The sequence below is a fragment of the Mammaliicoccus sp. H-M34 genome (assembly GCF_022386495.1).
In the GTDB taxonomy this organism is placed as follows: Bacteria; Bacillota; Bacilli; order Staphylococcales; family Staphylococcaceae; genus Mammaliicoccus; species Mammaliicoccus fleurettii.
The window spans coordinates 1-57671 of the sequence record NZ_JAJNIK010000001.1 but is presented as its reverse complement, the minus strand read 5'-3'; the positions used below and the strand labels follow the sequence as shown (position 1 = coordinate 57671).

At 31.4% G+C, this 57671-nt stretch carries 52 protein-coding genes, 1 other RNA gene and 1 riboswitch (1 of these 54 running past the window's edge); of the genes, 46 read left to right on the top strand and 7 right to left on the bottom strand.

Annotation, left to right across the window (positions count from 1 at the left end; genetic code table 11):
* The 3 genes from LQ608_RS00265 to LQ608_RS00255 form a co-directional block, all read left to right on the top strand.
* Nucleotides 1-632, top strand: the 3' portion of a protein-coding gene (locus LQ608_RS00265) for a response regulator transcription factor (RefSeq protein ID WP_107509695.1). The gene continues 76 nt to the left of window position 1, outside the view; only the last 632 of its 708 coding nucleotides appear in the window; its start codon lies off the left edge, out of view; the stop codon is at nucleotides 630-632.
* Nucleotides 632-2371: an ATP-binding protein gene (locus LQ608_RS00260; RefSeq protein WP_078356612.1), complete on the top strand. Its 1740-nt coding sequence runs from the start codon at nucleotides 632-634 to the stop codon at nucleotides 2369-2371. The genes LQ608_RS00265 and LQ608_RS00260 overlap by 1 nt, the downstream gene beginning before the upstream one ends.
* Nucleotides 2372-2448: 77 nt before the next feature.
* A riboswitch (FMN riboswitch) is annotated at nucleotides 2449-2582 on the top strand.
* A 77-nt stretch (nucleotides 2583-2659) separates the two neighbouring features.
* Nucleotides 2660-3208, top strand: a complete 549-nt coding sequence (locus tag LQ608_RS00255) for an ECF transporter S component (RefSeq protein ID WP_119634241.1) — start codon at nucleotides 2660-2662, stop codon at nucleotides 3206-3208.
* 163 nt (nucleotides 3209-3371) lie between these two features.
* Here LQ608_RS00255 and LQ608_RS00250 read toward each other — a convergent pair whose 3' ends face one another.
* On the bottom strand, nucleotides 3372-3620 hold the full coding sequence (locus tag LQ608_RS00250) for a ferredoxin (protein ID WP_016913182.1): 249 nt from the start codon (nucleotides 3618-3620) through the stop codon (nucleotides 3372-3374).
* Nucleotides 3621-3724: 104 nt separating this feature from the next.
* On the opposite strand from LQ608_RS00250, the gene LQ608_RS00245 reads away from it, so the two are divergent.
* The 5 genes from LQ608_RS00245 to LQ608_RS00225 all read left to right on the top strand — a co-directional run bounded on the left by LQ608_RS00245 (nucleotide 3725) and on the right by LQ608_RS00225 (nucleotide 9416).
* Nucleotides 3725-4681, top strand: coding sequence for a helix-turn-helix domain-containing protein (locus LQ608_RS00245; protein ID WP_239749147.1), 957 nt, complete (start codon nucleotides 3725-3727; stop codon nucleotides 4679-4681).
* Entirely contained in the window at nucleotides 4662-6035 is a 1374-nt protein-coding gene (locus LQ608_RS00240; RefSeq protein WP_239749146.1) for a RecQ family ATP-dependent DNA helicase, read from the top strand. Before LQ608_RS00245 ends, LQ608_RS00240 begins: the two co-directional genes overlap by 20 nt.
* 92 nt (nucleotides 6036-6127) lie before the next feature.
* The gene (locus LQ608_RS00235; protein ID WP_239749145.1) at nucleotides 6128-7600 is read left to right on the top strand and encodes a LysM peptidoglycan-binding domain-containing protein; all 1473 of its coding nucleotides are present in this window, start codon (nucleotides 6128-6130) and stop codon (nucleotides 7598-7600) included.
* Between the two features lie 24 nt (nucleotides 7601-7624).
* Nucleotides 7625-8266, top strand: a complete 642-nt coding sequence (locus LQ608_RS00230; RefSeq protein ID WP_239749144.1) for a CBS domain-containing protein — start codon at nucleotides 7625-7627, stop codon at nucleotides 8264-8266.
* 163 nt (nucleotides 8267-8429) lie between these two features.
* A complete protein-coding gene (locus tag LQ608_RS00225) occupies nucleotides 8430-9416 on the top strand; it encodes a YpdA family putative bacillithiol disulfide reductase (RefSeq protein ID WP_078356618.1) in 987 nt (328 codons plus the stop codon).
* A gap of 45 nt (nucleotides 9417-9461) precedes the next feature.
* On the opposite strand, the gene LQ608_RS00220 is transcribed toward LQ608_RS00225, so the two are convergent.
* Nucleotides 9462-10430, bottom strand: coding sequence for an asparaginase (locus LQ608_RS00220; RefSeq protein ID WP_239749143.1), 969 nt, complete (start codon nucleotides 10428-10430; stop codon nucleotides 9462-9464).
* Between the two features lie 75 nt (nucleotides 10431-10505).
* On the opposite strand from LQ608_RS00220, the gene cmk reads away from it, so the two are divergent.
* From cmk to LQ608_RS00070, 30 genes are all read left to right on the top strand, one after another.
* The gene (gene cmk, locus LQ608_RS00215; protein WP_078356620.1) at nucleotides 10506-11159 is read left to right on the top strand and encodes a (d)CMP kinase; all 654 of its coding nucleotides are present in this window, start codon (nucleotides 10506-10508) and stop codon (nucleotides 11157-11159) included.
* 78 nt (nucleotides 11160-11237) lie between these two features.
* Complete coding sequence (rpsA, locus tag LQ608_RS00210; RefSeq protein ID WP_078356621.1) at nucleotides 11238-12395, top strand: 30S ribosomal protein S1; 1158 nt, start codon at nucleotides 11238-11240, stop codon at nucleotides 12393-12395.
* Nucleotides 12396-12504: 109 nt separating this feature from the next.
* The gene (gene der, locus LQ608_RS00205) at nucleotides 12505-13815 is read left to right on the top strand and encodes a ribosome biogenesis GTPase Der (RefSeq protein ID WP_078356622.1); all 1311 of its coding nucleotides are present in this window, start codon (nucleotides 12505-12507) and stop codon (nucleotides 13813-13815) included.
* Between the two features lie 18 nt (nucleotides 13816-13833).
* Nucleotides 13834-14838 (top strand): NAD(P)H-dependent glycerol-3-phosphate dehydrogenase, encoded by a 1005-nt coding sequence (locus LQ608_RS00200; RefSeq protein WP_078356623.1) that lies wholly within the window; start codon nucleotides 13834-13836, stop codon nucleotides 14836-14838.
* Nucleotides 14839-14855: 17 nt separating this feature from the next.
* Nucleotides 14856-15062 (top strand): DUF2768 domain-containing protein, encoded by a 207-nt coding sequence (locus LQ608_RS00195; protein ID WP_078356624.1) that lies wholly within the window; start codon nucleotides 14856-14858, stop codon nucleotides 15060-15062.
* Nucleotides 15055-15780 carry a hypothetical protein gene (locus tag LQ608_RS00190; RefSeq protein WP_239749142.1) on the top strand — a complete coding sequence of 242 codons (726 nt, stop codon included), beginning with the start codon at nucleotides 15055-15057 and terminating at the stop codon, nucleotides 15778-15780. Before LQ608_RS00195 ends, LQ608_RS00190 begins: the two co-directional genes overlap by 8 nt.
* Before the next feature lie 127 nt (nucleotides 15781-15907).
* Nucleotides 15908-16180 (top strand): HU family DNA-binding protein, encoded by a 273-nt coding sequence (locus LQ608_RS00185; protein ID WP_016912122.1) that lies wholly within the window; start codon nucleotides 15908-15910, stop codon nucleotides 16178-16180.
* A 131-nt stretch (nucleotides 16181-16311) separates the two neighbouring features.
* A complete protein-coding gene (locus tag LQ608_RS00180; protein WP_239749141.1) occupies nucleotides 16312-16782 on the top strand; it encodes a hypothetical protein in 471 nt (156 codons plus the stop codon).
* Nucleotides 16783-16825: 43 nt separating this feature from the next.
* Entirely contained in the window at nucleotides 16826-17530 is a 705-nt protein-coding gene (locus LQ608_RS00175; protein ID WP_078356627.1) for a demethylmenaquinone methyltransferase, read from the top strand.
* 12 nt (nucleotides 17531-17542) lie between these two features.
* The gene (locus LQ608_RS00170) at nucleotides 17543-18505 is read left to right on the top strand and encodes a polyprenyl synthetase family protein (protein WP_239749140.1); all 963 of its coding nucleotides are present in this window, start codon (nucleotides 17543-17545) and stop codon (nucleotides 18503-18505) included.
* A gap of 75 nt (nucleotides 18506-18580) precedes the next feature.
* The gene (gene ndk / locus LQ608_RS00165) at nucleotides 18581-19033 is read left to right on the top strand and encodes a nucleoside-diphosphate kinase (RefSeq protein ID WP_239749139.1); all 453 of its coding nucleotides are present in this window, start codon (nucleotides 18581-18583) and stop codon (nucleotides 19031-19033) included.
* Nucleotides 19034-19153: 120 nt separating this feature from the next.
* Complete coding sequence (aroC, locus tag LQ608_RS00160; protein WP_203153297.1) at nucleotides 19154-20320, top strand: chorismate synthase; 1167 nt, start codon at nucleotides 19154-19156, stop codon at nucleotides 20318-20320.
* Nucleotides 20321-20328: 8 nt separating this feature from the next.
* On the top strand, nucleotides 20329-21402 hold the full coding sequence (aroB, locus tag LQ608_RS00155) for a 3-dehydroquinate synthase (protein WP_239719542.1): 1074 nt from the start codon (nucleotides 20329-20331) through the stop codon (nucleotides 21400-21402).
* A 16-nt stretch (nucleotides 21403-21418) separates the two neighbouring features.
* Nucleotides 21419-22657, top strand: coding sequence for a tetratricopeptide repeat protein (locus LQ608_RS00150; protein ID WP_078356632.1), 1239 nt, complete (start codon nucleotides 21419-21421; stop codon nucleotides 22655-22657).
* 12 nt (nucleotides 22658-22669) lie between these two features.
* Nucleotides 22670-23203 carry a YpiB family protein gene (locus LQ608_RS00145; protein WP_239749138.1) on the top strand — a complete coding sequence of 178 codons (534 nt, stop codon included), beginning with the start codon at nucleotides 22670-22672 and terminating at the stop codon, nucleotides 23201-23203.
* Nucleotides 23203-23643, top strand: coding sequence for a DUF2487 family protein (locus LQ608_RS00140; protein WP_239740840.1), 441 nt, complete (start codon nucleotides 23203-23205; stop codon nucleotides 23641-23643). Before LQ608_RS00145 ends, LQ608_RS00140 begins: the two co-directional genes overlap by 1 nt.
* A 293-nt stretch (nucleotides 23644-23936) precedes the next feature.
* Nucleotides 23937-24440: a Rieske (2Fe-2S) protein gene (locus LQ608_RS00135; RefSeq protein WP_078356635.1), complete on the top strand. Its 504-nt coding sequence runs from the start codon at nucleotides 23937-23939 to the stop codon at nucleotides 24438-24440.
* A 13-nt stretch (nucleotides 24441-24453) separates the two neighbouring features.
* Entirely contained in the window at nucleotides 24454-25128 is a 675-nt protein-coding gene (gene qcrB, locus LQ608_RS00130; protein ID WP_016912349.1) for a menaquinol-cytochrome c reductase cytochrome b subunit, read from the top strand.
* 37 nt (nucleotides 25129-25165) lie between these two features.
* Nucleotides 25166-25954, top strand: a complete 789-nt coding sequence (locus tag LQ608_RS00125) for a menaquinol-cytochrome c reductase cytochrome b/c subunit (RefSeq protein WP_239749137.1) — start codon at nucleotides 25166-25168, stop codon at nucleotides 25952-25954.
* A gap of 48 nt (nucleotides 25955-26002) precedes the next feature.
* Nucleotides 26003-26596, top strand: a complete 594-nt coding sequence (locus LQ608_RS00120; RefSeq protein WP_239749136.1) for a DUF1405 domain-containing protein — start codon at nucleotides 26003-26005, stop codon at nucleotides 26594-26596.
* A gap of 53 nt (nucleotides 26597-26649) precedes the next feature.
* The gene (locus tag LQ608_RS00115) at nucleotides 26650-27336 is read left to right on the top strand and encodes a zinc metallopeptidase (protein ID WP_078356638.1); all 687 of its coding nucleotides are present in this window, start codon (nucleotides 26650-26652) and stop codon (nucleotides 27334-27336) included.
* Nucleotides 27337-27544: 208 nt separating this feature from the next.
* Complete coding sequence (locus tag LQ608_RS00110) at nucleotides 27545-27859, top strand: nucleotide pyrophosphohydrolase (RefSeq protein ID WP_078356639.1); 315 nt, start codon at nucleotides 27545-27547, stop codon at nucleotides 27857-27859.
* A gap of 19 nt (nucleotides 27860-27878) precedes the next feature.
* Complete coding sequence (bshA, locus tag LQ608_RS00105) at nucleotides 27879-29000, top strand: N-acetyl-alpha-D-glucosaminyl L-malate synthase BshA (RefSeq protein ID WP_078356640.1); 1122 nt, start codon at nucleotides 27879-27881, stop codon at nucleotides 28998-29000.
* 1 nt (nucleotide 29001) lies between these two features.
* Complete coding sequence (locus LQ608_RS00100) at nucleotides 29002-30213, top strand: CCA tRNA nucleotidyltransferase (RefSeq protein WP_239749135.1); 1212 nt, start codon at nucleotides 29002-29004, stop codon at nucleotides 30211-30213.
* Nucleotides 30200-31168, top strand: coding sequence for a biotin--[acetyl-CoA-carboxylase] ligase (locus LQ608_RS00095; RefSeq protein ID WP_239749134.1), 969 nt, complete (start codon nucleotides 30200-30202; stop codon nucleotides 31166-31168). The genes LQ608_RS00100 and LQ608_RS00095 overlap by 14 nt, the downstream gene beginning before the upstream one ends.
* Nucleotides 31169-31178: 10 nt before the next feature.
* Nucleotides 31179-33872: a helicase C-terminal domain-containing protein gene (locus LQ608_RS00090; RefSeq protein WP_239749133.1), complete on the top strand. Its 2694-nt coding sequence runs from the start codon at nucleotides 31179-31181 to the stop codon at nucleotides 33870-33872.
* 62 nt (nucleotides 33873-33934) lie between these two features.
* Nucleotides 33935-35227 carry an asparagine--tRNA ligase gene (asnS, locus tag LQ608_RS00085; RefSeq protein ID WP_239749131.1) on the top strand — a complete coding sequence of 431 codons (1293 nt, stop codon included), beginning with the start codon at nucleotides 33935-33937 and terminating at the stop codon, nucleotides 35225-35227.
* A 76-nt stretch (nucleotides 35228-35303) separates the two neighbouring features.
* Nucleotides 35304-35996 (top strand): DnaD domain-containing protein, encoded by a 693-nt coding sequence (locus LQ608_RS00080; RefSeq protein ID WP_115337439.1) that lies wholly within the window; start codon nucleotides 35304-35306, stop codon nucleotides 35994-35996.
* Nucleotides 35986-36654 (top strand): endonuclease III, encoded by a 669-nt coding sequence (gene nth, locus LQ608_RS00075; protein ID WP_078356646.1) that lies wholly within the window; start codon nucleotides 35986-35988, stop codon nucleotides 36652-36654. Before LQ608_RS00080 ends, nth begins: the two co-directional genes overlap by 11 nt.
* Nucleotides 36651-36998 carry a YpoC family protein gene (locus LQ608_RS00070; RefSeq protein ID WP_239749130.1) on the top strand — a complete coding sequence of 116 codons (348 nt, stop codon included), beginning with the start codon at nucleotides 36651-36653 and terminating at the stop codon, nucleotides 36996-36998. Before nth ends, LQ608_RS00070 begins: the two co-directional genes overlap by 4 nt.
* Nucleotides 36999-37791: 793 nt before the next feature.
* Here the strand turns inward: LQ608_RS00070 and LQ608_RS00065 are convergent.
* Complete coding sequence (locus LQ608_RS00065) at nucleotides 37792-40137, bottom strand: transglycosylase domain-containing protein (protein ID WP_239749129.1); 2346 nt, start codon at nucleotides 40135-40137, stop codon at nucleotides 37792-37794.
* Nucleotides 40134-40760 (bottom strand): Holliday junction resolvase RecU, encoded by a 627-nt coding sequence (recU, locus tag LQ608_RS00060; RefSeq protein WP_239749367.1) that lies wholly within the window; start codon nucleotides 40758-40760, stop codon nucleotides 40134-40136. Before recU ends, LQ608_RS00065 begins: the two co-directional genes overlap by 4 nt.
* A gap of 168 nt (nucleotides 40761-40928) precedes the next feature.
* Between recU and LQ608_RS00055 the strand changes: the two genes are divergently transcribed.
* From LQ608_RS00055 to LQ608_RS00035, 5 genes are all read left to right on the top strand, one after another.
* Nucleotides 40929-41258 carry a DUF1798 family protein gene (locus LQ608_RS00055; protein ID WP_239749128.1) on the top strand — a complete coding sequence of 110 codons (330 nt, stop codon included), beginning with the start codon at nucleotides 40929-40931 and terminating at the stop codon, nucleotides 41256-41258.
* Nucleotides 41255-41815 carry an SLOG family protein gene (locus LQ608_RS00050; protein ID WP_239749127.1) on the top strand — a complete coding sequence of 187 codons (561 nt, stop codon included), beginning with the start codon at nucleotides 41255-41257 and terminating at the stop codon, nucleotides 41813-41815. Before LQ608_RS00055 ends, LQ608_RS00050 begins: the two co-directional genes overlap by 4 nt.
* 13 nt (nucleotides 41816-41828) lie before the next feature.
* Nucleotides 41829-42143: a cell division regulator GpsB gene (gene gpsB / locus LQ608_RS00045; RefSeq protein ID WP_078356652.1), complete on the top strand. Its 315-nt coding sequence runs from the start codon at nucleotides 41829-41831 to the stop codon at nucleotides 42141-42143.
* A gap of 47 nt (nucleotides 42144-42190) precedes the next feature.
* Nucleotides 42191-42560, top strand: an RNA gene (gene rnpB / locus LQ608_RS00040) — RNase P RNA component class B.
* Between the two features lie 81 nt (nucleotides 42561-42641).
* Entirely contained in the window at nucleotides 42642-43766 is a 1125-nt protein-coding gene (locus tag LQ608_RS00035) for a THUMP domain-containing class I SAM-dependent RNA methyltransferase (RefSeq protein WP_078356653.1), read from the top strand.
* A gap of 82 nt (nucleotides 43767-43848) precedes the next feature.
* Here LQ608_RS00035 and LQ608_RS00030 read toward each other — a convergent pair whose 3' ends face one another.
* Together LQ608_RS00030 and LQ608_RS00025 are read right to left on the bottom strand one after the other, a co-directional pair.
* Nucleotides 43849-45501 (bottom strand): b(o/a)3-type cytochrome-c oxidase subunit 1, encoded by a 1653-nt coding sequence (locus LQ608_RS00030; RefSeq protein ID WP_239749125.1) that lies wholly within the window; start codon nucleotides 45499-45501, stop codon nucleotides 43849-43851.
* Complete coding sequence (locus LQ608_RS00025; protein ID WP_078356655.1) at nucleotides 45498-45977, bottom strand: cytochrome c oxidase subunit II; 480 nt, start codon at nucleotides 45975-45977, stop codon at nucleotides 45498-45500. Before LQ608_RS00025 ends, LQ608_RS00030 begins: the two co-directional genes overlap by 4 nt.
* A gap of 285 nt (nucleotides 45978-46262) precedes the next feature.
* Between LQ608_RS00025 and LQ608_RS00020 the strand changes: the two genes are divergently transcribed.
* Together LQ608_RS00020 and LQ608_RS00015 are read left to right on the top strand one after the other, a co-directional pair.
* Nucleotides 46263-49691 (top strand): dynamin family protein, encoded by a 3429-nt coding sequence (locus tag LQ608_RS00020; RefSeq protein ID WP_239749124.1) that lies wholly within the window; start codon nucleotides 46263-46265, stop codon nucleotides 49689-49691.
* An 11-nt stretch (nucleotides 49692-49702) separates the two neighbouring features.
* Nucleotides 49703-50587 (top strand): 5'-3' exonuclease, encoded by an 885-nt coding sequence (locus tag LQ608_RS00015; protein WP_239749123.1) that lies wholly within the window; start codon nucleotides 49703-49705, stop codon nucleotides 50585-50587.
* 31 nt (nucleotides 50588-50618) lie between these two features.
* Here the strand turns inward: LQ608_RS00015 and LQ608_RS00010 are convergent, their stop codons facing one another.
* On the bottom strand, nucleotides 50619-51026 hold the full coding sequence (locus LQ608_RS00010; protein ID WP_239749366.1) for a ribonuclease HI family protein: 408 nt from the start codon (nucleotides 51024-51026) through the stop codon (nucleotides 50619-50621).
* Between the two features lie 452 nt (nucleotides 51027-51478).
* On the opposite strand from LQ608_RS00010, the gene LQ608_RS00005 reads away from it, so the two are divergent.
* The coding region (locus LQ608_RS00005; protein WP_239749122.1) for a Rib/alpha-like domain-containing protein at nucleotides 51479-57671 on the top strand (6193 nt) is incomplete at its 3' end.

The following is a 57671-nucleotide window of genomic DNA, read 5'->3' as shown; positions in this document are numbered from 1 at the left end:
GTTATGAAACAGATGAAGCTGAAAATGGACAAATTGCGTTAGATAAAGCTTTAAACGAAGATTATGACTGTATATTATTAGACTTAATGTTACCTGAAATAGATGGGATTGAAGTATGTAAAAGAGTTAGAGAAACAAAATCAACACCTATTATTATGCTTACTGCAAAAGGAGAAGAAAATAATAGAGTAGAAGGTTTTGAAATTGGAGCAGATGACTATATTGTAAAGCCATTTTCTCCAAGAGAAGTGGTATTACGTGTTAAAGCTCTGTTAAGACGTACAACTAATCATTCTGTTGTTAATCAGACAAGTACTGCTAAAGATTTAATTGTATTTGAAAATCTAGTGATTGATAATGACGCACATCGTGTGCTAGCTGATCACAAAGAAGTAAATTTAACGCCTAAAGAATATGAATTATTATTGTACTTAGCAAAATCACCAGATAAAGTATTTGATAGAGAACAACTTTTAAAAGAAGTATGGCATTATGAGTTCTACGGAGATTTAAGAACTGTTGATACTCATGTAAAAAGGTTACGAGAAAAGTTAAATCGCGTTTCAGAAGAAGCAGCTCAAATGATTCATACTGTTTGGGGCGTTGGCTATAAATTTGAGGTTCCTGAATAATGAATCGGTTAAATAGTGTTGTTGTAAAACTGTGGTTATCTATTATTTTAATAGTAACGACAGTTTTACTTTTATTAAGCGCCTTTCTTATAACTTTTTTGCAATCATATAATACTTCAACAACCGGTGAAAACTTATACAATAATGCCAGTAAAATTGAACGTTTACTTCTTAACTCACATGAGAAGGAATCTGTAATTGATTATGCTAAAGAATTAGTAGAAGATCCTGCTGGACTGATTATAATTAAAAATAAACAAGATTTAACTAAACAATCAGAAGATCCACTAAAAGATGTCATGATTGATGAAATAAGAACAAATCAATCTTTTGATAAAGTTTTTAACAATGATGAACACGTTTTAAAAGAAATTAAACTATCATATAAAGGTGAAAAACATCAATACATCTTATTAGGTTATCCATCTCAAGCTTTCCAAGAAGATGAGGCAGGTATATTTTTATTTCAAGATATTAATTCCATAAAAGAAGCTCAAAACGTAGTAACACTTAGTATATTAGTCTCTGCAATTATATTGTTAATAGTCAGTACAGTATTTGCCTTTTTCCTATCTAATAGAATTACTAAGCCACTTATACAACTTAAACATGCAGCATTTAAAGTTGCAAAAGGACATTATACAGAGAAAGTTCCTATCTATACTCGTGATGAAATAGGTGAACTTGGATTAGCATTTAATAAAATGAGTAAAGATATAAGAACAAACATTGATGACGTTAAGTCAAAAAATAATATCCAAGAAAAATTGATTAATTCTATGATAGATGGCGTGCTCGGGATAAACGATAAAAATGAAATAATTATCTCAAATTCGAAAGCAGATACATTTTTACAGGAAATTAGAGAATATGCACATGTTGATATATCTACTCAAAGAAATGAAACATTTAAAGATAAAAACACTCAATTCTTTGAATACGAATTAGGTCATAAATATTATGTGGTTATATCAACATATATTGATAGCATTCAAAATGATGGTTCATCAGGAATTGTTGTTATTATTCGTGATATGACTGATGAACACCATATGGATCAAATGAAAAAAGACTTTATAGCGAGTGTTTCTCATGAGTTAAGAACACCTATTTCTATGCTACAAGGTTATACAGAAGCAATAGTTGATGGTATCGTGACAGAACAAAAAGATATAGATGATTTTCTTTATATCATTTTAGATGAATCTAAAAGATTGAGCAGATTAATTAATGAACTTTTAGAAGTTGCTAAAATGGATGCTGAAGGGATTAAAGTCAATTTAGAAGCATTTAATATTTCAACACTTATTAATAAAATTGACACTAAATTTTTACCACAAGCAAAAGAAAATGGACTAAATTTATCATTTGAACATCTTGGTGATGCTACAAATTGGTATGGTGATAGCGATAGAATCGAACAAATTTTAACAAATTTAATAGATAATGCTATGAGGTATACTCATCAGAACGATTCAATTGAAGTGATTTTTGATGATACACAAGAAGAAGACTTTGTTATTATTGTTAACGATACTGGAGTAGGTATTGCAAAAGAACACTTAGAGCAAATATTTGATCGATTTTATAAAGTGGATGCATCTCGTACGAGAGGTAAACATGGTACAGGACTTGGCTTATTTATTGTACAAAAGATTATTGATGCTCATGATGGTACGATTAATGTTAAAAGTGAAGAAGGTAAAGGAACTCAATTTACAATTACTTTACCGAAATAAAATGATTGTGAGTAATTTTGATGAAAATTGTTTAGTAATGTGCTAATATATGAATCATAAAAATAAAATTTAATAAAATTCATCTTCGGGGTTTGGTGTAATTCCATACCGGCGGTTATAGCCCGCGACCTGATACGTAAATATTTATGTATTGGCTGACTTAGTGAAAATCTAAGGCCGACAGTTAAAGTCTGGATGGGAGAAGATGGAGGAAAAATCTAGTTAATACTAGGTTTATTTAGCTATTGCTTTCCTCCTATTCTTACGAGATGAATAGGAGGAGTTTATATGTCTAACGATAACAAAACAAAGCGCTTACTCACTGTAAGTATGCTTATTGCAATTAGCTTTATTTTAATGTTTATAAAATTTCCATTGCCATTTTTACCGCCATATTTAACTATGGACTTTAGTGACGTACCAGTACTTGTAGCAACATTTGCTTTTGGTCCTGTATCGGGTATTTTGGTTGCATTATTCAAGAACGTATTGAACTTTTTAATTGTATCTCATGAACCTATAGGTAACACGGCAAACTTTCTAGCTTCAATCTGTTTAATTATACCAACATACTATTTTTACCGTATTAAAAAAAATAAATTGTTTATGGGCTATGGCTTATTAACAGGAACAATTTTAATGACGATATTTATGAGTTTAATGAACTATTTTGTTTTATTACCTTTATATGGTCAAATTATGAATTTAGCAGACTTAACACATAATCTAAAATTAATTGTCTCAGCAGGGATCATCCCATTTAACTTAATAAAAGGTATCGTGATTTCTATTATATATATACTGATATTTGATAAACTTAAAACGATTATAAAGTAAATGAAAGTCCAATAGAACACCCAATCCAAAATTGATTGCAATGGATTGGGTGTTTTTTTATAATGTTATTAAAGAAAAAAAGAGTAGAAACCATTTGTTCAATGAATTTCTACTCCCTTATGTGTAAAGATTGTTATATTCTAAAATCTTAATTTAATCTATATTATTCGAATTTAAGTGCGTCTCCGTCAAACGATTCATCTGCTATTTTAATTGAATCTGTAGGACAACCTTCGAAAGCATCTTCCATATCTTCGAGTAACTCTTCAGGAACAGCTTCGATTCCCTTATTGTCGTCTAATATTACGTAGGCGATTCCCTCGTCGTCATAATCATATATATCGGGGGCAGCTGCTCCACATGCACCACATGCGATACATGTATCCATATCTACTATTGTGTATTTAGCCAAAATTTTCGCCTCCTTTAAAAAACATGCTACACTTATTATACATACTTATTTTAGTGATAACACTTATATTTTTCAACATTTTTATATTAATTGAGGTGATTTATTTGAAAGAATTAATTTTGAAAGCCCTTTCTATGAAACATGAAAATAAAACGCATAAAAGTATTTATAATATTTTAATTGGAAAGAAAACACATCAGACCTATTTTGATGCTAGTATTGAGCATTTAAAATTATATTATGGCTGTCTACCAAATTTAAAATACAATGATTTCGAAATGATAGTTGAGCAAGAACCAATAAAAAATCAAAATCCTATTGTTGGTAATTATTTCTATCAACAAGCTATTCAAACAGTAGGCACTATATTACTGTTGATACAAATGATTAGCCAGAGAAAACATGAGCATTTCTCTTATCAACCTATTATTAATGATAAAACAATTCAATTCAAAGCAAAAGAATTATACATATCTATTAACAATCATCACGAAGAAGAATTTATAAAAGAAGTTAATCAATTATTTGAAGATATAGATCATTATTTTAGTGGAATTTATGTTCATTATTTATTAGCTGGGTATCGTGAAACACCATATACAACAGAACAAATATCACAGATTGAAGAAATATCCATAATCGAATTAAAAGAACGCTTAGTCGAAGAATATCAGTTGATACAAATTACAATACAAAATCAAGAAAGATATCCAATTTTATCACAAATTAAATTTCAACCTAAATTACATCAGCAAACTTTGTCGACATATCAATTGTTAAATCAAACATACGATATCGAACAATTAGCTATTATGAAAAATGTTAAAACTCATACAATTCACGATCATATAATAGAAATGTATATTAAAGGCTATTTAACTGATATGAACAAGTACATAGATGACATTAAATATTCAAAATTTGTAAATGTCTTTGAAGATAACCCAAATCAAAATTTAAAATATTATTATGAAATTTTAGGCGAATTTACTTATTTTGAAATTAAATTAATGTATGTTTGCTTTGCAATGGAGGGATTAAATGCTACAAGAAGAACTTAAAAAGTATTTTGGATATGAAACATTTCGAAGTGGCCAACAAGAAACAGTTCAAAATATATTAGATGGTCACGATGTACTAAGTATCCTTTCAACAGGTGCTGGAAAAAGTTTGTGTTATCAACTACCTGCTTATATTACAGGAGGTAGAGTACTGATAATATCACCTTTAATTTCATTAATGGATGATCAAGTTGCGCAAATGAAATTAAATGGAGAAAAGAATGCAGTCGCAATTCATTCTGCTTTATCGATGGATGAGAAACAAGACATATTTAAACATTTAGAGAATTATCAATTTATATTTTGTAGTCCAGAATTTATTTATGAAGAGCATAACTTCAAACATTTTAAATCAATAAATTTTAAATATATTGTATTGGATGAAGCACATTGTCTGAGTGAATGGGGATTTGATTTCCGACCACACTATGCATTGATTTCAAAAGTGACGCAACACTTTCTTCATTCCCAAGTTATTGCTTTAACTGCTACTTTAACCCAAAAAATGATAATAGATATTCAAGAAATAACAAAAAGACAATTTGAAATACATAAAGAAGGTTTAAATCGTTCAAATATTATGTATCATCATTTTAATTTTGAAAGTGAAGAAGAAAAAGATAAATTTTTATTAAATGAAATTAAAGAAACGGGACCAACAATTATTTATGTATCTTCCAAAAAAAAGTGTCATGAACTAGCTGATATGATTTATAAAGAAGGATATTTAACTGGTATTTATCATGGCGATTTAGATTATCAAGAGAGAACTACAGTTCAAACACAATTTATTAACAATGACATTAAGATAATCGTCGCAACTAGTGCTTTTGGAATGGGCATAAACAAACAAGATGTTAGAACAGTTATTCATTATCATTTACCAACTTCACCATCTAAATTTGTTCAAGAAGTTGGTAGAGCAGGTCGAGATGGAGAACAGTCACAAGCAATCAGTTTATTTACACCACGTGATTTACTTATACTTAATCATTTAGCTAATGATCATGGAATTGATATAGATATGCTTAATTTATATGAACAAGGGTATCAGTTAAATGAGGAGGTTACGATGAATATAAAGTTCCTTCTTGAGCTATATCCTATCAATAAATTAAAAGCTAAAATTCAAGCTGAGCAAGATCAAAAAAGTTATGCATTTAATTACATGAAAAATTATGTTCAAATTGATAGTTGTAGAAGGCTTTATTTAATGCAATATTTTAACGAGAAAATCATGCAAGATGAGAACTGCTGCGATAATTGTAACAATGCAAAGTTAATAAAATTGCCTAATATTAAAGAAGTAAAGAGAAAAACAACATATCAAATTAGATTAAATGCAATATTTTAATAGGATTGCTTTACTTGATAAGTTGAACAGGGATATAATAAAGTGTAATTCAATATAATTGAAATCAATAAGTTAATGATGAGGTGAGTTTATTGTCTAAAGATAATTTTAAAGACGAATTTGAAAAGAGTCGTCAACCGATAGAACGACCTGAAGACAAGGTAAAGAAAGAAGAAATAAACAACGAAGAGACGAACAATAATAGTCAATCTAATCGGAAAGAAGTAGAAGATTCAAAACAAGATAATAAGCAACAAAGTAAAAAAGAACAACATTATCCTCCAAGAGGTGCATTAAGAAGACAACGAAGAAAAGAAGAAGCAAATAAACAGAGTTCAACTTCAGATACTCCGAAAGAACAAGAAACTAAAGAAGAACCTACACCATCTAATAAAGCTGCAGTTGGAGCAACTGGTGCAGATTCAGGCGTTTCAAATAATAATGTTAGTAAGAAACGTCCGAAAAAATCTTTAACTGACAAACCTGAACAACAACAGAAACCAGAAAATGATAAAAATAGCAAAAAAGGTGCTGCGGCAGCTGCTGGAACAGGAGCAGTTGGAGCAGGAGTAGCAGGTTCAGCAAAAAATAAAGACAATCAAAATCAAGTAAAGCAAGATGATAATAAACATGTTGAAAATGATAAGTCTAGTAAGAAAAAAGGCGCTGCCGCAGCTGCTGGTGCAGGAGCAGTTGGAGCAGGAGTAGCAGCCTCAGCAAAAAATAAAGACAACAAAAATCAAAATAAACAAGATAGTAATAAACATGCTGAAAATGATAAGGCTGGTAAGAAAAAAGGTGCTGCCGCAGCTGCCGGTGCAGGAGTAGCTGGAGCTGGAGCTTCTGGTGGAGGAACGCCTCCTAATGGTGGTAACAACGGTCAAAGTGGTCATAATGGAGACGATGGTAATTCTAGTAAATTTAAAAAAGCTTTAATACCTATTATTGCGGCTATTCTTATTTTAGGTGCCCTAGCTCTATTCCTTGGCATGTATTTAAATGGTGCAAATAAAGATAATGGTAAAGAGCTTGCTGAAAAAACTGAACAAACAAACAGTGATACTAAGAAAAAAGCAGATGAACAAACTGAAAAAGACCGAGCTAAAAAAGAAGATGAGAAAAAATCTGAAAACAATGATAAAAAATCAAGTGATTCAGATAAAGATAGTAACTCAAATACTTCTAGTGATTCTGCAAACAATTCATCAAACAACACAAATGAAAGCAACACAAATGAAAACAATTCTGATGAACAAAATAACCAAGCTAATCAAGACCAAAGTCAAAACAGCGACAATAGTATGAATCAATACAACGAAAGTGCTGAAAATGAAGATGTTCAAAATGCCGCACAAGATGCAGCAAATAATCAAGCAAATCAAAACACGCAAAATAATCAAAGTCAATCGCAAGAAGCTCATACAGTAACAGGAAAAGAAAACTTATACCGTATAGCTATTCAATATTATGGAAGTGGTTCACCTGAAAATGTAGAAAAAATTAGACAAGCAAATGGTATTTCTGGCAATGAAATATCACAAGGTCAGAACTTAGTAATACCATAGACATATACAAAAGGGGATGGATTTATGTATTTAACGAATATAATGATACCGAAAGAAAAATGTTACATTGCTCATCCAAAAGATACGATTCACTCAGCTCTTGATAAGTTGGAACATCACGGGATTGATGGTTTACCTATTGTAGCTGATGGAAAGTATATAGGAATGATCACAAGATATAGTATCTTTAGACATTATTTCTTTAAAAAAGAAAATGTATCTAGAGATAACTTTATTGCGGATACATTAATCGAAGAAATCTTAACATTAGATTTACACTCATTAAATGAAAATCTTGTAGTTGAAGAGTCACTACTTAATTTGCAAGATTTTCCGATTCTTGCAGTAGTAAATGATGAAAAAGATTTTCTTGGGGTAGTTACAAGATATGATGTTATGGAACAATTTAAGTCAGCTTTCGGTATGAAACAAAAAGGGGTTAGAATTGCTATTACATCAGTTGAAGCTGAAGGTAGAATTAAGCGATTATCAAGTATTATAGCTAAATACAAATTAAATACGATTTCATTTGTAACATTTGATGAAACGGATAAGATGTACCGTAGAATGATTATTAAAGTTGAAAAATCAAATAATATTGATAAGTTTATCAAGTACTTATCTAAAAATGGATTTAAAGTTCTAGATGTAACTGAAGATAATTAATATCAGCAGCCAACAATGAGTAATTTTGTTGGCCTTTTTTTTTATTTAATTCTTTATAAATTGTTTATTTACCTGTGTTCTTTGTTTAATTTAGAAATAATTTATTTTAATAATCTCTCTTTATTGATATAATGATTGAGGATATTATAAGGAGTGAAGGTACATGCAAGAATATGAAAGTTTAATAATCGGTGGAGGTCCATGTGGATTAAGTGCGGCAATCGAACAAAAAAGAAGAGGTATTAATACAGTTGTAATTGAAAAAGGTAATGTAGTAGATGCAATTTATAATTACCCAACTCATCAAACCTTCTTTTCTTCAAGTGATAAACTTGGAATCGGGGATGTACCCTTTATCGTAGAAGACTTAAAACCTAAAAGAAATCAAGCACTTGTTTATTATAGAGAAGTCGTTAAACATCATCAGCTTGATGTTAGAACATTTGAAGAAGTGTTAGCAGTTAAAAAAGTTGATAATAGATTTTTAGTCTCTACAACTAAACAAACTTACAAAGTTAGATTTTTAACAATTGCAACTGGATATTATGGGCAACCTAATTCATTAGAAGTAGAAGGGCAAGAGTTAAGTAAAGTTATGCACTACTTTAAAGAAGCTCATCCTTATTTTAATCAAGATGTCGTTATAATTGGTGGAAAAAATTCTGCAGTAGATGCTGCAATTGAATTAGAGAAAGCTGGAGCAAAAGTAACAGTTCTATATCGTGGTTCAGAATATTCTAAGAGTATTAAACCATGGATATTGCCTAACTTCGAATCGCTTGCAAACCACGAAAAAATTACAATGCATTTTAACAGTGAAGTAGAACGCATCGATGAAGAAACATTAACTTTCTCTAAAGAGGGAAAATCTCACACTATTAAAAATGATTTTGTATTTGCGATGATCGGTTATCATCCAGATTATAAGTTTCTAGAATCATGTGGCGTTGAAACCATTACAAACGAATTTGGAACAGCGCCATCATTTAATAAAGATACGATGGAATCCAATGTTGAGAATTTATATATAGCCGGAGTTATTGCAGCTGGAAATGATGCTAACACTATTTTCATAGAAAATGGGAAGTATCATGGTGGTACAATCGCACAAGACATAGATAGAAAAAAACAAACACCACTAGAATCATAAAAAACACCCTGTTATTGGTATTAAACCTTATAACAGGGTGTTTTTTTATGAGAAATATTGAACGAGTTCTTCTTTTGTTAAATTATTACTTAGTCCTACTAAAAGTTTCAATCTTGCTTTTTGGCCATTTAAACCATTCGACAAAATTATACCCATTTGCTGTAGTTGATATCCGCCACCTTCATATGCGTATATACCACCAACAATCCCATTAAATGATCGAGAAACCATCACTACAGGTATTTCCGCTTCTATTAAGCTTTTTATACCTTCTAATGCTGTAGGAGGCATATTACCTTGCCCAAGTGCTTCTATAACTAATCCGTCATATTTATAGTCGACGAAGAAATTTAATAGGTCACTAGATATATCCATATGTGCTTTTACAATACCTATTTTCATATCAGGATTAATTTCTGTATATTTCTTATTAAGAAATGGCTGGTGATGAAATATTACATGCGTTTTTGTGACACTTCCTATTGGTCCATAGTTTGGACTTTGGAAAGTACTCGTATTTGATGTATGTGTCTTTGTAACGTTTTTAGCTGTATGGATTTCGTCATTAAATACTACCATTACGCCTTTATTTTTAGCATCATCAGTTGATGCTACTTTCAATGCTGAAACATAATTATATAAACCGTCAGAACCTATTTCATTGGAAGATCTCATAGCACCTGTTAAAATTATAGGTAACTGAGTATCTATTGTTAAATCTAATAAATATGCAGTTTCTTCTAATGTATCAGTACCATGAGTAATAACAAAAGCATCATATTCATCATTCTTGATAGATTCGCATATGATATTCTTCAATTTAATAATATATTGATTGTTCATATGTGGAGAAGGTACTTGAAATGGGTTGATTTCTGTAATATCACCTAAAGATTGTATAAACTCTTGATGTCTGTGCATTGGATGTTCTGAATTTGTTTCTACTTTACCTGTATCTTTGTCTTCTGACATACTTATTGTTCCACCTGTATGTATAACTAATATTCTCTTCATTTCTTTCCTCCTATTCATATGATTATAGTTTATGATAAAATATATAGGATTAAAGAACAAGAGAGGTTAATACAAATGAAGAAAATAAATATTGCAATAGATGGTCCAGCAGCTGCTGGTAAAAGTACAATCGCTAAATTAGTAGCGCAAAAATTTAATATGATTTATGTAGATACTGGTGCTATGTACAGAGCAATAACACTATATTACATTGAACAAGAAACTGAAGATTTTGACCGACTTGTTAAAGAGATTGATTTGAAAATAGTTTTAGATAATGGTCAGAGAGTTATTTTAAATGGTGAAGATGTCTCAGAAAGAATAAGACAAAATGATGTAACGCAAAAAGTTTCTTACGTTGCTTCTAAAGAACCAGTCAGAACATTTTTAGTTAATGAACAACAAAAGTTAGCAAATGAAAAGAATGTTGTAATGGATGGTAGAGATGTAGGAACTACGGTATTACCAGATGCAGAGCTTAAAATATATATGATTGCATCTGTTGAAGAACGTGCTTTAAGACGTTTGAAAGACAATGAATTAAGAGGGATTGAATCAGATTTAGAATCTTTAAAATTAGATATTGAACGTCGTGATCAATATGACATGAATCGTGAAATCTCACCTTTAGTTAAAGCTGAAGATGCTATAAGTATTGATACAACAGGATTAACTATAGAAGAAGTGACAAATAAAATTTCAGAATTAGCAAAAAGTAAAATGAACTAAATAGTTCGAATTTCTTGACAATTTAGCTTCTTTATAAGAAGTTATTATTATGATATTTATTTAAAGGAGGCAATTTTGATGACGGAAGAATTCAACGAATCCATGATAAATGAAGTGCAAGAAGGTGACAAAGTAAAAGGTACTGTACAACAAATAGAAGATAAACAAGTAGTTGTACACATAGAGGGTGGTAAGTTTGATGGCATCATTCCAATAAGCCAACTGTCAACTCAACACATCGAAACAGCCAACGAAGTCGTCAATATTGGTGATGAAATCGAAGCGTTTGTAACTAAGATTGAACAAACCGAAGATAGTGGTCATTATATATTATCAAAACGTAAATTAGATGAGAACTTATCATACGAGAAACTACAAAAAATCCTTGATGAAGATGGAACAATCGAAGCTGAAGTAACAGAAGTTGTAAAAGGCGGTTTAGTTGTAGATGCAGGTATTCGCGGATTCATACCCGCTTCATTAATATCAGTTAACTACATTGAAGATTTTTCAAATTATTTAGGTAAAGTATTAACACTTAAAATTGAAGAATTAGATCAAACTAATAACAGAGTTATTTTAAGTCATAAAAAAATTGAACAAGAGTCTTTAAGTTCACAAAAAGAAGATTTCTTAAACAATTTATCTCAAGGTGATGTATTAGAAGGAAAAGTAGCAAGAATAGCTAACTTTGGGGCATTTATTGATTTAGGTGGTATAGATGGATTAGTACATGTTTCCGAATTATCACACGATCATGTTAAATCACCAGAAGAAGTCGTTACTGTTGGAGATACAGTTAAGGTTAAAGTTCGTGCTATTGATAGAGACGCGGAAAGAATTTCTTTATCAATCAAAGATACTTTACCAAGTCCGTTTGAACAAATAGATAATAATTTCTCAGTTGGAGATATAGTACCAGGTAAAGTAGTTCGATTAGCACAATTTGGCGCGTTTGTGGAAATAGGTGCAGGTTTACAAGGTTTGGTACACATTTCACAAATCAGTCACGAACATATAGGTAAACCTGATGAAGTTTTAGAAAAAGGACAAGATGTACAAGTTAAAATTTTATCAATAGATAAAGATGAAGAAAGAATTTCATTATCAATTAAAGATACAATTGAACAAGAAACAGATTATGATGAGTCTTATTTAAATCAAACAAATTCAGATGACGATAATCCAACATTGGGTGATGTCTTCGGAGATAAATTAAAAGATTTTAAATTATAATCCTAAAAAGCCATTCGAATAAACTTTGAATGGCTTTTTTTAATTCCATAGGCTAAACTGTGATGATATGTTAAAATAAAAAGGATTATGAATGAGAGGAAGTAGGTTTATGACGAAACCCATTATAGCAATTGTAGGTAAACCAAATGTAGGGAAATCTACAATTTTTAATAGAATTGTTGGAGAAAGAGTATCAATTGTTGAAGATACACCAGGTATTACGAGAGACAGAATATATTCAAGTGGTGAGTGGTTAACACATGACTTTAATTTAATTGATACTGGCGGCATTGACTTAGGCGATGAGCCATTCCAAAAACAAATTAGAGCACAAGCAGAAGTAGCTATAGATGAAGCGGATGTAATTATCTTCATGGCAAATGGTCGTGAAGGTGTAACTCAGGCTGATGAAATGGTAGCTAAAATATTATACAAATCAAATAAACCTGTTGTATTAGCAGTTAATAAAATTGATAACCCTGAGATGAGAAGTGAAATTTATGACTTTTATTCATTAGGTTTCGGGGAACCATTCCCAATTTCAGGTTCACATGGTTTAGGATTAGGAGATTTACTAGATGAAGCAGCTAGACATTTTCCAGAAGACGACGAACCTGATTATGATGATGAAACAATTAGATTATCACTTATTGGACGACCAAATGTTGGTAAGTCTAGTTTGATAAATGCTATTTTAGGTGAAGAACGCGTTATTGTATCACCAATAGCAGGTACTACAAGAGATGCAATTGATACTTTATATACTTATGATGAACAAGAATACGTATTAATTGATACTGCAGGAATGAGAAAAAAAGGTAAAGTGTATGAAAGTACAGAAAAATATTCTGTATTAAGAGCACTTAAAGCTATTGAAAGATCAAACGTTGTTCTTGTCGTAATTGATGCAGAAGAAGGTATTATTGAACAAGATAAAAAAGTTGCTGGCTATGCACACGAAGCTGGTAAAGCAATAGTTATAGTAGTAAATAAATGGGATACTGTAGAAAAAGACTCTAAAACGATGAAAAAATTCGAAGAAAAAGTTAGAGATAACTTCCAATTCTTAGATTATGCTCCAATTGCATTTGTTTCTGCTTTAGAGAAATCACGATTAAGAACATTATTCCCATTAATAACAATGGCAGATGAAAACCATCGTAAGCGTGTACAAAGTTCTACTTTAAATGAAGTTATTACAGATGCTGTTGCAATGAATCCAACACCAACAGATAATGGAAGAAGATTAAATATTTTTTATGCAACACAAGTTGCAATCCAACCTCCAACATTTGTAATATTCGTTAATGATGTTGAATTAATGCACTTTTCTTATAAACGTTTCTTAGAAAACCGCATAAGAGATGCATTCGGTTATGAAGGAACGCCAGTTCATTTAATATCTAGAAAAAGAAACTAAATTAAAGGATTGATAAATATGTCAAATATTACTGTGTTTGGTACAGGAAGTTGGGGAACTGCATTAGCTAACGTATTAGCTGACAATCAACATGATGTACTAATGTGGGGGAAAACTGAAAATACAATCAATGAAATTAATAAAGAACATACTAATTCAAAATATTTAAAAGAAATTACAATCAATGAAAACATTAAAGCTTCTACAAGTTTAAAAGATGCTGTTCATCATTCTTCAATATTTATTATTGCTGTTCCTACTAAAGCAATTCGTGAAGTTGCAGAAAATATAAATCAAATTGCTGATGGCAAGAAAGTATTTATACACGTGTCTAAAGGTATTGAACCTGTAACTTTTAAAAGAATCTCTGAAATGCTTGATGAATCAATTGATTCTAAATTAAATGGTGGAATTGCTGTATTATCAGGTCCTAGTCATGCTGAAGAAGTTGCAATTAAGCATCCTACGACAGTGTCAGTATCCTCAGAAAATGAAGAAGTAGCAAGACTTGCACAAGATTTATTTATGACGGATTATTTCCGTGTTTATACGAATAATGATTTGATCGGAATAGAAATTGGTGGCGCTTTGAAAAATATCATCGCTCTTGCTGCAGGTATTACTGATGGAATTGGATATGGGGATAATGCTAAAGCAGCACTTATTACTAGAGGTTTAGCAGAAATTACGCGTCTAGGTGTTAAAATGGGTGCAGATCCAATGACATTCCTTGGACTTGGAGGCATTGGTGACTTAATAGTAACGTGTACATCCGTACATTCAAGAAACTGGAAATGCGGTAACATGTTAGGCAAAGGTGCAACATTAGACGAAGCTTTAGAAGAAATGAATATGGTAGTTGAAGGTGTAAGAACAACTGAAGCTGCTTACAATTTAGCTAAAGAATATGATGTAGAAATGCCTATTACATCTGGTCTTTATAGAGTATTATTTGAAGATTATCCTGTTTCAGAAGGTGTTAAAGATCTTATGGAACGTGACAAAAAGTCAGAGAATATTTAAGCAAGTGGGGTATTGAAATGTTTGATATATCAAGAATGGATTTAATGTGGGTGTCTTTTTATTCGATAGGTTTTATGATTTTATCAATTATACTCGTATATTTATCAAGATTTAAATTTAAAAATAAAATAATTAGTGGAATTACTATGTTTCTAGCAGTTGTTTCTCTTATATTTGCTGGTATATTTATGATTGTTGTATTAGGTGGATCTAGCCATGCTTAACTATAAAAAAATTACGATACTTATACTATGTTGTTCATTATTTTTAACTGCATGTGCATTTCCCGATAAAGAAAAAGAAGAAAATCAAGTTCCAGCTAATGATCAATTAAATATGGTTCAAACGGCAGTTGATGAATATCAGAAAGCAAGCAATGGATTATTACCGCTTAAAGAAAGAGATGACAGCTACTCAATTTATTTAAAACACCCAGTAGATTTTAATAAATTGAAACCAAAGTTCTTATCACAATTACCTGGTAATTCATTTGAAAATGGTGGTATATATCAATATGTCATTATGGATGTCGATAAAGATCCAAAAGTACACTTAATTGATTTAAGAACATCTGAAGTTTTGAAAGATCTTAGAATTAGAATTGATGCGAGTGGTGAACCGTTACAACTTGGCAAGAAAGTTGCACCAAACGTCTACGAAATTGATTACAAAAAGTATGGCTTTAAAAAAGCACCTACAGTTCCTAGTCCATATAGCAATGAAAGATTACCTGTTTATATGAACGGAGGGAATGATTTTGTAATTGATTACCGTTTAGATTTAGCAAAAGCTATAAAAAAAGAAAAATCACTACCTAAACCAGGTACAGACATTCGATACTTACTATATAAAGATACGCCTATACTACCGGCATATTCACCAGAATTTACAATAAATAACAAAAATGAGCCTGTTTTTAAATCAAATGTGAAAAAATATTAATAAAATTATAGAAAATATACATTTATGGCTTGTAAATCGTTGCAGTGGCACTGGTTGATGTGTTAAAGTCTTAACATAATGGTATTTATACATATCATTAGATAACCTTTTGGGAGGTGAAATTGAAATGAACAAAACAGAATTAATTAACTCAGTAAGTGAAAAAGCTAATTTAACTAAAAAAGAAGCTGGTCTTGCTGTAGACGCAGTGTTCGAATCAATTCAAAAATCTTTATCTGACGGTGAAAAAGTACAATTAATTGGTTTCGGTAACTTTGAAGTACGCGAAAGAGCTGCTCGTAAAGGACGTAACCCACAAACTGGTAAAGAAATTGATATCCCTGCAAGTAAAGTTCCAGCATTTAAAGCAGGTAAAGCATTAAAAGATGCAGTTAAATAATTGATTGTGTCAAAGCCCTTTTAAAGGGCTTTTTTTATTTGTCTTATTTCTTTAAATGAAATAAATATATGCATTTTCAATTCATTAAACTTAGTGTTAAGATATATAGGTGATAATGTTGAGGTGATAAGATGGATAAAGTTGAAAATATTTATAATTATGAAATTTCTAATTTATTAAAAGGCGTTAAAAATAAAAATATACCTGCAGTTAATCCTATTATTGCAGATGTATTAAATGATATTAACATTGATATACATGCGAAATTAGCTACAATATCTATTGATGCCTCAATGCGCTTTTTAAACCGTATCGGTGAAGCAAATGTATCTAATCAAGATATCTTAATAGGTGATCTTGTTAGTGCATATTTCTATAAATGTGCTACATTAAATAAGGATTTAATATTTTTGGATACAATGACTAAAGCAATCAGCAAACAAAATGAATTAAAACAAACTTTAGCAAATGAAAATATGACACTTGATTCAACAAAAATAAAAGAAATTGAATCTATTTTCATTACAACTCTAATAGATTATTATGAAATCAATATGGATAAAGAACAATTAAAAGATGACATTTATGCATATTACTACTAAATAAAAATGACTATATTTTTAAACTTAAAGGAATGAATACTAAATGGATAATAAATCTAAATCAGAACATGTACATGATGTTTTCCAAAACATTTCAGGAAAGTATGATACATTAAATAATATTATAAGTTTTGAACAGCATAAAAGATGGCGTAAATACACGATGAAACAAATGAATGTTAAACCTGGATCTAAAGCTTTAGATGTATGTTGTGGAACAGCTGACTGGACGATACAACTTAGCCATGCTGTAGGCCCATACGGAGAAGTTGTAGGGCTAGACTTTAGTGAGAACATGCTAGAAGTAGGTAAGAAAAAAACGGATAATATGGCTAATATACATTTGATTCATGGTGATGCTATGAATTTACCATTTGAAGATAATGAATTTGATTATGTAACAATTGGATTTGGATTAAGAAATGTTCCAGATTACAAACATGTATTAAACGAACTTAAAAGAGTGGTAAAGCCTGGAGGTATGGTTGTATGTTTAGAAACTAGTCAACCAACAATGCCAGTATTTAAACAATTGTATAGATTCTATTTCAAAAATATCATGCCATTATTTGGGAAGTTATTTGCAAAGTCTTTACAAGAATACAATTGGTTACAAGAGTCTGCCGAAAATTTCCCTGGCAAAAAAGAATTAGCAGAAATGTTTGCGGATGTAGGATATGAAAGAATTAAAATTAAGAGCTTTACTGGTGGCGTTTCAGCGATGCATTTAGCTTATAAACCTAAATAACAAGGTGATTACATGTATGACAAAACAAAAATTCATATAAATAAAGAAGTAAAAGAAATAGAAAGACAATTGAATAATTATATAGATAGTGAGCAAACAACTATAAATGAAGCTTGCCAATATTTATTAACTTCTGGTGGTAAACGTATACGTCCGCTGTTTACTTTAATCGCAAGTCAATTTGGTGAGCAATATTCAAAAGATGTAATCACAGTAGCTACAACACTTGAGCTTATACATATGGCGAGTTTAGTTCACGATGATGTAATTGATAAAAGTGACAAACGAAGAGGTAAGCCTACAATTGCAAAGAAGTGGGATGTACAAACTGCAGTTATAACTGGTAATTACTTATTATCACAATCATTAAATGCTGTAAGTACGATAGAATATCCGAAACTTCACGAACAATTAGCACAAGGAATTATTGAAGTTTGTAGAGGTGAATTATTTCAATTTGAAGATCAATTTGTTTCAAACCAATCTATAACGAATTACTTGAGAAGGATAAAGCGCAAAACAGCATTGCTTATTTCATTATCTACTGAATTAGGTGCATATGCTGCTAGAGCAGATGATGTAACTGTAAAAAAATTAACTAAAATTGGTTATTATATAGGTATGAGTTATCAAATTGTTGATGATATATTGGACTTTACAAGCACTGAGAAAAAGTTAGGTAAGCCAGTCGGTTCAGATTTAAGAAATGGACACCTTACTTTACCAGTATTGTTAAGAATGAGAAATTCTTCTGAATTTAAAGAGCGTATTAATCAATTACATGTTGAGAGTCCAACAGAAACCTTTGATTCATTAGTAGAAGAAATTATAGCATCTAATGAATTGCAAAAGGCAAAAGAAGTCAGCAATAATTATTTACAGAAAGCAGAAAATTTAATCAATACATTAAATAATGAATCAGGAAAAAAGATGCTTTTAGAAATAATTGTAAAAATAAGAGATAGAAACCATTAGAAAGCGCTTGCAACTCCTTGTAGTCAATGATAAACTTATCTTGGATTTACATAAAACAAAGGTAGGGATTACGCAATGGAAAGAACTTTTTTAATGATTAAACCTGATGCAGTACAAAGAAATTTAATTGGTGAAGTAGTTTCACGACTAGAACAAAAAGGATTAAAATTAGTTGCAGCAAAATTATATCAAGCTAATGAAGATTTAGCTAAAGAACATTATGCTGAACATGTTGAAAAACCTTTTTTCAATAATCTAGTGAGCTTTATTACATCTGGACCAGTATTTGCAATGGTAGTTGAAGGTAATAATGTAGTTGAAGTTACAAGAACAATTGTTGGTGAAACAAACCCTGCTAAAGCAGCTCCAGGTACTATAAGAGGGGATTATGGTATTGATTTAGGAAGAAATATTATTCATGGTTCTGATTCAAATGAGTCAGCAGAACGTGAAATAGGTTTATGGTTTGATAAATCAGAACTTAATAATTATAAATTAAACAATGAAAATTGGGTATATGAAAAATAATTACGAGAAAGGAATCGTTTAACAAATTTTTGTTAAACGATTCCTTTCTTTTTTGTTAATTTAACGCGTTAAATATGATATGATTAATTTTATATTTAATTAACAGTAGGGAGAGATTATATGCGTTATTTAACATCTGGTGAATCACATGGACCGCAACTAACTGTAATTATAGAAGGTGTTCCAGCTAACTTAAAAATTGACGTAAATGAAATTAATGAAGAAATGTTCAAACGTCAAGGAGGTTATGGTCGCGGTCGTCGTATGCAAATTGAAAAAGATGCAGTAGAAATAGTTTCTGGTGTGAGACATGGTTATACTTTAGGTAGCCCTATTACGCTCATCGTGAAGAATGATGACTTTAAACACTGGAGAAAAATCATGGGTGCTGACGCATTAACTGAAGAAGAGTTAGATAATATGAAAAGAGTTATCACTAAACCTAGACCTGGTCACGCAGATCTCGTAGGTGGTATGAAATATAATCATAGAGATTTAAGAAATGTTCTTGAACGTTCATCTGCACGTGAAACTGCTGCAAGAGTTGCTGTTGGTGCAGTTTCAAAAATCTTACTAAAAGCCTTAGATATAGATATATATTCTAGAGTTATTGAAATAGGTGGCGTAAAAGACGATTTTGAATATACTCTTGAAGAGGTTAAAGAAAACATTGACCATAACGATGTACGTTGTATCAATGATGAAGTAGCTGAAAAAATGAGAAACCGAATTGACAAAGCGAAAAAAGATGGAGATTCAATCGGTGGTATAGTCGAAGTAGTTGTGGAAAATATTCCTGCTGGTATCGGAAGTTATGTACATTATGATCGCAAACTTGATGGACGTTTAGCTCAAGCTGTGGTTAGTATTAATGCCTTCAAAGGCGTAAGTTTTGGTGAAGGGTTTAAAGCTGCTGAGAAACCAGGTAGTGAAATTCAAGATGAAATTGCATACGATAATGAAAAAGGATACCACCGTTTATCAAATCACCTTGGCGGACTAGAAGGTGGTATGTCGAATGGTATGCCAATTGTTATAAACGGCGTAATGAAACCAATACCTACACTATATAAACCATTAAATTCTGTTGATATAGATTCAAAAGATAGCTTTAAAGCAACAATTGAAAGATCAGATAGTTGTGCAGTCCCTGCAGCAAGCGTAGTTTGTGAACATGTCATTGCATTTGAAGTTGCTAAAGCAATTACTGAAGAATATCAATCAAATCATATTGACCAATTACAAGATGCAGTTAAGAATCATCGTAATTGGAATTTAAATTTCTAGGTGATGAAATGATTTTTGAAACTACTTACAATGACAACAACTATCCGATTATATTAAAGCAAAATGCACTTGCAGAGATAAATCATTTTTTAAAAGAAAACGAACAAAATATCGTTCTAATTGATCAAGATGTTTATAGATTCCATAAAGATTATATTAAAGCAAACCTTGAAAATCAGGATATTAAATTTATAACTATTATGAGTGGTGAAGCTTGCAAACAAATGTCGTACTTCGAATCAATTAGCGAAAAAATATTGTCTTTAAATATTAATAGACAGTCACAATTGATTGCTATTGGTGGAGGAGCTACAGGAGACTTTGTTGGTTTTCTAGCAGCTACTTTATTACGTGGAATTGATTTTATTCAAGTTCCTACCACATTACTTGCACATGATTCTGCAATAGGTGGCAAAGTTGGAATAAATGCTTCAGTCGGTAAGAATTTAATTGGCGCATTTCACAGACCTCGAGCTGTGATATATGACTTGAACTTCTTAAATACATTACCACATACAGAAATTAGAAGTGGTTTTGGAGAAGTATATAAACATGCTATTTTAAACAGTGAAACTGATACATGGCATTTAATGGATCAATATCCATCTATTAAAGAACTGTCACGTCTTGAGAATATAGATACATTTTTAAAAATGGGTATAGAAACAAAATTAAAAATTGTCATTGAAGATGAGTTCGAAGGTGGCGTACGTAAACATTTAAATTTAGGACACACTTTTGGACATGGTCTAGAATATTTAACTAAAATTGCTCATGGTGAAGCTGTTATGATAGGTATTTTATTCCAAAAAATCATAAATAAAAATAGAAATCTCTTTGATAACCAAGAATCTATACATATATTTATTAATTATTTAAAAGAACTTGGATATCCACTTAGCATAATAAATAATGCTAATATTGAGCTGATTTTTGACTATATGAAAAAAGACAAAAAGAATATTGGACAAACGATTCAAATGGTTTTACAAGAAGGCGAAGCTTCGTTTACAATTGAATCCGTTTCTAAAGATGAAGTATTAGATGCATTTATAGAACTTAAATCTCTAATAAATGAATAGAAGGAGTCCTTTAAATATGGAAGATGTATATAAAGTAATTGACGATATTCATATGAAAAATATCGAACAATTAGATGAGAAAGTAAATAGAGTTTTACAATCTGACGATCATGATGCTTTATTTATGTTAGGAGAAACATTATATAAATATGGAATAGTCGATCAAGGTGTAAAAATATTTGAAGAACTTTATTTACTTTATCCAGATGAAAATGAACTACTCGTTTATTATATAGAAGGTCTTATCGACCAAAATGACTTAGATAAAGCACATGAAGTTCTATATAATAGCCCTCATTCAACAGAAAAATTAATGCTAGAAGCTGATTTATATCAACAACAAGGATTATTTGAAGTTGGAATTGAAAAACTTATTGAAGCTAAAGAAATTGAACCAGATGACATCGTAATTACTTTTGCTTTAGCTGAAATGTATTATTATGACGGTCAATATTTAAAAGCAATGTCTAATTATGAAACGATTACGCAAACCGGTGAAGATATTATAAATGGTATATCTATTTATTCACGTATGGCTGATGCAAGTTTACAAAGTGGTGCATATGAAGAAGCAATTAAATATTATGAAAATGTTTCTGAAATGGATATGACTGCTGAAGATTATTTCAAACAAGCAATAAGTTATCAAAAAAATGACTTAACAAGAGAAGCAATTAAACAACTTGAGAAGCTTCTACAAAAAGATCCCGACTTTATGCAAGCTTACCATTACTTACTTCAAATTTACGAATCTGAAAAAGATTATGAAAAAGCTATTGAAATAGGTAAAGAAGGTCTTAGATTAAATGCATATTATAAAGAATTAATGACTGATACAGCTAGACTAATGTTAACAACAAATGACGAACATGGTGCAATTCTTTTACAAGATGCTTTAACAGTTGATCCATCTTATACAGAAGCTGCAATTATTCTTGCTGATTATTATCGTGAAAAAGATAACACAACTGGCTTAATTAACTTGCTAACTTATGTTGACCATGAAGACATCGATCCAATAGTAGCTTGGCATGTTGGGTATGCATTCGGAGAAGAAGAAAGAGATAAAGAAGCACAGCATTTTTACGAATTAGCTTATCCAGATTTAACACAAAATATAGACTTCTTAAATGACTATTACCATTATTTAATAGAAATTGGAAATGTAGAAACTGCTAAAAATATATTAGAGTCTGTTCGCAAACTCGATCCTGAGAATCCTTATTGGGACCAAGAATACGAAAGACTATTATAAGTAGGGTTAAATATGAATCATACATGGCTTAACTATGAAAAACAGCGGTTCATTGAATATATATTGTATCAATATGATTTTAAAATTGCTGAAAGTGTATGGATATTAAATTTACTTAAAAGTAGTCCGAAATATTTATCAAATATAACTTTTGTTCGTGAATTATCTAATAATCGAATTCTATCTATTAGCACTTCCCAATCTAAACAATTGCCATTATTGTATTGTAAAGACCAATTTTGTATAGAAAATGGTCGACAAATCTTTCACGATATAAGATTGGATAATACAGAACTTAATGTCTTACTATATTTAAATAAAAATGACGATCGCTTAAATAGATTGCTGCTATTACAAATGTTAGTTGACTATTATGGAGAAGATAAAGATATACGTTCATTTAACAATAACAATAATTCACTTCATCATTGGGGACAACTAATCAGAAATGAGATTGATAAATCATTAGATAATAATGATCAAGACACATTTTTAGAGATGTCTAAAATATTGCAATTCATTAATGAGTTGGAGGAACATCAGTAATGTTATTTAATCACATTGACTTAAAAGAATTAAAAAACAACTTAGAATATATAGATACAGCAATTATTCCAGTTTCAAATATCGATATGAATCATCAATTATTAACTTCATGCGATAAAAACGAAACAGTACAATTAGTTGGAATGTTAGCAGAAAAACAATTTAAAGGTAGATTACTACTAACACCTACATTTTTCACAAGTGGAAATCAATATGACCATGTAAATTCATTTGTGCAAAGCTTAAATGAATATGGACTTAACAATATAATCATTTTAAGTAGTGAAAAAATAAATATAAATTCTGAGATTGAATATTATACGGTTAACACAATCCCTATGAGTGATCTAGACGATGAAATGAAACGTACACTTATAGAAGATGAAGTTAAACAATTTATGAAATTCATCATAAAATCTTGGAATAAAACAAACTCTTAATTTTTGTAAATAATAAGCATATCACTCAACTGATATTTTCAGTTATGCCGTGATATGCTTTTTTATTTTGAGGATGCCTTAGTTAATTTTCCAAAAAATCATCTTCAAAAATCACTTTTATCGCCAAAAAATGTCTATAAAAATTAAAGCCTTTTCATATTTTTGAACTTTCTTAGTTAAAACCTTAATAAATAAAATATAAATTGTGACAAAGCGTTGACCGTCTTGAAATAATAGGCTAAAATTAAATTGTCCTAGTTATAAAAGAACGATTAATAGAGGGGGGAATCTGAATGAGCCAACGTGTCACACGACGCCAATTTTTAAACTATTCATTAATGGGTGTTGGGTCATTTATGGCTGCTGGTATGATTTTACCTATGGGTAGATTTGCGCTTGATCCTGTTTTCAAAGCGGATGCACAAGGCGATTTGATTGCTACAGGCGTAAAGGAGTCAGAACTTGGCAAAGAGCCTATAAAAGTGGACTTTAAATTCGAGCAAGAAGATGCTTGGTATACGAGTGAAGTTACAGAATTCGCTTGGGTATACAAAGATGGAAAGGAAATTGTAGCTTTATCACCTGTCTGTAAACATTTAGGATGTACAGTGACTTGGAATGGTGATGACTCAAATCCTAATCAATTCTATTGTCCATGTCATAACGGCCGTTACGAAAAGAATGGTAAAAACATTCCTGGTACGCCACCATTAGCACCACTTGATCAATACGAAGTAAAAGTTAAAGATGGCATTATTCAAATCGGCAAAAAACACGAAAACGAATTAGCTAAATAAGGAGGGATTAACAATGATAGATAAAATCTATGATTGGGTCGATGACAGACTTGATATTACACCAATTTGGCGAGATATTGCTGATCATGAAGTGCCAGAGCATGTTAACCCTGCTTATCACTTTTCAGCTTTCGTTTATTGTTTTGGTGGTCTAACGTTTTTCATTACTGTTATACAAGTTTTATCAGGCATGTTTTTAACGATGTATTATGTTCCAGATATCGTTAATGCTTGGAAATCAGTTTACTATCTACAACACGATGTAGCTGCTGGTGTTATCGTACGTGGTATGCACCATTGGGGAGCAAGTTTAGTAGTAGTAATGATGTTTTTACATACACTCCGTGTATTCTTCACAGGGTCTTACAAACAACCTAGAGAATTAAACTGGGTTGTAGGTGTTTTAATATTCTTCGTAATGCTTGGATTAAGTTTTACTGGATATTTATTACCTTGGGATATGAAAGCACTTTTCGCAACAAAAGTAGGTTTACAAATTGCAGAATCAGTTCCTATCATTGGGCCGTGGGTTAAGACATTACTAGCAGGGGATGCCGAAATAGTTGGTGCACAAACTCTAACTCGTTTCTTTGCGATACATGTATTCTTCCTACCAGCTGCACTATTCGCGTTACTGGCAGCACACTTTATAATGATCAGAAAACAAGGTATTTCAGGTCCACTATAAAAATAACGTGAATAAATGAAAAAGGAGGTCATGCGACATGCATCGCGGTAAAGGGATGAAGTTTGTTGGTGACTCAAGAATTAAGTCATACGACAAACCAAAGTTAAATAGAGATTACTCAGAATTTCCAGGTCGTACAGAAAGTTTCTGGCCTGACTTTCTATTAAAAGAATGGATGACTGGTGCAGTTTTCTTAATTGCATACTTATGTTTAACAGTTGCTCATCCATCGCCACTTGAACGTGTGGCAGATCCATCTGATACTGGTTACACACCATTACCAGACTGGTATTTCTTATTCTTATATCAAATACTTAAATATACATTCGCATCTGGTCCTTATAATACATTTGGGGCAATCGTCTTACCAGGTATTGCTTTTGGTGCTTTATTATTAGCTCCATGGTTAGATAGAGGTCCTGAACGTAAATGGACAAAGAGACCATTTGCTTCTGGTTTTATGTTAATTGCAATTGCTATCTTATTCTATACAACATGGGAATCAAGTTATTACCATGATTGGAAACAACAAGCTAAGCAAGGTGAAATCGTATTTTCTAACTTAGATAAATCTGATCCAGTCTACACAGACATTATCAAGTCAAACTGTACAAGTTGTCATGGTGGTGAATTGACTGGTGGACAAGGTCCAAACTTAGTAGAATCGAAATTACCAAAAGAGGGCGTACAAGGATTTGTAGAAAAAGGTGCAGGTAAAATGCCTAGCTTTAAAGATACACTTTCAAAAGATGAAATCGATAAAGTTTCTAAATACGTTTCAGATTTACACGAAACAGATGCGAACGGTAAAGAATTGAAAAAATAATTATTAAAGCCACCATTTTATGGTGGCTTTTTTCAAAGGAGTTACATAATGGCATTTTGGAGATACGTTATGGGACAAAAATCAGTGCTCATAACTCTATTTATTGCAAATCTACTCGGAACAATTTATGGATATATTTGGTATGGAGGACAATTGTTAGAAAGTAAATGGTATTTTTGGCCATTCATACCTGATAGTCCAACAGCAACATTCTTCCTAGTCATTGCCATTGCAGCTATTTATTTCAAAAAACATTTAGGTTTATTTGAATGTTTAGCATTTGTGACATTAATTAAATATGGTGTATGGGCAGTGGTGATGAACTTATTTGTCATGATTCACTATGAGCAACTTCTTCCTATGGCAATCATGTTAATGACATCTCATGGCCTTATGGCAATCCAAGCATTTATGTTTTATCCTACATTTAATATAAAAACTTGGCATATTGTAATAACGATGATATGGGTCTTTCATAACGATGTAATAGATTATGTGTATCATCAATATCCTATATATAGCATGTTAAGTCAGTATGAATCACATATTGGATATTTTGCATTTTGGCTAAGTATAATCGCTTTTCTCCTTTTATTTTATTTACAAAAAAACATAAAAATACGTTCGAAATATTTGACGTAGAGGTCATCACTCCGTAATATAATAACTAACAGGGATATAAAGGAGGAAGTAATTTGTTTTCATTCATTATTTATTTTGTGATCATTATGCTTGTCCCTATGTACTTCCAATTTAAAGTAAAATCAACTTACAATAAATACTCAAGAGTACGTTCAACAAGCGGTAAAACGGGTAAACAAGTGGCTGAAGAAATACTAGCAGCTAATGGTATTCATGATGTAGAAGTATTACAAGGTGAAGGGTTCTTATCAGATCATTTTGACCCATCTAAAAAACGTGTAGTTTTATCACCATCAAACTATCAACAACCTAGCGTAGCAGGTACAGCGATTGCAGCTCACGAAGTAGGACATGCAATACAACATGCTCAAGGTTATGGTTTCTTAAAGTTTAGAACAGCTTTAGTACCACTAGCTAGTTTAGGTAGTTCGTTATCTTATATTATTATTTTAGCTGGTATCGTATTAACAGCAATGAGCAGTACATTCGGAACAACACTATTATGGGTTGGTATCGTATTTATGTCATTCGCTGTATTATTCTCGATTATTACATTGCCAGTCGAATTTGATGCAAGTAAACGGGCGATGCGCCAAATTGAAAAACTAAACATGGTCAATCAACAAGAATATAGACATGCTAAGAAAGTTTTATCAGCCGCTGCGATGACATATGTCGCTGCAACAGCAGTAGCAGTAGCCGAGTTAGCAAGATTTATTTTAATGGCACGTAACAGTTAATTCGTATTACAAACTACCGATTTAAGTTTATAACTTAAATCGGTAGTTTTTTATTTTCAATTTCATAATGAACTATAAATTTTAAAAGTATATGCATCAAAATCTTTAGTCAGTTTATAACATTGTCATTATGTACGTTAATCATATATAATTTTAATATGTGAGCACTTTTATAAATTAATATAAAAGATAAGTGAGGGGGATTTGTATGGATATGCAAGAAATGCAAAAAGAAGTTGATACTTATATTTCTCAATTTAAAACTGGCTATTTTTCACCATTAGCTAACTTAGCAAGATTAACAGAAGAAGTTGGAGAATTGGCTAGAGAAATCAACCATACTCATGGAGAAAAGAAAAAGAAATCTACTGAAGAAGAAAATACAATTGAAGCTGAATTAGGCGATAATTTATTTGTATTAATTTGTTTAGCTAATTCATTAAATATCGATTTAAATAAAAGTTTTGAAGATACAATGAATAAATTCAATGTAAGAGATAAAGATAGATTTGAACGAAAATAAGTTTTTATGGAGGCATAATATGAAAATCGGTATTACTTGTTATCCGTCAATGGGTGGTTCAGGTATAGTAGCTACTGAACTAGGATTGGAAATGGCAAAAAGAGGTCATGAAGTTCATTTTATTACTTCAAACATGCCTTTTAGAATGAGAGAACCTGTTCCAAATGTTACTTTTCATCAAGTTGATGTTAATCAATATTCTGTATTCCAATATCCACCATACGATATAACATTAAGCGCAAAAATTGCAGATGTAATAAATGATTACGATTTAGATATTTTACATATGCACTATGCCGTACCACATGCAATATGTGGTATTTTAGCTAGACAAATATCAGGAAAAGACGTAAAAATCATGACTACATTACATGGCACTGATATAACTGTATTAGGTTATGATACATCGTTGCAAAGTGCTATTCGCTTTGGAATTGAAAAAAGTGATGTCGTTACAAGTGTAAGTGATAGTTTAAAAGAAGAAACATACGAAGTGATAGGACCCGATAAACCAATTAAAACAATATACAACTTTGTACAAGAAGATAACTTTCCTCAAGTTTATAATACAGATTTAAGAAGTAGATACGGAATTGAAGAAGACGAGAAAGTTATTACTTTTGTATCAAATTTTAGAAAAGTTAAACGTGTTCATGACGTAGTAGATACTTTTTATAAAATAAACAAAAAGGTTAAATCTAAATTGCTTTTAATAGGGGATGGACCTGAACTACAAGTTGCTAGAGAACAAATCAAACATCTCAATATAGAAAATCATGTACTATTTTTAGGAAAACAAGATGAAGTCAATATATTCTATCAGATGTCAGACTTAACTTTGTTAATGAGTGAAAAAGAAAGCTTTGGCTTAGTACTGTTAGAAGCTATGCTAACTGGTGTCGTTCCTATTGGTACTAATGCTGGTGGTATTAAAGAAGTTATTAAAAATGGCGAAACAGGATACACTGTAGATGTTGGTGATACTGATAAAGCAAGTGAGCATGCAATTGAGCTTTTAACTAATCATACACTTTATAAAAATATGCAAGAAGCTATGGTAGCAGATGTGAAGGAACGTTTCTCATCAAAAGTGATTGCTGATCAATATGAATCTTGTTACAACAATATGTTAGGAGATTAATATGAGCTCTAATCAAGTTTTTGAAGATGCCAAATGGATAATTGAAGCACTTGAAAATCATGGCCACCATGCTTACTTTGTCGGAGGATCTGTAAGAGATTACTTAATGGATAAACATATTTCTGATGTAGATATAACGACAAGTGCTTTACCAGAAGAAGTGGAATCAATCTTTGATAAAACTTTACCAATTGGAAAAGAACACGGTACGATAATTGTATTAGGAAGTGGTCAACAATTCGAAGTAACCACGTTTAGAAAAGATGGAGATTATGTTGATCACAGAAGACCTACATCGGTACAATTTGTAACAGATTTATATGAAGATGTTGCAAGAAGAGATTTTACGATGAATGCAATTGCTATGGATAAATCATATCAACTGCATGATTATTTTAATGGATTGAAAGATATTAACAATAAAACAATAAAAGCTGTAGGTACACCTATTGATAGAATGGAAGAAGATGCTCTACGTATAATGAGAGGTGTAAGGTTTCAAGCTCAAACAGGATTTAATATTGATGATGAAACAAAAGAAGCTATGAGCCAATCAGCACATTTATTAGATAAAATTGCAATCGAAAGAATTGTCGTTGAATTAAAAAAGATGATTTCAGGCAATTATGTATCCCATATTATTCAAACCATGAAAGACATGGCAATTTTTAAATATATACCATTTTTTAAAAATATCAATTTGGAAACAATTTTTATACCACAACATTCAAATTTCGAACTATGGATTGCTTCATTATGCTATATATATCATTTAGAACTTTCGAGTTTAAATCATTTGAAAATAAGTAATAAAGAGAAACATGAAATAATTTCTTATTATAATCTATTTAATGAATTTGAAAATGGAAACATTTCAAAAGTGCAAATGACTAGTATGATTTATAATTATGGCAACAATAAAGTAAACAAAGTCATACAATTTATATATGAAAATAATCAATCACTTAATATACAATTTCATCCTACAATAATGAATACTATTTTAGTAAATGAAATTTATGATAAACTACCTATATATGATAAGTCAGATTTAAGTATTAATGGTCAAATCATCATGAATGAATTTAATAAAAATGGTGGGCCATGGATAAAAGATATATTAAATAAAGTAGAGCAAGCAGTAATTTTAAATAAAGTGAATAATACACAAAATGAGTTAATAGAATGGGTGCGAGAGAATGTCGAAATATAAACGTGAAATTGTTAGTTATTTATATCAAAATGATGAATATTTATCAGGTCAACAAATTGCTGAGACATTAAATTGTTCACGTGTTACTGTAAAAAAAGTAATTGATCAACTTAGAAAAGAAGGATTCCAAATTGAATCCATTTCAAATAAAGGTTATAAAATTGCGAGTATTCCATCCATTTGGCAAGAAGACATTGTTAATATCGAACTTAAAGACAACGCATTGTTGAATCAAGCAATCGTTCAAACTCAGGTTGATTCTACTCAAATACTTGCTAAATCTTATATAAATGAGATGAATAATCATTTTGTAGTATTAAGCGATGAACAGACTAAAGGAAGAGGGAGATTTAATCGTGAATGGTCCTCTCTAAAAAGCAAAGGGCTGTGGATGTCAATCGTATTAAAACCTGACATCGCTATTCAAAAAATGTCGACATTCAATTTATTTATTAGTCTTGCAATTCAAGAAGTGATTGAACAACATTATAATATACAATGTAAAATAAAATGGCCAAATGATATTTATATTGGTAATAAAAAAGTATGTGGGTTTTTGACAGAAATGATTGCCGATACGGATGGTGTTCATGCAATCATTTGTGGAATAGGAATAAATTTAAATCAGACTCAATTAGAATTTGATAAAGTAAATCAATCACGTGCTACGAGTTTAAATATAGAGAATGGTAAACCTATAGAGCCTTATCAATTTCTAACATTACTAATTAAAGCAATTGAACAGAGATATGACCAATTCTTAAATTTACCATTTAGTGAAATTAAAGCATTATATAAAGAAAAAAGCATGATTTGGAATAAAACATTAACTTATACTGAAGGTAAAAAACAAATCGTTGGGCGAGCAATAGATATACAAGATAATGGGTTCTTAACTGTGATATCTGAGGATGGCAATTTACATCAATTTATGAGCGCAGATATCGAAATATAGGAGAGATAATATGGCGCAAAGATACGCTGTCGTAGATTTAGAGACAACTGGAAACCAAATACAATATGATGAAATTATACAAATTGGTATTACATTTATAGAAGACCAACAAATTGTAGATACTTACCATACATATGTTAAAACTGATTTGGAAATTCCATCTTTCATCCAGGCATTAACAAATATAAATGAGTTAGATTTACAAGATGCGCCATATTTTGACGAGATTAGTAAATCTTTATTTGTAATGTTAAAAGACTGTGTGTTTGTAGCGCATAACGTTTTATTTGATTTGAACTTTTTAAAGGCTCATTTTGAAAAATATCAAATAGAATTTGAACCAAAATTAATAGTAGATACGATGGAACTCTTTAAAATTGCATTTCCAACTGAAGAAAGCTATCAGTTAAGTGAACTAAGCCAATCTTTAAAAGTCGATTTGAATCAAGCACATAGTGCAGATGAAGATGCCAAAGCAACAGCTTTATTGTTTATAAAAGCTATTCTAAAAATAAAAGATTTACCTATAGATACTGTTAAACAACTTTACTATTTATCAAAGTCATTGAAATATGACTTGAAAGATATTTTATTTGAAATTGTTAGAACTAGTCAAAATACAGTGACAAATTCAAGCAAAATTAAAAAATATCAAAATATCAACTACTTAAAGCAAACACCTATTCGTAAATCGAAAAATAGCGAAATTATAACAATTGATGAAGCCTATGATAGAATTCTTAAAACATTTAATTTTGATTATCGTAAAGAACAATATCAATTAGTTCAGCAATTATTTGATTCTTTAATGCATAATGAAAATGCGCTTATCGAAGCACCTCTAGGAAGTGGAAAATCGATGAGTTTTGTACTTGCTTCACTGCTTTACTATTTAGAAACAGGAGAACATATACTTGTTTCAACTCATACAAAATTATTACAAAATCAACTACTAGAGCAAGAGTTCAACAAAGTGCTGAATGCATTAGATCTTGATTTAAAGGCAATGATTATAAAAAGTAAAGATCATTACATTTCACTAGGCTTAATTTTAAACATTCTTCAAGATGATACTGATAATTATGAAGCAACGATTTTAAAAATGCAGTTATTAGTTTGGATTTTAGAGACTGAAACTGGAGATATTGAAGAGTTACATCTAAAAGGAGGACAAAAAGTATTCTTTGACCAAAAAAGAACAACTTATGTTCCATTTAAAAATGACATTCATTATTATCAATTTATTAAAGAGAGTGCTCAAAGTGTTGAGATAGGTATTACGAATCATGCGCATTTATTGCAACATAGTACTGAAGACACTGTTTATCAATTGTTTAAACATATAATTGTAGACGAAGCACACCGTATACAAGACTATGCACTTAACCAAGTTACTGATAATTTAAGTTATCAACACATTAAATATCATCTTGGTTTATTGGGTAAAAATGAACAAGAAAAATTATTTAGAAGATTAGATAAATTAGAAAACAGAAGAATTATAGAACAATACCCAATAGATCCCATTGATATTTATCAATTAAAAAAAGATATCGAATTATTACATGAACAAAACGAAAATTTATTCGATGAATTAATGGATCAAATAAATCAAAAGCATAAATCTCAAAATGATGACGAACAACAAATTCATTATATCTATGATATCGATGTTACGAAGCTATCTGAAATATTCAAACTACAAATCGGTACGATTAATCAAATTTTATCTAGATTCAAATCTTTCACACATGCTCATGTGAAAGCATTCAAAAAAGAATTGATTTATATATATCATCAGTATACTAAGATATATAACGTTATTAAATCAGGGCAAGTACCATACGTATCAATTAAAAAGATAGCTCAAAAATCTACGCTTTCTCTTTTTGTTAAAAAAGAAGAAGTTAAAGATTTACTTAATCAAGTATTTATTGAGCAATTTAATAGTAATATTTTCATTTCAGGAACATTAACTGTAAATGAGTCGTTTACATCGTTTAAATCTATGTTTCCTAAAAATATTGAATTCAATACATACTATTTGAACGATATTTATGATTTGAAAAATCAAGCAGCATGTTTTGTTCCTAAAAATATGCCAAGTTATCAGTTCCATAATCAAGATGAGTATATTGAAACAATTGTTCATTACTTATCTACATTTGTAAGTGAAACAGATCAAAAATGTTTAGTATTATTCACGAACTATTCAATGCTTTATCAAGCATACCGTTATATGGAAGAACTTGAAATATTTGATGACTACGTATTATTAATGCAACAACAGCATTCACATGTTTATAAAATTGTTCAACAATTTAATCAATTTGATAAAACAATTTTACTTGGGACATTATCTTTCTTTGAAGGTTTTGATTATCAATCTTCAGGAATTAAATGTGTCATGATGACTAAATTACCGTTCATTCATCAAGATGACCCTAGATACCATTTGATGAAAGATGAATTTGAAAATCCTTTTAAAGACTTTGTATTACCTGATGCCGTTACTAAATTTAGACAAGGTATCGGTAGATTAATTAGAAATAAAAATGATCAAGGATTATTAGTATGTTTTGATAGAAGAATTTTAGATAGTAATTATAGTAAATTTTTCATAAATGCTTTAGGCGAAATACCAGTTATAGAAGGCGATATAAATAATTTCCAAGATAAATTAAGAAAATATCCAAACAGATAGCAGTTATATAGATAATTTGATAAAATGACTATAGGTAATTTATTTGAATAGGAGAAATATAAATGAATATTACGATTAAACAAGCAAAAGATTATGTCAATCAAGAAGTGACAATCGGTGCTTGGATTGCAAATAAGCGATCTAGTGGGAAAATAGCATTCTTACAATTAAGAGATGGTACAGGATTTATGCAAGGTGTTGTAGTAAAAGCAGAAGTATCAGAAGATATTTTCAAACTTGCTAAATCATTAACTCAAGAAACATCAGTATTTGTAACGGGAACAATTACAGAAGATGAGCGTTCTAAATTTGGATATGAAATGCAAGTAAGCTCAGTAGAAGTCATTTCAGAATCACACGATTATCCTATAACGCCTAAAAACCACGGAACAGAATTCTTAATGGACCATAGACATTTGTGGTTACGTTCTAAACGTCAACACGCTGTTATGAAAATTAGAAATGAAATTATTCGTGCTACTTATGAATTCTTTAATGAAAATGGATTCACTAAAATCGACCCACCAATTTTGACTGGTAGTGCACCTGAGGGTACGAGTGAACTATTCCATACAAAATATTTCGAAGAAGATGCATTCTTATCACAAAGTGGTCAATTATACATGGAAGCTGCTGCTATGGCACATGGTAGAGTTTTCAGTTTCGGTCCAACATTTAGAGCTGAAAAATCTAAAACAAGACGTCACTTAATTGAATTCTGGATGATTGAACCAGAAATGGCATTTATGAAACATGATCAAAGTTTAGAAGTTCAAGAAAATTATGTACATCATATTGTGAAATCAGTATTAGAAAATTGTACTTTAGAATTAGATTTACTTGAAAGAGATACTTCTAAATTAGAAGCCGTTTCAACACCATTCCCAAGAATCACTTATGATGATGCTGTTGAATTCTTGCATAAAGAAGGCTTTGATGATATTGAATGGGGCGATGATTTTGGCGCACCTCATGAAACAGCAATTGCAAATCATTATGATAAACCAGTATTTATTATCAATTATCCAACTAAAATTAAACCATTTTACATGGAACCAAATCCTGAAAATCCAGAAACAGTACTATGTGCTGACTTAATTGCACCTGAAGGTTACGGTGAAATTATTGGTGGTTCAGAAAGAATTAGTGACTTAGATTTAATTAATCAAAGAATTAAAGAACATGGATTAGATCCAGATTCATATAGCTATTACACGGACTTAAGAAAATATGGAAGTGTACCTCATAGTGGCTTTGGATTAGGTCTAGAAAGAACAGTAGCATGGTTAAGTGGAGTTGAACATGTTAGAGAAACTTCACCGTTCCCACGCTTATTAAATCGTTTATATCCATAATAATCAGGCTGGGACATATTAATTGTCTCAGCCTCTAATCATTTGGCATTATTTCAATCACAAAGTAGGTGAAAAGATGTATTCCAGCGAAATGTTAAAAGAAAAACCGGTCATTATTCAACGCGCTTTATTTAATCATTACGTAAAGTTAGGTTTAAATGAAAAACAATTTGTTATATTAGTAAAATTATTAGATCAAGAAAATGATCGAAATTTGCAACCACCATTAGAAAATATTCAACAAGGAACAAGTTTGTCTATTCAAGAAGTAAGTCATGTCATTAATCAACTTTCACAGCTAAAATGTATTGACATTAAAATTGAAAAAGATGAGCAGCATAAATATAATGAATTCATATCGTTTGAACCATTATTTGAACAATTAGCTTTAATAATGAATGAAGTAAAGCAAGAAGATACTGTTGAAGATCAAAACAGTCAATTCAAAAAATTATTTCAAGAATTTGAATCTACGTTTGGACGTCCTTTAACACCACTTGAAGTTCAAACATTAAATCATTGGATTGATACCGATCACCATTCTAATGAGCTTATACAAAGTGCACTAAATGAAGCGCATAGTTTAGACAAACTAAGCTTCAAGTATATTGATAGAATTTTATTAAATTGGAAGAAGAAAAACATTACAACTGTTCAGTCTTCAAAAGAAGAAAGTGAGAAATTCAATCACAACAAAAAATTAAAACAAAATGTAAATTCAATACCGATTTTTGATTGGGTGAACGGGGAGAATCCTTATGATAAGTAAAAAAAGAGCATTAGAAATGATGGATGTCATAGATGAAATGTTTCCTGATGCTGAATGTGAGCTTGTACACGATAATCCTTTTGAACTAACAATTGCTGTATTGCTATCTGCACAATGTACAGATGTATTAGTTAATAAAGTCACAAAGTCGCTTTTTCAAAAATATAAAACACCTGAAGACTACTTAAATGTGAGTTTAGAAGAATTACAAGATGATATTAGATCAATCGGACTATTTCGAAATAAAGCAAAAAACATTCAAAAGTTATGTCAATCACTGTTGGATAATTATGATGGCATTGTACCTAGTACACATTTAGAGCTAGAATCTTTAGCAGGTGTTGGCCGTAAGACTGCAAACGTTGTAATGAGTGTCGCATTTGGAGAACCTTCTCTTGCTGTTGATACACATGTTGAAAGAGTTTCGAAACGTCTAGCAATATGTAGACAAAAGGATAATGTACGACAAGTAGAAGATCGCTTATGCAGTATTATACCAAGAGAAAGGTGGACTAAAAGCCATCATCAGTTAATTTTCTTTGGTAGATATCACTGTGTTGCACGCAAGCCTAAATGTGAAGCATGTCCATTGTTGGCTGATTGTAGAGAAGGTCAGAAAAGATTAAAAGCAGGACTAGTAAAGGTTGATGAAGCATGATAGAAAAGAATGATTTTATGATATTAGAAGAACAAATAGAACCACTTGTAAAAAACAAACAATTAAAAAGTAATGAAGCACACGAACTCTTAGATCAATATTATGCACTTATCATAGCTTATATAGAACAAATCAACCAAATAGAGAAATTTGAAATAAAAGGTATCCAAGACTATCCAGTTATACCAATGAACTTTGAAGAAAGATATCAATATATAAATGATAGAATTTATCACTTTATGGGTTATAGACAGATGGTAACGCTTAAAGATGAACTTATTAAGATGAATGCAAGACATCAACTTAAACTTAAAAGAGAAGCAAGATTAAAAGAAGATAAATAAAAGTATTTGATCGAGTGGATTATTATATAAGCATATCACTTAACTGATTTTTTAAAGTTTACAGTGATATGCTTATTTTTTTATATCTTTTGATTTTGTTCGTGCATGCTTGCCTAGGGTATGGTTCGAGCCTGTAGTCTCTCACACATACCATTCCCTCAGGCGTCAGCACTTTACAAAATCGTTATAAATATACAGTTTTATATAATCTTACGATTTTGTTCGTGCATGCTTGCCTAGGGGTATGGCTCGAGCCTGTAGTCTCTCACACATACTATTCCCTCAGGCGTCAGCACTTTACAAAATCATTAATAATATCTATTTTTATAAAATCTTACGATTTTGTTCGTGCATGCTTGCCTAGGGGTATGGTTCGAGCCTGTAGTCTCTCACTCATACTATTCCCTCAGGCGTCCGCACTACAAAATCGTCGTAATAACCATAATTATATAGAAAAATGTTAGTTCTAAGAGGTAGCTAAATGATTATCATTAAAATACTAGGACATTTATGTCAAAGGCATTTAATCTTAAGTGTCTATATTTACATAAGTGGAAAGAAGTGTAAGCAAGGGTATCTATATTCACACAAGTCGAAAGAAGTGTAACTAAGGATACCTATGTTAACACAAGTCAGTAGAAGTGTAAGCATGCGCATAAAAAATGCCAACAAAGTCTATTACTTTGCAGGCAATCTGATGGTAGTTCTAAGAGGTGCCAAAACAATTTTTATAAAAAATAAGAGCAGAAATTCATTATTAAAATGAATTTCTGCTCTTAATATTTAGTAGTCGTTAATCATTTTCAGCTTGTTTGGCGGCTTCTTTAGCTGCGCTCGAACTGGAACTGCTTGAACTATTATCACTAGAATCTTCGGAAGTAGGTGCTTCAGTTGTTTGTTCTTCTGTTGTTACTTCTTCAGTATTAGTTGATTGTTGTTGAGTTGTACTTTGTGTGTTAGATGATCTTGATGTATTTGAGTTTGTTTGTGGTTCATTTGTTGTTACATTATTATTATTGTTTGAGAAATTATAGTTATTTTGATTGTTATTGTTACTATCATTATTATTGTCAGTACTTGGTGCTGAGCTACTTGTTGTTTGATTATCTTCATTACCTGCAACACTTAGGCTCTTACCACTACCTGTTACTGAATCAGGTTTTTCGAAGTCTGCACCATCATAACTTGATATTTGTGACATTACATCTTTAAATAACATTTGTGGTTTAATTTGTTCATCGTGTCCTAAGAATGAATTTTCACCGTAATCTTTAACTTTATTGAAGCCCATCCAAACGGACATTGTGTACTGAGGTGAATAACCTGTAATCCAAACATCTTTGGCTGCATTTTCAGGTAATTGATATTCATTATATACTTCATCACCATAAGTACCTGTACCAGTTTTAGCTGCTACATTTACTCCATCAATTCCATAACCATAAGCAGAACCATATGCATCGAAAGTACCTTTAAGCATTTCAGTTAACATGTATGCTGTGTAATCTTCCATTGCTTTATGACTATCGCTTGAGAATTTAATTGTTTCATCATCTTGTGTTACAACTTTTCTAATTGATTTAGCTTCGTTATATGTTCCGCCATTACCCATACTTGCAAATGCTGAAGCGAGTTGAGTAGGGGAGAATTCAGATTGTGAACCACCTAGTACTTCTGAAGGTCCTATTTCTTCTTTATAATTTAAATTAACTTTAGATGCAAAATCTTTAACTGCTTTTTCACCAGCATTTTGATTTGTTTCTTGCCAAGCTTTCAGTGCTGGTATGTTATATGATCTTGCTAATGCATCTGCCATTGTCACTGATCCATGTCCATTGCCATCATAGTTCTTAAATACACTACCATTAATGCTATATTCTTTTTCATCTTGGAACTTATGATTTGTAGCATATTGCATATTTTCTATTGCTGGACCATAAGATAAAATTGGTTTTAATGACGAACCAGTTGGATGTAGGTCAGTTGCTTGGTTTCTATCTACAACATCTTTATAATCTTTACCACCACTAATACCAACAAGTTTACCAGTTTTAGTATCTATAATGGATGAACCAGTAATTTGGTCTTTGTTTTTATAGAAAGTACCGTTATCTACAGCATCTTGTAATTTCTTTTGAACATCTTTATCCATATTTGTGTAAATCTTATTTCCGTTTGTCATAATATCGTTTAGAGATTGTCCTTTAAATGCTTTATTCTCAGTAATCTCTTGTTTAACGAAATTAATATATGATGCGTACTCGTTATCTGGTGTTTCTGTCATAGCATCATTTCTTTCTTCTACCGTTCTTTGAATTAAGTTCTTATCGATAGGTGTATCTTGAGCTTCCTTCATTTCTTTCTTAGAAATTCTACCATGTCTTTCCATTAAATAAAGAACAGTATCCTTACGCTTTTCAGCACCTTCAGGATTGTCATAAATATTATATTGGTTTGGAACTTGTGGTAAACCAGCTAAATATGCTGTTTCTGCTAAGTTTAAATCTTTTAGTTTTTTGTCAAAATAATACTTAGCTGCAGTTTGTGAACCATAAATACCATCTGAGTAATAGATTTTGTTTAAATACATTTCAAAAATTTCATCTTTTGAATATTCTTGTTCAAGTCTATATGAAAGGTATGCTTCTTGAGCTTTTCTTTCAATAGATTTCTTATCAGTTAAGAATGAACGTTTTACAACTTGTTGTGTAAGTGTTGAGGCACCTTGTGATCCAAACCCACCTGTAAAGTTTTTCATTACTGCGCCAGATAAACGTTTATAGTCTAATGCACCATGATCATAAAATCGATTATCTTCAGTTGCTAGAACAGCATCTTTTAATTGGTCTGGAACTTCGTCAAATTTAACGTGTTCTCTTTTTTGTCCCATATAAAGGGTTGTTACGAGTTCATTGTTTTTATCGTAAATTTTAGTTGGCAATTGGTCTTTAAGTGCACTTTCATTGAAAGCAGGAGCTTTCCAAGCATAATATGCAAATAAGAGAACACCTACAATTACCATTGCCAAAAATGCAAGTGCGAGAATACCAAACACCTTAATTATTGTTCTTTTAATATTCCTCTTTTTCTTAGGTTGTTCTTTGTTATTTTTACTATTAGAAGCTTTTGATTGACTCATTTGAGCGCCTCACTTTCTATTTTTATCAATTGATCAACTATTTTTATGTAGTTAATTCTTGGTCTAAATTGGATTGGAATTAAAAAACCATCATTTTCAATTTCTTTAAGTGTAATGGACTTTTTTCCACCAGATTTATATCTGTCCCAATATACCATAAATTCCCTAAAAGGCAATAAAAATACGCTATCATGATAGCTGAATTTTATCAATAAAAAACATATACCTTTTTGGTTTGAAACTTGTTCCATATGCGATACTTGATGGTCGTGAATATTATTTAATGGAAAACTTGTTTTATTTTTGGTTTCTTTTGCTTCAAAATCAATATAGTATCCATTATAAACACCATTGTAATCTGTTGTTGAAGGTTTTCTAAAATATGCTTCTTTAATGACAGCTTTTTGTCTTTTAGGATAATCTACATCAACAATTTGAATAGGTGTCGGTTTCTTATGGATAACAGCAATATTTTCTAATCTGAAATATTGATTTGATTTATCAATTTCCTCTTCTAAATTCATACCCCGTTTACCATATTTTATTTTACTATACTTTGTGGAGTCTTGACTTAAGACTTTAGAAGTATCTTTTGATACTTTTTTACCATTTGGATAGTTCAAATTCATCACCTATCTTCATATCATAAAACTCTAAATATTATACCTTATTTCATTATAAGTTACAAAAGTTTTTTATGATACAAATATATTCTAGAACTTTTCTAGTTATGTTATCATTTTATCGTGGGGACTTTTAAAACACAAACTTCATTGATAGTAGGGATAATTATGTTATTAAATCTTATAAATAAATTGAATGATATGCAGCAAATATTTAAAAATGCTAAAGATGATCATGAATATGATTTTTATAATGATGTCGTCCCATTTGTTGAAGTGGTTGACGAGTTACTAGATAAACTTTCTTCGAAACAACAAGAAATTCTAAAATTACAGTATATGAACGAACAAAAGTTTTATTTACTAATTGATAACTATAAAGAATTATCAGTTGAATGTCATTATAAAAGAACGAGTAAAAAAATGTTTCTAGAGAAACATAAAGCAGTACAACACGATTTGAATTATATTCATACACATTTAGGTGATTTGTCATGACATCCATATACTTTACTGGCTATAAACCTTTTGAACTCAATATATTTAAAGATGATCAGCCTGAAGTTAAAGTGATCAAAGCATATATTAAGGAAATCATTGAACAAGAAATTGAGGAAGGTATGGAATGGGCAATAATATCTGGTCAGCTTGGCTTTGAATTGTGGGCAGCTGAAGTTACAATAGAAATGAAAAAGAAATATCCTCAATTGAAACTTGCAATTTTAACGCCATTCTTGAATCATTTTAATAAATGGAATGAAACAAACCAGCATAAATATCAAAGTATTGTTGCTCAAGCTGATTACGTAAATGCTATTCATCAAAATGAATACCAAGGAGCATTTCAATTCCAACAAGCAAATGATTTCATTTTGGATAATACTGACAAAACCATTTTATTCTATGATGACGAACAAGAAGCTTCACCAAAGTACTTCAAAAGTAAGTTAGTTGATTTTGCTGAAAAGACAAATTATACTTATAATGTTATTACGTTCATCGATTTACAAGACTTTATGGAATTTAATTATAATAATGAAAATGAATCTTATTAAATGAGGTGTAAATATGGCTGATGTAACATTAAAACTATCTGCAAAAGATATTTATGAAAAGGAATTCGAAAAAAGTTTAAGAGGCTTTAAAACTGAAGAAGTAGACGCTTTTTTAGATGACATTATTTCAGACTATCAAAAGATGGCTGACTTAAATAATGAAGTACTAAAGTTAACAGAAGAAAATTCTAAACTAAAAAAAGAAATTGAAGAGTTAAGATTGCGTGTTGCTTCAGGAAGACCACAAGGTTCACAACAATATAATTCTAATAATGTAGATATATTAAAGAGAATCTCTAATCTTGAAAAAGCTGTATTTGGTGAATAAATTATAGTTATTTTTCTTAGTTTATGCTATAATTCTAAGTCGAGTGGTATTTCGGATAATCGCTACATTATGTAGAGGAAAGTCCATGCTCACACATTCTGAGATGAATGTAGTGTTCGTGCTTGGCGAAACAATAAACCAAGGCAATTAATTGACGGCAACGAAATAACCTAAGTTATTTATAATATGGTTAAAGTAGTTTGAAAGTGCCACAGTGACGTAGCTTGTACAGAAATGTAGAAGGTGGAACGCGGTAAACCCCTCGAGTGAGCAATCCAAAATTGGTAGGAGCACTTCTTTGACGGAAATGAACGGAATGAGAAGGTATGTAATCATACAGACAGATGATTATCACTGGCGTACGAGTGTAACTAGTACACGTTAGCAGTACTAAAGGACAAAACATGGCTTACAGATTTATCACTTACTAGTGTCGCTCTCCCAAGTAGGAGAGCTTTTTATTTGTAAATAATAATTTAAATATAAAGGAGTATATACATGTATCAATTACTCGCTACTAGTCCCATGGGATTAGAATCAATTGTTGCTAAAGAAGTTCAAGAATTAGGGTATGAGACGACTGTAGAAAATGGTCGCGTATTATTCGAAGGTGACGAAAAAGCAATTGTTAAAGCAAATTTATGGTTAAGAACTGCTGATAGAGTCAAAATAGTAGTCGGAAGATTTAATGCAACAACTTTTGATGAACTATTCGAAAAGACAAAGTCACTACCATGGGAAAATGTTATTGGAGCTCAAGGCATGTTTCCAGTACAAGGCAAAAGCGTTAAATCTAAATTATTTAGTGTATCTGACTGCCAAGCAATCGTTAAAAAAGCGATAGTTGAAAGACTTAAACATGTATATAGCATTAAAGGTTGGATTGATGAATCTGGTAGTAAATATCAAGTAGAAGTATCATTGCTAAAAGACGAAGCGTTATTAACAATTGATACATCAGGTTCAGGACTTCATAAAAGAGGTTATCGTTTAGCACAAGGTGAAGCTCCAATGAAAGAAACGTTAGCAGCTGCACTTGTAAGATTAACAAACTGGAGTGGAGAAACACCATTTATAGATCCATTCTGTGGTTCAGGTACTCTTGCAATTGAAGCAGCTCTAATAGCTCAGAACATTGCACCAGGTTTCAATCGTAGCTTTGCAAGTGAAGAATGGGATATCATTCCAGAAGGCTTATATGATCAATTAAGACAAGAAGCAGATGAAGCAGCTTTATATGATAAAGAGATTGATATTGTGGCTAGCGATATAGACCCTAGAATGGTAGAAATAGCGAAAGCAAATGCTGTAGAAGTTGGACTAGGTGATATAATTAAATTTACTGTTCAAGATGTACATGATTTAGTAGTACCAGAAGGACCTGTTTCAATAATAGGGAATCCACCATACGGAGAACGTATAGGTGAACGAAGCGAAGTAGAAGCAATGTACAAACATTTAGGTGAAATATTAAACAAGAATAACCAAGTTTCATTATATATGTTAACGAGTTATAAAGAATTCGAACCTTTAGTAGGTACAAAAGCTACTAAGCGAAGAAAATTATTTAACGGTTATATCGAATGTACTTACTATCAATATTGGGGTAAGCGAAGTAAATAAAACATAAATAAAAAGATGAAACATCCAATTGTGGGTGTTTCATCTTTTTTGTATGAAGCGTACTTATTAACTTTTCATTTACTTACCAAAGTTTACCTTCACCTAATCCTTTAGCTCCTGGTGGTGGATCTATAAACATTTGACCAATCGGAACTGTATAAGCAATTAGAATTAATAATACAGTAATGATGATTAGGAATCTCCAGTTTTCGACAAGTTTAGTTACTGGTTGTTGCTCATCTAATGCTTCCGCAATTGGATATTCTTCTTCTCCTTTTGGTGATAAGAAAGCTAAGTGTATAAATATCATTACAACTAATATAATTGAAATAAATAGAATTGTTCCCCCAACGGCTTGTAAAACTTGATACGGGATCCACTCTGCCGCTTGTTTAGCACCTCCATATTCAGAAAAAGTCGATCTTCTTGGAGCACCTTTAAATAAACCTACATAGTGCATTGCACCACTCATGATTGTCATTCCTATTGCCCAAGTATAGCCTTGTATAATTGCTAATTTATTAGTAAATTTAGTCAATTTTCTACCTGTACAATGAGGTATCAACCAGTACATTATGCCGAAGAAAGTTAATATAACAGCAGATGCGATTGTTAAATGGAAATGTCCAGTTACCCAAATCGTATTGTGTATAAGACCATTCATTTGTGCTGAAGCATTTACTAAGCCTCCAGCACCTCCAGGTATAAATGCCAACATACCTAAGAAAGGTAATACAAATCTTGCATCGTTCCAAGGTAAAGATTTAAACCATGTAAATAATCCTTTATATCCTAAAGAACGCCCATGATGCTCGAAAGTTGCAAATAGACTAAATGCTGTCATAAACGAAGGTACTACTACCATAAATGTTAGAACTACTTGTAAATACTTCCACATATCATCAATTCCAGGTTCAACTAATTGGTGGTGTATCCCAACAGGAATACTGAAGAATAAGAAAAGCATAAATGACATTCTTGCTAAGTTATCTGAGAATGCTTTGCCGTTTATTATTTTCGGTACGATTGCATACCAACACATATAAGCTGGCAATAACCAGAAATAAACTAATGCATGTCCAAAATACCAAAATAATGTTCTACTTAATGACACATCAACTCTTTCAACTAAACCTAAAGACCATGGTATTAATTGAAAAAGCACTGTTGCTGCAACCCCTAACGAACATACAATCCACATTACTCCATTTATTGCTACCATATAACTAAGTAGGGGAGATTTCTTACCTGGATAAGTCTTCTTAAATTCTCTATATTTCAAAATTTGGCCAATTACAGAAATCCAACTACCTACAACTACTAAAGCCATACCTACATAGAATATGACGTGTGCTTGTAATGGTGCATAAAAAGTATATAAAACTGTTGCCTTATTAAGTAACACCATTGTAGCAGCCATAAGCGTTCCAACAATCATAACAAAAAAGCCAATCCATCCTAATTTTCTTTGTACAGATGTTAAATGTCCACAAGTTTTGGCTACTGCTGAATATTGAAACCCTAAAATAAAGAAAGTTGTAAGTACAAGTGCTAAAACAATACCATGTACAGTCAAAATTTGATAATAAGAAATATTCTTAGGTAATTGTAATAAACCTGATCTTACAAAAGTTTGTAATAAACCTGCGAGTCCCCCTAGAATTAAACAACCAATTGCCACATACATATGTGCCATAACGAGTTTACTGTCTGACTTATTTAAACGTGTTATCATTTTTTATCCACAACCTTTATCATCGACTTCATATCTGCATGACCGACACCACAATATTCATTGCAGATGATCAAATATTCGCCTTTATCATTAAATGTCTTTGTATATTCACTAATGTGTCCTGGTTCAAGCATCATGTTAACGTTTGTTCCAGGTAAACTGAAGCCATGCAAAGTATCTTTACTTGTTGCAATGATTTTTACTTTTGAACCTTTAGGTATTTCTACTTTTCCAGGTTGATAATTAAAAGCTGAAGCGACTATTACTAGTTCATAGTCATAGTCTTTACCATCCACTTTATTGAGACCTGGCTTATTAAAAGGTTCAATTTGATCGACTTTATCTGGATTTACATACTCTCTACCAGAAGCGGCTGGCTTATGTCCATTATGTAATCCAGTGATTATTAAAATTGCAAGAAACAATACTAAAGAAGCTGTTCCTATGGTTAACCATAACTTTTCATATTTATGCACAAATTTCACCCCTTACATTCTTATCAAAAATAAAATAAAACAAATCACCCATAATACTGCAAAAATTCCTCCCAATGTAAAAACTGAGTAGAGCGTGCCTCTTAGGTCGAGATCATCATGTGAATGGTCATCAGTTTTATTACTAAGGTCATTTTTTTGGACTGTCATATGATTCATCCTTTCTTATATTCTCTTCATTATTTATAATAGAATAGAGATAGAAAAAATAATGTGATGTAAATCACATTATTTAAATTATTTGTGCATAAATGAAGGGGAATTAAAATGGAAAGTAATCAAGAATCATTAGACTTACTCTATAAACTTAAAAAAGAAATTGAAAAATCATCAAATCAACAATTGATTAAACAAATCAATGAAATGATTAAGAAAGTATATAATGAACAATATACTGTTAGCTTTGTAGGTCATTTTTCAGCTGGAAAATCTACATTAATAAATAATGTTATCGGCCAAAGCATATTACCGAGTTCACCAGTGCCAACAACGAGTAATACCGCACAATTAATTTCATCAAATAAAAATAGTATTTCCGTCAATTTAAGTGATAACCAATATACAGTGGTGAATAACCAAGAAGATGTCAAAAGATTAAATACTGAAGATCGTAAAGTAGAATCAATCGAGATAGAGTTTACTTCTGATAAATTTAATAAAGGTTTCACTTTTCAAGATACGCCAGGTGTAGATTCTATGAGTGACAACCATAGAGAAAGTGCATTTCAATATTTACTGACTTCGAATTATGTTTTTTATACAGTAGACTATAACCACGTACAATCAGATATGAATTTCAATTTCATTAAGTCTCTTAACAAATTAGATATACCTGTTATTTTGCTTGTGAATCAAGTAGATAAACATGATGAAAATGAAATACCTTTTGATATATATAAGCGTAGAGTTAATAAAGCAGTTACAGATTGGAAACTTAATTTAGAGAAGATTTTCTATGTATCAAAGTATGAAACACCAAACAATGAAAAAGTTGAATTCAATGAATACATTCATCAACTTGATCAAAACAGAACTGAACATCAAGTATTTATTGAACGCGTAACAAATTACATTAAACAAGAGCAATTAGAATATATAAATCGTCATATGGAATCTATTCTTTCAGACATTGAATCAACTGAAGAAACATTTGATGAAGATTATCAAACATATAAAGAAAAATTCAACGTTCAAAATGAACAGTCTCTTATTCAAAATAAAGATCAATTCACATCAAATTTAAAAGAAAAGCGAAAAGAAATATTAGATAACGCTTATCTAATGCCTTACGAAATGAGAGAAACGATTCGTGTTTATTTAGAAACGACAGCTAAAGATTATAAAGTAAAAGGGTTATTCAACAAAGATAAGAAAAAAGAACTTATTCAAGAAGAAAAGTTAAATACGGTAAAAGAAGAATTAGATTTAAAAATACATGATGAAATAACGAAAGTATGGATTAAATCATTAGAACATCTTAATAAATACATTAAAGATTCCAATCTTTTCGAAAAAATTATCAACCAACAATATACAATTTCTAAAGAGGAACTTGCTGAACATGTCCAAGAGCAAACGTCTATTACGAATGATTATGTAATTATATATACGAAAGGTATAGTAGATATCATCACTAGAAAAGTTCGTAATGAAACAAATCAACTTATAGGAGAAATTGTGAATTCAAGTGAAGTGCATAATGAAACTAATGAAGGTGCAAACCAACTAAGTGAATATGAAGAATATATTGAATTCAAAAATTTAAAATCTTCTCTTATAACAAATAATTACCAGCACTACTATATTCATCTGGATGAATCTATAGATAAGTTAATTGATAGACATTTTGTACGTATTGAAGAAATAGATTTAGGAAATCAAATTGAGAAGAAACATCAATATAAAGTAAAAAACTCAAAACAAAAAGAAAGTAATCTCGTTAATATAAAAGAAAAATTAACAAAGTTGAAAAATCTTCCATTATTTGAAGGTGAAGTAGAAAACATTCATAACCAAGTTCAGCGTATAGAAAATAACATTACAAAAATCGCGGTATTTGGTACATTCAGTGCAGGGAAAAGTAGTTTAATTAATGCTATTTTAAGAAAGCCTATATTATTAAGTTCACCAAACCCAACTACTGCAAGTATTACTGAAATTAGTTATGGCACAAAACAAGAAGTTACTTTTAAAACTTATTCTCAATTACTCGAAGAAATTAATCATATAACAGAATTTGCGAATAAAAATTATGATTCTATTGAGTCTTTTATAGAAGATAAAAATATAAAACAACATCCTTCTTTATCGAGTAATCATATAGCATTTTTTGAAGCTATTGAAACAAACTTCAAATATTATGAAGATACACTGAAAAAAGATAAAGCCACTGAGTTTAAACTTGAAGAACTAGAAAAACTAACTGCAGATGATACGCACGCAGCATTTGTGCATAAAATTAATTTAAGACTAGAAGAAGAATGGTTAAAAGATAAAATTATTATCGATTCACCTGGATTAAATTCTAATAACCAAAGACACACGAGAGAAACTGAACAAATAATAGCTTCAAGTGATCTTATAATATATGTTAGCTATTACAACCATGCCTTTACAGATAAAGATGGCGAATTTTTAACTTATATGAGAGATATGAATAATTTGCAACAAACACAAGGATTAAAATTCGTTATTAATGCGATTGACTTAGCAGAATCAGAAGAAGATAAAAATGCAGTTATTTCATATGTGGAGTCCTCATTAGATGCATTAAACATTAAACCTGAATGTTATCCTGTATCTAGTAAACTCGCTATTAAAAATTATGACGACTATTTCAATAATTTCATGAACGCAATAGAACATTTTGTTAAAGTTGAAAGTAAAACTGTTTTACAATCTCAAGTAGAATCAAGAATTAATCAATTGATTAGTGAACTTGAAAGAATGGTCCATACGTATAGACAAGATAAAGCACAATTAGAAAAAAGAAATACTACATTACTTCAATATAAAGAAAAACAAAACTTCACTAATCAAATAGTTGTAAAATCGCATCATCAACTAGAAAAAGAAATTCATGATCAACTTTATTATTTGAAAGACCGATTAAATATACAATTAAACGATATTGTGAAAAAACATTTTAATACTTCTACTGTTACAGATGATTTTAAACAATCACTGCAAACAAGTACAAAACAATATGTCGATGATTTAAATCAAAAATTAAGTTTAGAAAGTTCACTCATAGTTGAAAGATTAAAGAACTTTTATTCAAGAACATTTGATGATTTACTTACACCAACAATCGTTGAATTAAACGAAGCGTCAATATTAGTATCAAAGTTCAAACATGATTTTATCAATGAAATAAATCCAGAACCGATAAATATCAATATTCAAGACATCTCTAACCAAACAATTAGTTCCATTTCGAAAAAAGATTTGTTAAAAACATCTAAAGCTAAGGACGTACAAACATCAATATTAAATGATACAATGTCGTTATTAGATCAACCAATCGTCTACTTTAACAATGCTTTAACTAAAAATCTTGAAGGCTATGATAACTTAGCTGAACATTATATAGTAGATTACAACAAAGAAACGATTAAACTGATAGAATCATATTTATCTGTTAACATAGATAATAATGTTATAGAACAAATCGAAAAAGTCTTAAAAGAGATATAGAGGAGAACAAAATGGGAAATAAAATATTATTAATAGATGGAATGGCTTTATTATTTAGACATTTTTATGCTACAAGTATCCATAAGCAATTTATGAGAGATTCAAAAGGGATTCCCACAAACGCGGTACAAGGTTTCGTTAGACATACGTATACAGTTATTAACGATATACAACCTTCACACGTTGCAGTATGTTGGGATATGGGTTCAAAAACATTTCGTAACGACATGTTTGAAGCTTATAAGTCTAACCGAGTTGCACCACCAGAAGAGATGATACCTCAATTTGATAGAGCGAAAGAGATTGCTGAAAAATTAGGAATGTTTAACTTAGGTATAACAAATTATGAAGCGGATGATGTTATCGGTACGATTAGTAAAAAGGCACAAGAAAAAGGATACGAAACATACGTAGTAAGTGGTGACCGTGATTTATTGCAATGTATTGATACAAACGTTAACATCTGGCTAACAAAAAAAGGATTCAATATATATAATAAATATGATATCCATAAATTTAGAGAAGAATATGGTCTTGAGCCACATCAATTAGTAGATGTAAAAGCATTTATGGGTGACACTGCTGACGGATATCCAGGAGTTAAAGGAATAGGTGAGAAGACTGCAATAAAACTTATTCAACAATATCAATCAGTTGAAAATGTTATAGAAAATATTGATGAATTAACTGCCGGACAACATAATAAAATCATTACATATAGAGATGATTTAGCCATGTCCAAACGACTAGCTCAAATTCATACAGATGTACCACTTGAAACAGAAGACTTATTAAATAAAATGACATACAACCATCATATAGAAAATTCTATAAATATTTGTAATGAACATGAACTGTTTGTTTCAAGTAAATATTTAATGAATAACTTTTCATAATAATAACCGCCAACAATGTAGTTGGCGGTTATTATTTTTTATTTCGTTTTTTCAAATGCTTTCTTAATGCAGTTTGTGCTAATTGGTTAGCTTCTTTATTTTGTGCTCTTGGTATCCATTTAACGAATACTAAATCAAATTTCTGTTGCAATTGTTTATATTCATTAAAATACGATTTAAACATTTCATTCTTCACAAAATTTTTCTCTATACTATCACCAATCAATTTTGAATCTGTATACACTAAAGCATTATTAACATTTAATTCAATAGCATGCTTTAGTGATAAGATAAATGCTTCCCACTCAGCACGATGATTATCCATCAATCCTAAGCTTTCCGTAAAATAATGCCTCTCATTATCTACTATAATTACAATTCCACATGTACTTTCACCAGGATTACCTTTAGTCGCTGCATCAAAATAAATTTGTGGCACTAATATCATCTCTTTCAATTAAATTCATCATTATATCTAATTTACATGAACATCTAGCATAGTTCAATTAAATGCAAGTGAGAATACAGGAATAATATTTGAATACGACATACTATAACGAGATATTATAGACTTTAAAATTTATATAAATATTTTATAGAGATTTAAAAATATAGTATTTTATTCGCACAATAAAGATGATATAATATTTTGGAACAAAATTTAATTTTGTTCCATATCAAATATGTGAATAGTTTATATGGAAGGAGAGTAATTTAATATCACCATTCACATATTGTTAGAGTGAAACTTAGCTCATATATCTTAGATTCATTTAGAGATTTTTTGAACACATTACTAGTGAGATAAAAATAAAATAGTTACATAAGAATCATCGTATGAGTAAAGTAGCACTCCTATATAAATTATTATCTATGAAAAGGAGATTGCTAATGGACAATCAACGGCGATTACAAAAGTTTAGTATTCGAAAATATACTATTGGTACATGCTCAATATTAATCGGTACACTTTTATTTCTTGGAAATCCATCAGATAAAGCTTTTGCATCAGAAAAAAATATAGATGTTACCAATCAAGAAGAATCAGTAAAACCTACAGAAACAACAAATGATACAAGTAATGAACTATCAAATCAAAACACAAACGAAAATGTAGAACAGAATAATGAGGCACCAACTGATAAAATAAACACAAATGAACAAATAGAAGAACAATTTAAAGTTGAAGAAACAGATAATCAAACTTCAAAAGTGGAGAATGAAATACATGAACAAAAAAATACAGAAAATTCAACTTATAAAGAGGAAAACACATTAAACAAAGATACGATTGTTACTAAAGAAAATAATAAAGAATTAGATAAACCTGAAAATAATGTAAACCAATCTATCAAGGCGTCAACTACTACAAATACAGTAGATCAACATAATTCATCTCCTCAACAAACGCCACATTCAGAAATAAAAACAAATTTAACTGAACCTGAAAATAATAAAAAAACAATTATAGAGAAAAACAATTCAAATGAAGCAATTCAAAATAGAAATAATAATGAGATAAATAACACAAATAATAATGAGAATAATGTGACACCTAAAATAGTTAAAGCTACTGAAGTCCGTACTAATAAAATGACTGTTGAAGAATTTAAGAAATTAAGTCCAAGAGAGATTTTTTCAATTGATTTTGAAGAACTTAAGAACTTAAATATTCAAGCTTTCTATTCTGATTTAACAAGAGCACAACAAAAAGCATTAGCGTTAAATAAATCTTTCCAATCAAATTACGGAAATGTTTATCCTGCTCCTAGTTTATCAGTGTTTAGAGCTGCTCAAGGACCATATCCAACAGGTATTGCTCAAGAATATGACTTTGGTCCTTTGGGTGATAGAGACTTTGGTGGTAATAACCAAGGAGACCAATTCCACTTACTTGCTAATATGCAATTAGTAAACGTAGCACGTGAAGGTGATAATGCTGTTATAAGATATAAAATTAAATTCAATGACAACAGTGCCAATAGAGGAAGTATGAAATATTATTTCGCTGCAAGTGAAGGAAATATTAAAATAGTTAAATTAGAAAAAAATGGCCAAAGCATAAATACAAATAAAGTTTATACCGAAGATTTAAATAAGACGTTTAGACTAAAGAGACCTCAAATATATAATGATATAACAAGAGATTTCATCTATCCTCTTACATCTCAAGTTAAAGTAGTATATGGAGCTCATTCTGAGAAAATTATTGTTGAATTTGAAGTGAGAGTACCATTAACAACATTACTTTCAAAATATGAAGACCCTACAGATACATCAACTGGTGATCATAAATTCAAATCATTTATTATCGGTGCTGGTGGATTGAATACTAGCATTAGAAATAAACAAAATTCATTTAGAGTTAGAGGTGTTTATAATACCACTATTAGTCCTACTATTCATACAGACCTAACTGAAAAGGCTAATACCAAAACTCCTGTTGTTGTATATTCATTACCAGGATTAGCAATTAAATTATACGATAAAAGTAATAATGTAATTGGTGAAGGTGTTGTCCAATCAAATGGTAAAGCACCTATAACACCGACAGTAGATATTCCTGAAGGAGATGTTACAGCAAGAATAGTAACCAAAGGAAGAGAATTGTTTCCGAGTGCTCCAAAAGTCGCTACTCGTAAAGAAACAGATGCAGATAGACATAATCCAACAGCTATTAACCAAACAGTAGAGATAAATGAAACACCATCTGTTGATCAATCAATCAATTTACCAGCCGGAACACCAAATGGTACAAGATATGAGTATATAACACAAATAGATACGCGAACTGTAGGTGATAAAAATGCTACTGTACGAGTAACATACCCAGATAACAGTTACGATGATGTCCCAGTAGTAATTGAAGTTATAGACACAACACCACCTGTAGCTCCACCTCTACAAAATAAAACTAATGAAAGGAATGTAGCCATACAACCAATAACAATTCCTAACGCGACAGATAATAGCGGTGATGTAGAACCAAGTAGCGTAACAGGTTTACCTCCAGGACTAACTTATAACAGTCAAACCAAGCAAATTACTGGTACACCAACAACTGAAGGTACAAGTAGAATATCTGTTAAATATGTAGATCCAAGCGGTAATAGTATAGGTAAAAATTTTAAATTCTTCGTTATAGATACAACACCTCCAAATAAACCTGTCATTCAAACAGATTTAACTGGTAAAGCTGGTACGACTCCAACTATTGCTGTTAACGCTGAACCAAGATCTAATGTAAAATTATACGATAAAGATGGCAATAAGATTGGTGAAGGTGTCGCAAATGATCAAGGTGTTGCTCAAATCACACCGACAACTCCTTTAACTGAAGGTAATATCACAGCGACAGCGACTGATAATGCAGCTACACCGAATACCTCTGTAGCTTCTGATCCAATCAAATCGACAGATACAACGCCTCCAGCTAAACCTGTCATCACAACAGACTTAACTGGTAAAGCTGGAACAACACCAACTATTTCTGTGAATGCAGAAGCGGGTTCTAACGTAGAATTGTTCGATAAAGATGGTCATAAGATTGGTCAAGGTGTGGCAAATAATCAAGGTGTGGTAGAAATTACACCAACAACACCTTTAACTGAAGGTAATATTACGGCCAAAGCGACCGATAATGCTGAAACACCGAATACTTCTGTCGCTTCTGATCCAATCAAGGCAACAGATACGACTGCTCCGGCTAAACCTGTGATTACAACAGACTTAATAGGCAAAGCTGGTACGACTCCAGCTATTTCAGTTAATGCTGAACCAGGTTCTAATGTAGAATTATTCGATAAAAATGGTCATAAGATTGGTCAAGGTGTGGCGAATAATCAAGGTGTCGCACAAATCACGCCAACAACAACATTACCTGAAGGCAATATTACGGCCAAAGCAACCGATAATGCAGAAACACCGAACACTTCAGTCGCTTCTGATCCAATCAAGGCAACAGATACAACTGCACCAGCTAAACCTGTTATCACAACAAATTTAACAGGACAAGCAGGAAATACGCCAACTATTTCTGTGAATGCAGAAGCAGGATCTAATGTTGAATTATTTGATAAAAATGGTCATAAGATTGGTCAAGGTGTGGCGAATAATCAAGGTGTCGCTCAAATTACGCCAACAACACCATTACCTGAAGGCAATATTACGGCCAAAGCAACGGATAATGCGGAAACACCGAACACTTCAGTCGCTTCTGATGCAATCAAGGCAACAGATACGACAGCTCCGGCTAAACCTGTTATCACAACAGATTTAAGTGGTAAAGCTCATATGACACCAACTATTTCTGTGAATGCAGAAGCAGGATCTAATGTAGAATTGTTCGATAAAAATGGTCATAAGATTGGTCAAGGTGTGGCGAATAATCAAGGTGTCGCTCAAATTACGCCGACAACGCCACTACCTGAAGGTAATATCACAGCGAAAGCAACAGATAATGCGGAAACGCCGAATACGTCTGTCGCTTCTGACCCAATCAAGGCGACAGATACAACAGCTCCGGCTAAACCAGTTATCATAACAGATTTAGCAGGCAAAGCAGGAACTACGCCAACTATTTCTGTAAATGCAGAACCAGGTTCTAATGTTGAAATCTTTAATAAAGACGGAAACAAAATTGGAGAGGGTGTGGCCAATGATCAAGGTATCGCTCAAATTACGCCGACTACACCATTATCTGAAGGTAATATCACAGCCAAAGCAACGGATAATGCAGAAACACCAAATACATCTGATGCTTCTGATCCAATCAAGGCAACTGATACAACGGCTCCGGTTAAACCTGTTATCACTACAGACTTAACAGGACAAGCTCATATGACTCCAACTATTTCTGTGAATGCTGAACCAGGATCTAATGTTGAATTATTCGATAAAGACGGAAACAAAATTGGTGAAGCTAAAGCGAATGATCAAGGTATCGCTCAAATTACGCCGACAACGCCACTACCTGAAGGTAATATCACAGCGAAAGCGACAGATAATGCAGAATCACCGAATACTTCTGACGCTTCTGACCCAATCAAAGCAACAGATACAACAGCACCGGCTAAACCTGTCATCACTACAGACTTAGCGGATAAAGCTGGTACAACTCCAACTATTTCTATAAATGCTGAACCTTATTCTAAAGTTGAAATCTTTGATAAAGACGGAAACAAAATTGGTGAAGGGGTCGCAAATAACCAAGGTATCGCCCAAATCACACCGACAACGCCATTATCTGAAGGTAATATTACAGCTAAAGCGACGGATAATGCGGAAACGCCGAATACTTCTGATGCTTCTGATCCAGTCAAGGCAACAGATACAACACCACCAGTTAAACCTGTTATCATAACAGATTTAACAAGCAAAGCAGGAACTACGCCAACTATTTCTGTAAATGCTGAACCTTATTCTAAAGTTGAAATCTTTGATAAAGGTGGCAATAAAATTGGTGAGGCTGTCGCAAATGATCAAGGTATCGCTCAAATTACGCCGACAACACCATTGCCTGAAGGTAATATTACGGCTAAAGCGACTGATAATGCAGAAATACCGAATACGTCTGACGCTTCAGATCCAGTCAAGGCAACTGATACAACGGCTCCGGTTAAACCTGTTATCATTACAGACTTAACAGGCCAAGCTCATATGACACCAAATATATCTGTGAATGCAGAACCTAATTCAAAAGTTGAAATCTTTGATAAAGATGGAAACAAAATTGGTGAAGCTGTCGCAAATAATCAAGGTATCGCTCAAATTACGCCGACTACACCATTACCTGAAGGTAATATTACGGCCAAAGCGACGGATAACGCAGAAACACCAAATACATCTGATGCTTCCGATCCAATCAAAGCGACAGATACAACAGCTCCGGCTAAACCTGTTATCACAACTGATTTAACTGGTAAAGCAGGTACTACAGAACCAATTACAGTCACTACTGACCCTGGGTCAAATGTAGAATTATTTGATAAGAATGGAAACAAAATTGGTGAAGCTAAGGCGAATGATCAAGGTATCGCTCAAATTACGCCGACTACACCATTACTTGAAGGTAATATCACAGCGAAAGCGACTGATAATGCAGAAACACCGAATACATCTGACGCTTCTGATCCAATCAAGGCAACTGATACAACTGCTCCAGTTAAACCTGTTATCATAACAGATTTAACAAGCAAAGCAGGGACGACAAATTCGATTGTTGTAAATGCTGAACCTAATTCAAAGGTTGAAATCTTTGATAAAGATGGCAATAAGATTGGTGAGGCTGTGGCAAATGATCAAGGTATTGCTCAAATTATGCCAACAACACCATTACCTGAAGGTAATATTACGGCCAAAGCGACAGATAATGCGGAATCACCGAATACGTCTGACGCTTCTGATCCAATCAAAGCGACAGATACAACAGCGCCAGTTAAACCTGTTATCACTACAGACTTAACAGGACAAGCAGGAACTACACCAACGATTTCTGTAAACGCTGAACCAGGTTCTACAGTCGAATTATTCGATAAAGATGGAAACAAAATTGGTGAAGGCGTCGCAAATGATCAAGGTGTAGTTGAAATTACGCCAACAACACCATTACCTGAAGGTAATATTACGGCCAAAGCGACAGATAACGCAGAAACACCGAATACGTCTGACGCTTCTGACCCAATCAAAGCAACTGATACAACAGCGCCAGTTAAACCTGTCATCACAACTGATTTAACAGGACAAGCTCATATGACGCCAACGATTTCTGTAAACGCTGAACCAGGTTCTACAGTCGAATTATTCGATAAAGATGGCAACAAAATTGGTGAAGCTATGGCCAATGATCAAGGTGTCGCTGAAATTACGCCAACTATGCCATTACTTGAAGGTAATATTACGGCGAAAGCGACGGATAACGCAGAAACACCAAATACATCTGATGCTTCTGACCCAATCAAAGCAACTGATACAACGGCTCCGGCTAAACCTGTTATCACAACTGATTTAACAGGACAAGCTCATATGACGCCAACGATTTCTGTAAACGCTGAACCAGGTTCTACAGTCGAATTATTCGATAAAG

What these genes read in the sequence shown, in the direction of transcription:
- LQ608_RS00255 (WP_119634241.1), top strand. Translation starts at nt 2,660, where the DNA reads ATGTCTAACGATAACAAAACAAAGCGCTTACTCACTGTAAGTATGCTT.
- LQ608_RS00230 (WP_239749144.1), top strand. Translation starts at nt 7,625, where the DNA reads ATGTATTTAACGAATATAATGATACCGAAAGAAAAATGTTACATTGCT.
- LQ608_RS00050 (WP_239749127.1), top strand. Translation starts at nt 41,255, where the DNA reads ATGACATCCATATACTTTACTGGCTATAAACCTTTTGAACTCAATATA.
- LQ608_RS00175 (WP_078356627.1), top strand. Translation starts at nt 16,826, where the DNA reads ATGGATAATAAATCTAAATCAGAACATGTACATGATGTTTTCCAAAAC.
- bshA (WP_078356640.1), top strand. Translation starts at nt 27,879, where the DNA reads ATGAAAATCGGTATTACTTGTTATCCGTCAATGGGTGGTTCAGGTATA.
- LQ608_RS00150 (WP_078356632.1), top strand. Translation starts at nt 21,419, where the DNA reads ATGGAAGATGTATATAAAGTAATTGACGATATTCATATGAAAAATATC.
- LQ608_RS00195 (WP_078356624.1), top strand. Translation starts at nt 14,856, where the DNA reads ATGTTTGATATATCAAGAATGGATTTAATGTGGGTGTCTTTTTATTCG.
- LQ608_RS00055 (WP_239749128.1), top strand. Translation starts at nt 40,929, where the DNA reads ATGTTATTAAATCTTATAAATAAATTGAATGATATGCAGCAAATATTT.
- LQ608_RS00125 (WP_239749137.1), top strand. Translation starts at nt 25,166, where the DNA reads ATGCATCGCGGTAAAGGGATGAAGTTTGTTGGTGACTCAAGAATTAAG.
- LQ608_RS00070 (WP_239749130.1), top strand. Translation starts at nt 36,651, where the DNA reads ATGATAGAAAAGAATGATTTTATGATATTAGAAGAACAAATAGAACCA.
- gpsB (WP_078356652.1), top strand. Translation starts at nt 41,829, where the DNA reads ATGGCTGATGTAACATTAAAACTATCTGCAAAAGATATTTATGAAAAG.
- ndk (WP_239749139.1), top strand. Translation starts at nt 18,581, where the DNA reads ATGGAAAGAACTTTTTTAATGATTAAACCTGATGCAGTACAAAGAAAT.
- cmk (WP_078356620.1), top strand. Translation starts at nt 10,506, where the DNA reads ATGAAGAAAATAAATATTGCAATAGATGGTCCAGCAGCTGCTGGTAAA.
- LQ608_RS00260 (WP_078356612.1), top strand. Translation starts at nt 632, where the DNA reads ATGAATCGGTTAAATAGTGTTGTTGTAAAACTGTGGTTATCTATTATT.
- qcrB (WP_016912349.1), top strand. Translation starts at nt 24,454, where the DNA reads ATGATAGATAAAATCTATGATTGGGTCGATGACAGACTTGATATTACA.
- LQ608_RS00110 (WP_078356639.1), top strand. Translation starts at nt 27,545, where the DNA reads ATGGATATGCAAGAAATGCAAAAAGAAGTTGATACTTATATTTCTCAA.
- LQ608_RS00140 (WP_239740840.1), top strand. Translation starts at nt 23,203, where the DNA reads ATGTTATTTAATCACATTGACTTAAAAGAATTAAAAAACAACTTAGAA.
- LQ608_RS00200 (WP_078356623.1), top strand. Translation starts at nt 13,834, where the DNA reads ATGTCAAATATTACTGTGTTTGGTACAGGAAGTTGGGGAACTGCATTA.
- LQ608_RS00065 (WP_239749129.1), bottom strand. Translation starts at nt 40,137, where the DNA reads ATGAGTCAATCAAAAGCTTCTAATAGTAAAAATAACAAAGAACAACCT.
- LQ608_RS00015 (WP_239749123.1), top strand. Translation starts at nt 49,703, where the DNA reads ATGGGAAATAAAATATTATTAATAGATGGAATGGCTTTATTATTTAGA.
- LQ608_RS00080 (WP_115337439.1), top strand. Translation starts at nt 35,304, where the DNA reads ATGTATTCCAGCGAAATGTTAAAAGAAAAACCGGTCATTATTCAACGC.
- LQ608_RS00090 (WP_239749133.1), top strand. Translation starts at nt 31,179, where the DNA reads ATGGCGCAAAGATACGCTGTCGTAGATTTAGAGACAACTGGAAACCAA.
- LQ608_RS00220 (WP_239749143.1), bottom strand. Translation starts at nt 10,430, where the DNA reads ATGAAGAGAATATTAGTTATACATACAGGTGGAACAATAAGTATGTCA.
- LQ608_RS00180 (WP_239749141.1), top strand. Translation starts at nt 16,312, where the DNA reads ATGGATAAAGTTGAAAATATTTATAATTATGAAATTTCTAATTTATTA.
- LQ608_RS00190 (WP_239749142.1), top strand. Translation starts at nt 15,055, where the DNA reads ATGCTTAACTATAAAAAAATTACGATACTTATACTATGTTGTTCATTA.
- LQ608_RS00020 (WP_239749124.1), top strand. Translation starts at nt 46,263, where the DNA reads ATGGAAAGTAATCAAGAATCATTAGACTTACTCTATAAACTTAAAAAA.
- LQ608_RS00095 (WP_239749134.1), top strand. Translation starts at nt 30,200, where the DNA reads ATGTCGAAATATAAACGTGAAATTGTTAGTTATTTATATCAAAATGAT.
- aroC (WP_203153297.1), top strand. Translation starts at nt 19,154, where the DNA reads ATGCGTTATTTAACATCTGGTGAATCACATGGACCGCAACTAACTGTA.
- LQ608_RS00120 (WP_239749136.1), top strand. Translation starts at nt 26,003, where the DNA reads ATGGCATTTTGGAGATACGTTATGGGACAAAAATCAGTGCTCATAACT.
- LQ608_RS00030 (WP_239749125.1), bottom strand. Translation starts at nt 45,501, where the DNA reads ATGATAACACGTTTAAATAAGTCAGACAGTAAACTCGTTATGGCACAT.
- LQ608_RS00135 (WP_078356635.1), top strand. Translation starts at nt 23,937, where the DNA reads ATGAGCCAACGTGTCACACGACGCCAATTTTTAAACTATTCATTAATG.
- rpsA (WP_078356621.1), top strand. Translation starts at nt 11,238, where the DNA reads ATGACGGAAGAATTCAACGAATCCATGATAAATGAAGTGCAAGAAGGT.
- aroB (WP_239719542.1), top strand. Translation starts at nt 20,329, where the DNA reads ATGATTTTTGAAACTACTTACAATGACAACAACTATCCGATTATATTA.
- LQ608_RS00225 (WP_078356618.1), top strand. Translation starts at nt 8,430, where the DNA reads ATGCAAGAATATGAAAGTTTAATAATCGGTGGAGGTCCATGTGGATTA.
- LQ608_RS00240 (WP_239749146.1), top strand. Translation starts at nt 4,662, where the DNA reads ATGCTACAAGAAGAACTTAAAAAGTATTTTGGATATGAAACATTTCGA.
- LQ608_RS00035 (WP_078356653.1), top strand. Translation starts at nt 42,642, where the DNA reads ATGTATCAATTACTCGCTACTAGTCCCATGGGATTAGAATCAATTGTT.
- LQ608_RS00145 (WP_239749138.1), top strand. Translation starts at nt 22,670, where the DNA reads ATGAATCATACATGGCTTAACTATGAAAAACAGCGGTTCATTGAATAT.
- LQ608_RS00100 (WP_239749135.1), top strand. Translation starts at nt 29,002, where the DNA reads ATGAGCTCTAATCAAGTTTTTGAAGATGCCAAATGGATAATTGAAGCA.
- LQ608_RS00170 (WP_239749140.1), top strand. Translation starts at nt 17,543, where the DNA reads ATGTATGACAAAACAAAAATTCATATAAATAAAGAAGTAAAAGAAATA.
- nth (WP_078356646.1), top strand. Translation starts at nt 35,986, where the DNA reads ATGATAAGTAAAAAAAGAGCATTAGAAATGATGGATGTCATAGATGAA.
- asnS (WP_239749131.1), top strand. Translation starts at nt 33,935, where the DNA reads ATGAATATTACGATTAAACAAGCAAAAGATTATGTCAATCAAGAAGTG.
- LQ608_RS00185 (WP_016912122.1), top strand. Translation starts at nt 15,908, where the DNA reads ATGAACAAAACAGAATTAATTAACTCAGTAAGTGAAAAAGCTAATTTA.
- der (WP_078356622.1), top strand. Translation starts at nt 12,505, where the DNA reads ATGACGAAACCCATTATAGCAATTGTAGGTAAACCAAATGTAGGGAAA.